48 protein-coding genes, 4 tRNA genes and 4 pseudogenes (1 of these 56 running past the window's edge) are annotated in these 57,671 nt (G+C 37.9%); 30 read left to right on the top strand and 26 right to left on the bottom strand.

Annotation, left to right across the window (positions count from 1 at the left end; translation table 11 throughout):
- The first annotated feature begins 54 nt into the window (after positions 1–54).
- Positions 55–1,080, top strand: a complete 1,026-nt coding sequence (locus MKL51_RS07085) for an IS30-like element ISAba125 family transposase (RefSeq protein ID WP_004994718.1) — start codon at positions 55–57, stop codon at positions 1,078–1,080.
- Positions 1,081–1,743 carry a hypothetical protein gene (locus MKL51_RS07090; RefSeq protein ID WP_270904281.1) on the top strand — a complete coding sequence of 221 codons (663 nt, stop codon included), beginning with the start codon at positions 1,081–1,083 and terminating at the stop codon, positions 1,741–1,743.
- 40 nt (positions 1,744–1,783) lie between these two features.
- Here MKL51_RS07090 and MKL51_RS07095 read toward each other — a convergent pair whose 3' ends face one another.
- From MKL51_RS07095 to MKL51_RS07105, 3 genes are all read right to left on the bottom strand, one after another.
- A complete protein-coding gene (locus MKL51_RS07095) occupies positions 1,784–2,221 on the bottom strand; it encodes a universal stress protein (protein WP_032042577.1) in 438 nt (145 codons plus the stop codon).
- A gap of 121 nt (positions 2,222–2,342) precedes the next feature.
- A complete protein-coding gene (locus tag MKL51_RS07100) occupies positions 2,343–2,975 on the bottom strand; it encodes a CatB-related O-acetyltransferase (RefSeq protein ID WP_017480486.1) in 633 nt (210 codons plus the stop codon).
- Between the two features lie 111 nt (positions 2,976–3,086).
- Positions 3,087–3,479 (bottom strand): RidA family protein, encoded by a 393-nt coding sequence (locus MKL51_RS07105; RefSeq protein ID WP_080973536.1) that lies wholly within the window; start codon positions 3,477–3,479, stop codon positions 3,087–3,089.
- Positions 3,480–3,618: 139 nt separating this feature from the next.
- Between MKL51_RS07105 and MKL51_RS07110 the strand changes: the two are divergent.
- Positions 3,619–4,219: pseudogene (locus tag MKL51_RS07110) on the top strand (TetR/AcrR family transcriptional regulator).
- Positions 4,220–4,287: 68 nt separating this feature from the next.
- On the opposite strand, the gene greA reads toward MKL51_RS07110, so the two are convergent.
- From greA to carA, 3 genes are all read right to left on the bottom strand, one after another.
- The gene (gene greA / locus MKL51_RS07115; RefSeq protein WP_002115570.1) at positions 4,288–4,764 is read right to left on the bottom strand and encodes a transcription elongation factor GreA; all 477 of its coding nucleotides are present in this window, start codon (positions 4,762–4,764) and stop codon (positions 4,288–4,290) included.
- Between the two features lie 88 nt (positions 4,765–4,852).
- Positions 4,853–8,083 (bottom strand): carbamoyl-phosphate synthase large subunit, encoded by a 3,231-nt coding sequence (carB, locus tag MKL51_RS07120; RefSeq protein WP_005067595.1) that lies wholly within the window; start codon positions 8,081–8,083, stop codon positions 4,853–4,855.
- Positions 8,084–8,097: 14 nt separating this feature from the next.
- The gene (gene carA, locus MKL51_RS07125) at positions 8,098–9,237 is read right to left on the bottom strand and encodes a glutamine-hydrolyzing carbamoyl-phosphate synthase small subunit (RefSeq protein ID WP_017480488.1); all 1,140 of its coding nucleotides are present in this window, start codon (positions 9,235–9,237) and stop codon (positions 8,098–8,100) included.
- 124 nt (positions 9,238–9,361) lie between these two features.
- On the opposite strand from carA, the gene MKL51_RS07130 reads away from it, so the two are divergent.
- Both MKL51_RS07130 and MKL51_RS07135 read left to right on the top strand, forming a co-directional pair.
- Positions 9,362–9,520, top strand: a complete 159-nt coding sequence (locus MKL51_RS07130; RefSeq protein WP_002115567.1) for a hypothetical protein — start codon at positions 9,362–9,364, stop codon at positions 9,518–9,520.
- 29 nt (positions 9,521–9,549) lie between these two features.
- Complete coding sequence (locus tag MKL51_RS07135; RefSeq protein ID WP_005072962.1) at positions 9,550–10,137, top strand: hypothetical protein; 588 nt, start codon at positions 9,550–9,552, stop codon at positions 10,135–10,137.
- Between the two features lie 60 nt (positions 10,138–10,197).
- Here MKL51_RS07135 and MKL51_RS07140 read toward each other — a convergent pair whose 3' ends face one another.
- Positions 10,198–10,734 carry a DOMON-like domain-containing protein gene (locus MKL51_RS07140; RefSeq protein ID WP_032007537.1) on the bottom strand — a complete coding sequence of 179 codons (537 nt, stop codon included), beginning with the start codon at positions 10,732–10,734 and terminating at the stop codon, positions 10,198–10,200.
- Between the two features lie 16 nt (positions 10,735–10,750).
- Positions 10,751–11,074, bottom strand: coding sequence for a ribosome assembly RNA-binding protein YhbY (yhbY, locus tag MKL51_RS07145; protein ID WP_002115576.1), 324 nt, complete (start codon positions 11,072–11,074; stop codon positions 10,751–10,753).
- Positions 11,075–11,273: 199 nt separating this feature from the next.
- Here yhbY and rlmE point away from each other — a divergent pair, with 199 nt between their 5' ends.
- From rlmE to MKL51_RS07165, 4 genes are all read left to right on the top strand, one after another.
- Entirely contained in the window at positions 11,274–11,924 is a 651-nt protein-coding gene (gene rlmE / locus MKL51_RS07150; protein WP_000235573.1) for a 23S rRNA (uridine(2552)-2'-O)-methyltransferase RlmE, read from the top strand.
- Positions 11,925–12,057: 133 nt separating this feature from the next.
- Complete coding sequence (gene ftsH / locus MKL51_RS07155; protein ID WP_270904282.1) at positions 12,058–13,953, top strand: ATP-dependent zinc metalloprotease FtsH; 1,896 nt, start codon at positions 12,058–12,060, stop codon at positions 13,951–13,953.
- Positions 13,954–14,089: 136 nt separating this feature from the next.
- Positions 14,090–14,941, top strand: coding sequence for a dihydropteroate synthase (gene folP, locus MKL51_RS07160; RefSeq protein ID WP_032007536.1), 852 nt, complete (start codon positions 14,090–14,092; stop codon positions 14,939–14,941).
- Between the two features lie 134 nt (positions 14,942–15,075).
- The gene (locus MKL51_RS07165) at positions 15,076–15,390 is read left to right on the top strand and encodes a DUF5713 family protein (protein ID WP_005067609.1); all 315 of its coding nucleotides are present in this window, start codon (positions 15,076–15,078) and stop codon (positions 15,388–15,390) included.
- On the opposite strand, the gene MKL51_RS07170 is transcribed toward MKL51_RS07165, so the two are convergent.
- Both MKL51_RS07170 and MKL51_RS07175 read right to left on the bottom strand, forming a co-directional pair.
- Positions 15,391–15,732: a hypothetical protein gene (locus tag MKL51_RS07170; protein ID WP_199962073.1), complete on the bottom strand. Its 342-nt coding sequence runs from the start codon at positions 15,730–15,732 to the stop codon at positions 15,391–15,393. It abuts the gene before it with no gap.
- A gap of 76 nt (positions 15,733–15,808) precedes the next feature.
- Positions 15,809–15,894, bottom strand: a tRNA-Leu gene (locus tag MKL51_RS07175).
- Between the two features lie 196 nt (positions 15,895–16,090).
- Between MKL51_RS07175 and MKL51_RS07180 the strand changes: the two genes are divergently transcribed.
- Positions 16,091–17,896: an alkaline phosphatase D family protein gene (locus MKL51_RS07180; RefSeq protein WP_032042574.1), complete on the top strand. Its 1,806-nt coding sequence runs from the start codon at positions 16,091–16,093 to the stop codon at positions 17,894–17,896.
- Between the two features lie 103 nt (positions 17,897–17,999).
- Here MKL51_RS07180 and MKL51_RS07185 read toward each other — a convergent pair.
- Positions 18,000–18,085, bottom strand: a tRNA-Leu gene (locus tag MKL51_RS07185).
- A gap of 11 nt (positions 18,086–18,096) precedes the next feature.
- Positions 18,097–18,170: transfer RNA gene (locus tag MKL51_RS07190), tRNA-Cys, on the bottom strand.
- Between the two features lie 152 nt (positions 18,171–18,322).
- Here MKL51_RS07190 and folD point away from each other — a divergent pair.
- Both folD and MKL51_RS07200 read left to right on the top strand, forming a co-directional pair.
- On the top strand, positions 18,323–19,171 hold the full coding sequence (folD, locus tag MKL51_RS07195) for a bifunctional methylenetetrahydrofolate dehydrogenase/methenyltetrahydrofolate cyclohydrolase FolD (RefSeq protein WP_002115552.1): 849 nt from the start codon (positions 18,323–18,325) through the stop codon (positions 19,169–19,171).
- Positions 19,172–19,427: 256 nt separating this feature from the next.
- On the top strand, positions 19,428–20,096 hold the full coding sequence (locus MKL51_RS07200) for a class I SAM-dependent methyltransferase (protein ID WP_017480493.1): 669 nt from the start codon (positions 19,428–19,430) through the stop codon (positions 20,094–20,096).
- A 23-nt stretch (positions 20,097–20,119) separates the two neighbouring features.
- On the opposite strand, the gene MKL51_RS07205 is transcribed toward MKL51_RS07200, so the two are convergent.
- Positions 20,120–20,542 carry a hypothetical protein gene (locus MKL51_RS07205; RefSeq protein WP_002115580.1) on the bottom strand — a complete coding sequence of 141 codons (423 nt, stop codon included), beginning with the start codon at positions 20,540–20,542 and terminating at the stop codon, positions 20,120–20,122.
- Between the two features lie 117 nt (positions 20,543–20,659).
- Entirely contained in the window at positions 20,660–21,991 is a 1,332-nt protein-coding gene (locus tag MKL51_RS07210) for an MFS transporter (protein ID WP_005803945.1), read from the bottom strand.
- A gap of 372 nt (positions 21,992–22,363) precedes the next feature.
- Between MKL51_RS07210 and glpK the strand changes: the two genes are divergently transcribed.
- Both glpK and glpD read left to right on the top strand, forming a co-directional pair.
- Complete coding sequence (gene glpK / locus MKL51_RS07215) at positions 22,364–23,872, top strand: glycerol kinase GlpK (RefSeq protein WP_032007022.1); 1,509 nt, start codon at positions 22,364–22,366, stop codon at positions 23,870–23,872.
- Between the two features lie 154 nt (positions 23,873–24,026).
- A complete protein-coding gene (glpD, locus tag MKL51_RS07220; protein WP_032007024.1) occupies positions 24,027–25,544 on the top strand; it encodes a glycerol-3-phosphate dehydrogenase in 1,518 nt (505 codons plus the stop codon).
- A 41-nt stretch (positions 25,545–25,585) separates the two neighbouring features.
- Here the strand turns inward: glpD and MKL51_RS07225 are convergent, their stop codons facing one another.
- Positions 25,586–27,418, bottom strand: a complete 1,833-nt coding sequence (locus tag MKL51_RS07225) for a phosphoenolpyruvate carboxykinase (GTP) (RefSeq protein ID WP_005067621.1) — start codon at positions 27,416–27,418, stop codon at positions 25,586–25,588.
- 391 nt (positions 27,419–27,809) lie between these two features.
- Between MKL51_RS07225 and MKL51_RS07230 the strand changes: the two genes are divergently transcribed.
- From MKL51_RS07230 to groL, 5 genes and pseudogenes are all read left to right on the top strand, one after another.
- Complete coding sequence (locus tag MKL51_RS07230; protein WP_032007026.1) at positions 27,810–28,748, top strand: diacylglycerol/lipid kinase family protein; 939 nt, start codon at positions 27,810–27,812, stop codon at positions 28,746–28,748.
- Complete coding sequence (locus tag MKL51_RS07235) at positions 28,729–29,487, top strand: metallophosphoesterase family protein (protein ID WP_017480496.1); 759 nt, start codon at positions 28,729–28,731, stop codon at positions 29,485–29,487. Before MKL51_RS07230 ends, MKL51_RS07235 begins: the two co-directional genes overlap by 20 nt.
- Before the next feature lie 303 nt (positions 29,488–29,790).
- Positions 29,791–34,044: pseudogene (locus MKL51_RS07240) on the top strand (Ig-like domain-containing protein); the annotation flags it as partial.
- Positions 34,045–34,311: 267 nt separating this feature from the next.
- Positions 34,312–34,602, top strand: a complete 291-nt coding sequence (locus MKL51_RS07245; protein WP_002120604.1) for a co-chaperone GroES — start codon at positions 34,312–34,314, stop codon at positions 34,600–34,602.
- A 58-nt stretch (positions 34,603–34,660) separates the two neighbouring features.
- Positions 34,661–36,295 (top strand): chaperonin GroEL, encoded by a 1,635-nt coding sequence (gene groL, locus MKL51_RS07250; protein WP_002120607.1) that lies wholly within the window; start codon positions 34,661–34,663, stop codon positions 36,293–36,295.
- 171 nt (positions 36,296–36,466) lie between these two features.
- Here the strand turns inward: groL and MKL51_RS07255 are convergent, their stop codons facing one another.
- Positions 36,467–36,841 (bottom strand): diacylglycerol kinase, encoded by a 375-nt coding sequence (locus MKL51_RS07255; RefSeq protein ID WP_002118962.1) that lies wholly within the window; start codon positions 36,839–36,841, stop codon positions 36,467–36,469.
- Positions 36,842–36,947: 106 nt separating this feature from the next.
- Here MKL51_RS07255 and MKL51_RS07260 point away from each other — a divergent pair, with 106 nt between their 5' ends.
- On the top strand, positions 36,948–37,910 hold the full coding sequence (locus tag MKL51_RS07260) for an MBL fold metallo-hydrolase (protein ID WP_032007028.1): 963 nt from the start codon (positions 36,948–36,950) through the stop codon (positions 37,908–37,910).
- Between the two features lie 45 nt (positions 37,911–37,955).
- Here the strand turns inward: MKL51_RS07260 and MKL51_RS07265 are convergent, their stop codons facing one another.
- Positions 37,956–39,098, bottom strand: coding sequence for a glycerophosphodiester phosphodiesterase (locus tag MKL51_RS07265; protein WP_032007029.1), 1,143 nt, complete (start codon positions 39,096–39,098; stop codon positions 37,956–37,958).
- A 263-nt stretch (positions 39,099–39,361) separates the two neighbouring features.
- Here MKL51_RS07265 and MKL51_RS07270 point away from each other — a divergent pair, with 263 nt between their 5' ends.
- A complete protein-coding gene (locus MKL51_RS07270; RefSeq protein ID WP_032007030.1) occupies positions 39,362–42,457 on the top strand; it encodes a multidrug efflux RND transporter permease subunit in 3,096 nt (1,031 codons plus the stop codon).
- Between the two features lie 73 nt (positions 42,458–42,530).
- Complete coding sequence (locus MKL51_RS07275; protein ID WP_032007032.1) at positions 42,531–43,106, top strand: DUF4112 domain-containing protein; 576 nt, start codon at positions 42,531–42,533, stop codon at positions 43,104–43,106.
- Positions 43,107–43,154: 48 nt separating this feature from the next.
- Here MKL51_RS07275 and htpX read toward each other — a convergent pair whose 3' ends face one another.
- The gene (gene htpX / locus MKL51_RS07280) at positions 43,155–44,060 is read right to left on the bottom strand and encodes a protease HtpX (protein ID WP_002118851.1); all 906 of its coding nucleotides are present in this window, start codon (positions 44,058–44,060) and stop codon (positions 43,155–43,157) included.
- Positions 44,061–44,503: 443 nt separating this feature from the next.
- Positions 44,504–45,179: pseudogene (locus MKL51_RS07285) on the bottom strand (lytic transglycosylase domain-containing protein); the annotation flags it as partial.
- A 504-nt stretch (positions 45,180–45,683) separates the two neighbouring features.
- On the opposite strand from MKL51_RS07285, the gene ttcA reads away from it, so the two are divergent.
- Positions 45,684–46,589 carry a tRNA 2-thiocytidine(32) synthetase TtcA gene (gene ttcA, locus MKL51_RS07290; protein WP_002118895.1) on the top strand — a complete coding sequence of 302 codons (906 nt, stop codon included), beginning with the start codon at positions 45,684–45,686 and terminating at the stop codon, positions 46,587–46,589.
- 204 nt (positions 46,590–46,793) lie between these two features.
- Positions 46,794–47,177 (top strand): SCP2 sterol-binding domain-containing protein, encoded by a 384-nt coding sequence (locus tag MKL51_RS07295; protein ID WP_002118641.1) that lies wholly within the window; start codon positions 46,794–46,796, stop codon positions 47,175–47,177.
- Between the two features lie 90 nt (positions 47,178–47,267).
- Here the strand turns inward: MKL51_RS07295 and MKL51_RS07300 are convergent, their stop codons facing one another.
- On the bottom strand, positions 47,268–48,380 hold the full coding sequence (locus MKL51_RS07300) for a transglycosylase SLT domain-containing protein (protein WP_032007035.1): 1,113 nt from the start codon (positions 48,378–48,380) through the stop codon (positions 47,268–47,270).
- Positions 48,381–48,752: 372 nt separating this feature from the next.
- On the opposite strand from MKL51_RS07300, the gene greB reads away from it, so the two are divergent.
- The 4 genes from greB to MKL51_RS07320 all read left to right on the top strand — a co-directional run bounded on the left by greB (position 48,753) and on the right by MKL51_RS07320 (position 51,706).
- A complete protein-coding gene (greB, locus tag MKL51_RS07305; protein WP_032007037.1) occupies positions 48,753–49,247 on the top strand; it encodes a transcription elongation factor GreB in 495 nt (164 codons plus the stop codon).
- 89 nt (positions 49,248–49,336) lie between these two features.
- A tRNA-Ser gene (locus MKL51_RS07310) sits at positions 49,337–49,426 on the top strand.
- A gap of 446 nt (positions 49,427–49,872) precedes the next feature.
- Positions 49,873–50,751 carry a MetQ/NlpA family ABC transporter substrate-binding protein gene (locus tag MKL51_RS07315; RefSeq protein ID WP_032007038.1) on the top strand — a complete coding sequence of 293 codons (879 nt, stop codon included), beginning with the start codon at positions 49,873–49,875 and terminating at the stop codon, positions 50,749–50,751.
- Positions 50,752–50,992: 241 nt separating this feature from the next.
- Positions 50,993–51,706, top strand: a complete 714-nt coding sequence (locus tag MKL51_RS07320; RefSeq protein ID WP_032007039.1) for a DUF4882 family protein — start codon at positions 50,993–50,995, stop codon at positions 51,704–51,706.
- A 158-nt stretch (positions 51,707–51,864) separates the two neighbouring features.
- Here the strand turns inward: MKL51_RS07320 and MKL51_RS20975 are convergent, their stop codons facing one another.
- From MKL51_RS20975 to MKL51_RS07335, 5 genes and pseudogenes are all read right to left on the bottom strand, one after another.
- Positions 51,865–52,167: a hypothetical protein gene (locus MKL51_RS20975; protein WP_032007040.1), complete on the bottom strand. Its 303-nt coding sequence runs from the start codon at positions 52,165–52,167 to the stop codon at positions 51,865–51,867.
- Positions 52,168–52,340: 173 nt separating this feature from the next.
- A pseudogene (locus MKL51_RS21035) lies at positions 52,341–52,733 on the bottom strand (DUF7878 domain-containing protein).
- Between the two features lie 45 nt (positions 52,734–52,778).
- On the bottom strand, positions 52,779–52,991 hold the full coding sequence (locus MKL51_RS07325; RefSeq protein WP_228131182.1) for a hypothetical protein: 213 nt from the start codon (positions 52,989–52,991) through the stop codon (positions 52,779–52,781).
- A gap of 142 nt (positions 52,992–53,133) precedes the next feature.
- Positions 53,134–53,715 carry a histidine phosphatase family protein gene (locus MKL51_RS07330; protein ID WP_032007041.1) on the bottom strand — a complete coding sequence of 194 codons (582 nt, stop codon included), beginning with the start codon at positions 53,713–53,715 and terminating at the stop codon, positions 53,134–53,136.
- Positions 53,716–53,721: 6 nt separating this feature from the next.
- A complete protein-coding gene (locus MKL51_RS07335; protein ID WP_032007042.1) occupies positions 53,722–54,543 on the bottom strand; it encodes an ROK family protein in 822 nt (273 codons plus the stop codon).
- 788 nt (positions 54,544–55,331) lie between these two features.
- Between MKL51_RS07335 and MKL51_RS07345 the strand changes: the two genes are divergently transcribed.
- Complete coding sequence (locus MKL51_RS07345; RefSeq protein ID WP_032041955.1) at positions 55,332–55,886, top strand: TetR/AcrR family transcriptional regulator; 555 nt, start codon at positions 55,332–55,334, stop codon at positions 55,884–55,886.
- 143 nt (positions 55,887–56,029) lie between these two features.
- Here MKL51_RS07345 and MKL51_RS07350 read toward each other — a convergent pair whose 3' ends face one another.
- Positions 56,030–56,647, bottom strand: a complete 618-nt coding sequence (locus MKL51_RS07350; RefSeq protein WP_032041956.1) for a TetR/AcrR family transcriptional regulator — start codon at positions 56,645–56,647, stop codon at positions 56,030–56,032.
- 77 nt (positions 56,648–56,724) lie between these two features.
- Between MKL51_RS07350 and adeD the strand changes: the two genes are divergently transcribed.
- Positions 56,725–57,671 carry the 5' portion of a multidrug efflux RND transporter periplasmic adaptor subunit AdeD gene (gene adeD, locus MKL51_RS07355; RefSeq protein ID WP_032041957.1) on the top strand. The gene runs 178 nt beyond the window's last position, so 947 of the gene's 1,125 nt are visible here — the first part of the coding sequence; it begins with the start codon at positions 56,725–56,727; the stop codon falls past the right edge of the window.

A 57,671-nucleotide genomic window follows, 5' to 3' on the forward strand; every position in this document is an offset into this window, starting at 1 on the left:
GGCAGAGTAAAACTTGAAGTGCGACATAAACCACCTAATTAATTTAAAGGGTTTATGGAGTATATAAAATTGTCATACCATCATCTTAACTTTGAAGATCGTACTGCATTAATGCTTGAGTCAAGAAAAGAAGGCTTTTCAGCCAGAAAATTTGCTGAACTCATTAAAAGACATCCTAGTACGATCTATCGTGAGCTTAAAAGAAATAGCATCAATGACGTTTATCAAGCTCGATATGCTTCTGATAACACCTTCGCTAGACGTAGACGTGGTCACAGAAAACTCAAAATCGATTCAATCCTCTGGAAATTTATTGTTGAAGCGATCCGTTGTTTATGGTCTCCTCAGCAAATAGCAAAGCGTTTAAAGACATTTCCTGATTTGGATCAAACAATGAATGTAAGCCATACAACGATTTATTCAACGATACGAGCATTACCCAAGGGTGAGTTGAAAAAAGACTTATTATCCTGTCTGCGTCATGAAAATAAAAAGCGAAAAGCTAACGGTGAACCTAAAAAAGATTCTATATTACAGGATATTAAAACTATTCATGAGCGCCCAGCCGAAGTTCAAGAAAGAAAAATACCGGGTCATTGGGAAGCTGATTTAATTAAAGGTAAAGACAATAAAAGTTCGATAGCAACACTTATTGAACGAAATACACGGCTCTGTATCTTGGCAACATTACCTGATGCAAAGGCAGAATCAGTGCGCAAGGCTTTAACTGAAGCTCTGAAATATTTACCTGCAGAACTGCGTAAAACGTTGACCTATGACCGTGGACGCGAGATGTCAGAACATAAAATACTCGAAGAAGATTTAGGCATAGATGTATATTTCTGTGACCCACATTCACCTTGGCAAAAAGGCACATGCGAAAATATGAATGGTTTAATTAGGCAATATTTACCTAAAGGGATTGATTTAAATCAGGCAGATCAGCATTATTTAAATCAAGTTGCCATGTCACTGAATACTCGTCCTAGAAAGGCGTTAGATTGGCTTACACCATTAGAGAAATTTGCTCAGCTTGTTGATTATCATATGGCTTTTGAAACTGTCGCACCTCATGTTTGAATTCGCCCTTTTATAAATATAAAGGCTTCTCAGCAAGACATAGATTTGATATGCAAGCAACTGAGACAGAAATGCAGTGGTGAAGCTATCCTGTGGAAGGGAAAAAATACGCAAGATTCGATTTATTACCTAATAGATGAAAGTCCACAAATTGTTCAGGTTAAGAAGCAAAATAATCAATATAAAGTAGTTGATCAATGGGACTTTAAAGATTATCAACATCATAATAAAGAGCCTCATAACGATGATTTGGGACCAGATGGATTACAAATCTTTCCAGCTTTATATCCCTTAAATAAAAATGAGTTTGCAATCGCAGTAGTTAATAGATGGTTTACGGGTTACTCAGGAGGAGGGCGTTTTGAAGAAAATGCTGACTTCATTAAGCTCAAACCTCATGGGGAGTATCAAGTTGCACTAAAAGATATTGCTTTTTCTTCACGAGAAATGATTCGAGCATGTTTTTCAGAACAAGATTATAAAAAATCGCCCCATTGTCATGATGAGGCATGGATGATACTAAACATTCAATTTAAAGATGTGGGACAACCATATTATTTATGGCAATTAAATTATAATAATTATTCTTGGGAAGCTTTCAAAAGTAAAAAAACAATAACGGTTGAGCAATCGCGTGAAGAGGTTATGCCTTTTAAGAAATAGAAGCCTATCTTGCTCACTTTAGCCAGACAGGCGTCTCACTTTAGCGAACAATTAACACAGGAATATGGCTTTCCCATAAAACTTTTTGTGCAACACTTCCCAACACGAGTTTTCGGACTCCCGTGCGGCCATGAGAACCCATGACAATCAGATCTGCATTTAAGTCTTGAGCAGCCTGAATGATTTCCTCATGTACAACAAAACCTTCTAGCAGTTTTGTTTCAACGGTAACGCCTTCATTGGCAAATTCTTGTTTTGCTTTTTCTAAAATGTCGAGCAAATAAGTTCTTGTACGTTCAATCAACTCATTAGTTTGGCCAGTTTTTACGTAGACATCAGCAATAAATGGGTCAAGTGCCATCACTTGTACAACTGTAATTTTACTATTTAACGCTTTTCCCAGCTTAATGGCCTCTTTCATGGCGACCATAGAAGTTTCAGAACCGTCAATTGGTACCAAAATATGTTGATATAACATGAGTATTTTCCTTATTGTAATGATGCTTATTTATTAATACTTTATACTTATTTTTTGACGATTTAAATTCAAGCACGTAATCATTTGTGATTTTATAACAACAAATTTTTTAGATAAATTTTTATAAATTGCGCAAATTTTTTATATGTGTAGATAAAGCATCAATATCGTCAGTTTGAAGATATTCACGTATTTTCAAAATTTGCTTCTCATCTAAATCATAAAGTTTTAAAGCAAGTAGTTTGTCGATTTGTTCTTGAGGAAAGCGATATTTAATAATTTTCGCAGGCACTCCACCTACAATTGCATAGGGAGGAACATCTTTAGTTACTACGGCTCCAGTGGCGACCACTGCGCCTTCACCGAGTTTGACACCTTGCATAATCATTGCACGGCTACCAATCCAGCAGCCATCAGAAATAACAGTATCACCCGCTGCCAAAAAACTACGAGTATCAAAAGGAAAAGTTGAAACCCAGTCTGGTCTGTGAAGTTGATTACCACCCATCATGATCACACACTCAGCGCCAAAACAAACAAAATTACCAATATAAATCTGATCAATTGGCTTGTCTGGAGTAGAGGGCTTGTCATGTAAATAACGCACTACACAACGCTCAAAGCCTTGATCCCAATACGCCGAATAGTAAGAATAATTTCCTTTAATATGGATATTTGGATTTCTCACAGTTTTGGAAATAAACTCAAATTCGCACCAATGACGAACAGGGGAGCCAATTAACTTTTCAGCCATAAGGGAAATATAAAAAAGAGAATACGCCATTATACCGAATTGCGATTCAAGCTGAACCCATAATCTCAGCCCAGCCAGTGAATCGAATGTTAAAGTAAGTGCTAATTTGAACTAATTATTATGAGGAATACGTGCAATAACTTTAATCTCAAAATCAAGGCCTGCTAACCAAGTTACGCCCACAGCGGTCCAATTAGGATAAGGCTTTTGTGTAAAGATCTGATTTTTAACTTTCATAATGCTTTCAAACTGCCGTTCTGGATCGGTATGAAAGGTGGTGACATCAATAATATCATCGAAAGTACAACCAGCTGCTTTCAGTGTCTCTGCTAAGTTCTTAAAAGCTTGGATCACCTGTTTTTCAAAATCAGGTACAGGTGAGCCATCTTCAAGGCTACCAACCTGTCCTGAAACAAAGAGTAAATCTTTCGATTGAATTGCGGCTGAATAACCATGCTGTTCATATAAGGCATGGCGGTCTTTAGGAAATATTGCAGTTCTCATCAGGTTTGTTCTCCTTCAGTATTTAAATACCAATCAGTAAATGTCGCTCAGGTTTCACATACGCTTCGTATGTAAACATAATTGACATACGAGGCGTATGTCAATTAAAATTTTTTGTGATGATTAGCTGGTGAAATACATGTCTGTTCGTGAACAAAAGATGGCGGAAACCCGCAAGAAACTGATTGAAGTAGCACGTCGTGCATTTGCTGAATATGGCTATACAGATACTTCAATGGATAAACTCACGGCAGAAGCAGGGTTGACCCGTGGGGCGCTGTACCATCATTTTGGTGACAAGCGTGGTTTATTTGCTGCAGTGGTCGATCAAATTGATTCACAGATGGCAGAATATGCCCAGCAGCATTTAGAGCAGCCTGGTGATCTTTGGGAAGGATTGCTACTTGAAGGGCAGACCTATATTCAAAATGCTTTAAATCCTGAGTTTCAGCGTATTGTGTTACGTGATGGACCTGCAGTGCTGGGCGATCCAGCGCATTGGCCAAGTCAAAATAGATGTCTGCAGTCTACCCGTGAGTGTGTTGAACAGCTATTGACAGCAGAACAAATTAAAATTGTAGACCCAGAAGCGGCAGCAGTGCTTTTAAATGGGGCTGCCATGAACGCTGCATTATGGGTGGCTTCTAGTGAATATCCTGAACAGGTACTTCCTGAAGCCTTAAATGCTTTTAAAATCTTTGCATCAGGCTTTTTAAAAAATGCATAGTGAACTTTTTTAATATTTGTCTGAAATATAAAAAACCCCTCAATTGAGGGGTTTTATAGTTTAAGTATATCTATTTATAAATTAAAGATATTCTACACTTACGATTTCATATTCCACTTCGCCTTGAGGAGTAACGATTTTTACTTCATCACCTTCACTCTTGCTCAAAAGGCCACGTGCGATTGGTGAGTTCACTGAGATTTTATTGATTTTAAAATCAGCTTCATCATCACCAACAATTTTATAAGTCTTGCGTTCTTCAGTATCAAGGTTTTCAATCGTTACCGTAACACCGAATACAACACGACCGTTTTGTTCTAAGTCCTTAACATCGATGACTTGTGAAGCACCCAATTTTCCTTCGATATCTTGGATGCGTCCTTCACAGAAACCTTGCTGTTCACGAGCAGCATGGTATTCTGCATTTTCTTTTAAGTCCCCATGTTCACGTGCTTCAGCAATTGCTTGAGTAATACGTGGACGTTCAACAGATTTCAGATGTTGTAATTCTTTCTCTAAGGCGATTTTACCTTCAGGGGTCATTGGATAACGTTGCATTTCGGTCCCTCTTAAGTTGAGAAAACACAGTTAAAAAAATGAAAAAATCCCGCCACCGATAAGGTGACGGGACTTATCGGTAAAAAAATTAACCTACAGTTAAATCTTGCAAGCGGTATACATCCATTGGCAATTTCACAGCAAAGGCTTGGCAAACAGCTTCTGCGCCATTGATGGTCGTTGTGTAATACACTTTGCCTTGTAGGGCAGCACGACGAATCATTGCAGAGTCATATTGAGCCTGTTTACCTTCAGTGGTATTGACAATAAGGTGTATTTCACCATTTTTCAAGCGGTCAACAATATGTGGACGACCTTCAGTAACTTTATTTACAGATTCGCATTCTAAACCTGCTTCTTTAAGCACTTGGTAAGTACCACCTGTTGCAACAAGCTTGAAGCCATATTCAACTAATTTCTTAGCGATATCAGCGATATATTTCTTGTCAGATTCACGTACTGATAAGAAAGCATGCTTTACTTCGCCTTCAGTTGGTAAACCAGGTAAGCGTTCATTTGAGCCTAAAACAGCTTTATAGAATGCTTCACCAAATGTTTTACCTACGCCCATCACTTCACCTGTAGATTTCATCTCAGGTCCAAGCATAGGGTCTACGCCTTGGAATTTAGCGAATGGGAAAACGGCTTCCTTCACAGCAAAGTGAGTTGGAATGATTTCTTTAGTAAATCCTTGAGACTCAAGAGATTGACCTGCCATACAGCGCGCAGCAACTTTCGCTAAAGAATCACCAATACACTTAGATACGAATGGAACTGTACGTGAAGCACGTGGGTTAACTTCTAGAACGTAAATATCGTCACCTTTTACAGCGAACTGAACGTTCATCAAGCCAACAACGCCAAGTTCTTTCGCCATCGCAATTGTTTGACGACGCATTTCATCCTGAATTTCTTTAGATAAAGAATAAGGAGGAATTGAACATGCAGAGTCACCTGAGTGAATACCCGCTTGTTCGATATGCTGCATGATGCCGCCGATCACAACGTCTTTACCGTCAGATACACAGTCAACATCAACTTCAGTTGCGTCATCTAGGAAACGGTCAAGAAGAACAGGGGCTTCATTAGATGCTTGAACTGCTTCACGAAGGTAACGTTTAAGTTCTTCTTCGTTATATACGATTTCCATTGCACGACCACCTAATACATAAGATGGGCGAACAACAAGCGGATAACCTACTTTTGCAGCTTCAGAAATACCTTCTTCAGCAGATTTTACAATGCTGTTGTTTGGTTGACGAAGCTGTAAACGTTGAATCATTTGTTGGAAACGTTCACGGTCTTCAGCACGGTCAATCGCATCTGGTGATGTACCGATAATTGGAGTGCCTGCTTCTTCTAAAGCACGTGCCAATTTAAGCGGAGTTTGACCGCCGTACTGTACGATTACGCCTTTAGGTTTCTCTGTACGTACGATTTCAAGTACATCTTCAAGTGTTACAGGTTCGAAGTATAGACGGTCAGATGTGTCATAGTCGGTAGAAACAGTTTCAGGGTTACAGTTCACCATGATTGTTTCGTAACCGTCTTCACGCATAGCTAATGCAGCGTGTACACAGCAGTAGTCAAATTCGATACCTTGACCAATACGGTTTGGACCACCACCAATGACCATGATCTTGTCACGGTTTGATGGATTTGCTTCACATTCTTCATCGTAAGTTGAATACATGTATGCAGTACCAGATTCAAACTCTGCTGCACATGTATCAACGCGTTTGTAAACTGGATAAACACCCAAGTTCCAACGTTGTTTACGGAATTGCTTTTGTGAAATGCCCATGAGGTGAGCAATACGAAGGTCAGATAAACCTTTACGCTTGAACGAACGGATGTTGTCAGCGTTTAAGTCACCAAAACCTAAAGTTTTCACTTGAGCTTCAGTTTTAACGATGTCTTGAATCTGAATAAGGAACCAGCGGTCAATCTTAGTCGCTTCAAAAACTTCATCTAAAGAGAAACCATGACGGAAAGCGTCCGCTACATACCAGATACGCTCAGGACCCGGAACTTTAAGTTCTTTTAGAATAATTTCTTTTGCATTTGTTGCACCAGCTTCGATTTTTTCATCAAAACCGCTTACACCAACTTCAAGACCACGTAATGCTTTTTGTACAGATTCTTGGAAGTTACGGCCAATTGCCATCACTTCACCAACAGATTTCATCTGAGTGGTAAGAACTGGTTCAGCTTGCGGGAATTTCTCGAAGTTAAAACGAGGAATCTTCGTTACAACATAGTCAATTGATGGTTCGAAGCTTGCAGGAGTCACGCCACCAGTGATGTCATTTTTCAATTCATCAAGGGTATAACCAACAGCAAGTTTTGCTGCGATTTTAGCAATCGGGAAACCTGTTGCTTTAGAAGCAAGTGCAGATGAACGAGATACACGAGGGTTCATCTCGATCACAACCATACGTCCGTCTTTCGGGTTAATACCGAACTGGACGTTAGAACCACCTGTTTCAACACCAATTTCACGAAGAACTGCAACTGAAGCATTACGCATCAATTGGTATTCTTTGTCAGTTAATGTTTGAGCTGGTGCTACAGTAATTGAGTCACCAGTGTGTACGCCCATTGGGTCGAAGTTTTCGATGGCACATACGATAATACAGTTGTCGTTTTTGTCACGAACAACTTCCATTTCGTATTCTTTCCAACCAATTAAAGATTCATCGATCAATAACTGGTGAGTAGGAGAGAGGTCAAAACCACGTTCACAAATCTCAAGGAATTCTTCACGGTTATATGCAATACCGCCACCCGAACCACCCATTGTGAATGATGGACGGATAATTACTGGGAAACCAAAGCGTGACTGGATTTCTAAAGCTTCTTCCATTGTTTCAGCAATGGCAGCTTTTGGACATTCCAAGCCAATTTTACGCATAGCGATATCGAAGAGTTTACGATCTTCGGCTTTCTCAATTGCGTCTTTAGTTGCACCAATTAATTCAACATTATATTTCTCAAGAACGCCGTGCTCATCAAGTGCAAGAGCACAGTTCAACGCAGTTTGGCCACCCATAGTTGGCAATACTGCATCTGGACGTTCTTTTTCAATAATCTGTGCAACTGTTTGCCAAGTAATTGGCTCAATATAAGTTGCATCAGCCATTGAAGGGTCTGTCATAATGGTTGCTGGGTTAGAGTTAACCAAAATAACACGGTAGCCTTCTTCACGAAGTGCTTTACACGCTTGAGCACCTGAGTAGTCAAACTCACATGCCTGACCAATCACAATCGGGCCAGCACCAATAATTAAGATGCTTTTAATATCCGTACGTTTAGGCATTATTCGCTCCTTAATTACTGTTTAGATGCTTCGATAAGTTCGATGAAATGATCGAACAATGGGGCACAATCATGTGGACCTGGGCTTGCTTCAGGGTGACCTTGGAAGCTGAAAGCTGGTTTGTCTGTACGGTGAATCCCTTGTAAGGTGCCATCGAACAATGATTTATGCGTTGCTTTTAAGTTAGCCGGTAAAGTTTCAGCATCTACAGCGAAACCATGGTTTTGTGAAGTAATCATCACTGTACCATCTTCAAGATTTTGTACAGGGTGGTTAGCACCGTGGTGACCATGATTCATTTTTACAGTTTTTGCACCAGAAGCGAGTGCCAAGATTTGGTGGCCTAAGCAAATACCAAATACAGGTAATGTTGTGGTTTCAACAATAGTTTTTACAGCTTCGATTGCATAATCACAAGCAGCTGGATCGCCAGGGCCATTTGAAAGGAATACGCCATCCGGATTAAGTGCCAATACTTTTTCAGCCGGAGTTTCTGCAGGTATAACGGTTAATTTGCAACCGCGGTCTGCAAGCATACGCAAGATGTTGGTTTTGACACCGTAATCGTATGCAACTACATGATATTTTAATTCAGGTTGAGAGAAGCCTTGGCCTAGAGTCCATGAACCTTCAGACCATTCAAAACCAGTTGGATCACAACATTCTTTTGCAAGGTCTAAACCGTTTAAGCCACCAAAAGCACGAGCTTTGGCAATTGCTTCTTCTTCAGTAATATTTTCGCCAGCAAGGATGCAACCATTTTGTGCACCTTTGTCACGCAAAATACGTGTTAATTTACGTGTATCAATATCCGCGATTGCAACAACATTGTGTTCTTGCAAATATTCACTCAAAGACTGCTCAGCACGGAAGTTACTGTGTAGTAGAGGAAGGTCACGAATAATTAAACCATTCGCCCATACTTTATGGATACGACCAGATTCAACGTCTTCTGCGTTGCAGCCAGTGTTTCCGATATGAGGGTAAGTTAATGTCACAATTTGTTGTGCATAACTTGGGTCAGTCAAAATTTCTTGATAGCCTGTCATGGCTGTGTTAAAAACGACTTCTCCAGTCGTACTTCCCGTTGCGCCGATTGACGTTCCTTTAAAGATCGTTCCATCTGCGAGGGCTAAAATGGCGGGGGTGCTCAAACCAAAGCTCCTGAATTTCGGCTGTAAAAAAGCGAGTAGACCCAAAAAAGATAGGCGATGTTGTGATAAAACATGCCCCTCCCTATCGGTCTGCTCGCTTGTAACTTAACAGCGCATTATACGCATGGAACCTCAAAAAGTCTATTTATTTTCTGCTAAAAAACATAATTCATTGCTTGATTTTTACAAAAAAATTATCCGCTCATCCGAATCAGTTACTTTTGATAAATTGTCTAACAATTTGCTGGCTGAATTTTTAGAACTGGATTTATTGTATTGCTAGTTAAAAAATAAACAATATGAGGAAATAGCATGAGTAATGATCAAGTTTCAAAAGATGTGAGCGAGAAAGCTCAAGCAGTAGTTGATTCGGTAAAAGCCGAGGTGAATGAAGTGAAAGAAACCGTAGCTGCTACTACAACTAAAGCGAAAAGAACAGTAACTGCTAAAACTGCGCAAGTAAAAGAAAGTGTTGCCGAGAAAACTGAGCAGATTAAAGAAGTTGCTACAGAAGCGAAAACTCAGGTGAAAGAAGCTATCACTGAAACTCAAGAGCAGGTCAAAGAAGTTTTAAGTGAAACTCAAGAAAAAATTGAAGCTGAAACTCATGAGTTAAACAAGAATATTCAAAATCAATTTGTTCAAATTAAACAAGATATTCTACAACGTCTTGATGTGATTAAAGCTCAGTTTAGCACTTCACAAGAAGGACTTTCTGAACTTAAAAATGCTTTGAAAGCAGAAATTAACGCGCTTATCGAAGATTTGACTAAAGTCAGTAAAGAATTAAAAGGTGATATTAGCCAGATTTCTTTGAAGCACAAAGATTCTTTAAGTGAAAGTATTAAGCGTACTAAAAATAATGCAGTTGAAGCCTGGAATAAAGCACGAGATAACTAACGATCTTAGCTTTTAGCCAGCTATAAAAAAGCGAGAATTAATTTCTCGCTTTTTTATTTTTTAAAACTGATGTAACCAGTCACGCTTATTATGGAAATCTGCACTTTTTCCACTATGCTGCATTGCATAGTACTGCATACCTTCTTGGGTTTTTAAAACTGCAGTTAAACCTAAATAAAGGTTTGACCATTTCAAGCGATGCTGTTGCATAAATTGCCCCAAATCAAGACTAACATTTAAGCCATAATGAGTACGTTTGAGATGGTTCAGTTCGATATCGTAAGCAGCAAGGGGAGGTATACTTTCTGGATAGCGATATTCTTCAAACTGATAAGACTGCCATGCTTGAGAAGGGGAAAGGTTAATTTCCCGATAATAATCTTCATCATGCACGCCAACAAAAATTTCGAAACAAGTTTCTTCCCACAAAAAATCCTGACGCGGATGAGCCGCGACTTCTTGGGGCCAGACAATGAGTTGATTTGGATCACGAATCCAAAAACCGACATTTAAGGTGTGCGGTCCTTGCTGTTCAATTGCGCCAACAACAGAAACAGCATGAAAACGATCAAAAGCTGAAAGTTCGTAACTTGCCATAGTTTGTCAAATCAAATTAGTTTGCTAAATGAGCGTGGCGAACAAGATTAGACAAATGCTGGTTTTGCTTAGCTGCTTTTTTGTAAAGTAAAACAATTTTACCAATCTTTTGCACAGCTTCTGCGCCAGTCGCTTCTACAATTGCATCAATCACAGCAGTACGTGCTTCACGGTCTTCACCAGCAACTTTAACTTTAATAAGTTCGTGGTCGTTTAAAGCACGAAGAGTTTCTTCGATAACAGCATCTGTTAAGCCTTGTCCACCAATCATGACAACCGGATTAAGCACATGACCAATTTGACGTAAACGTTTACGTTCATGGATAGATAAAGCGGCCATTAAAAATACCTGATTTTAAAAACGACTTAGTATAGCAAAAAACTTAAATTCAGATGTACGAAAAACTGTATAAATAATCGATCAACATTATTGGAAAAAAACTGTAAAACTTGGTGAGATTACGCTACATCCGTACTGTAATGAGAGTAATTTTCACGTACAATGAACGATCAGAAGTTTTTTTGATATTTAGTGAGTTATGGCAACACGCATTACAAACCAGAAATTGTCGAAAAGTAGTCGTGCGTGGATGAGGGAACATCTAGACGATCCTTTTGTAAAAAAAGCACAAAAGGAAGGGTATCGTGCGCGAGCAGCATATAAACTTCTTGAAATCCAGGAAAAATATAAGTTGATCAAGCCAGGCATGACGGTAGTCGATTTGGGTGCAGCTCCTGGTAGCTGGTCTCAAATTGCTGGAAAACTTGTGGGTAGCAAAGGTTTAGTGATTGCTTCCGATATTTTGCCCATGGATGCTTTGCCTGATGTCACTTTCTTACAAGGCGACTTTAGAGAAGAAGCTGTATTTGAAAAATTGTTAAATATTTTAAATGGGCGACAAGTAGACATTGTAATTTCTGATATGGCCCCCAATACATCAGGTAATAGGGCTGTTGATCAACCTAGACAGATTTACTTATGTGAACTGGCTTTAGATTTTGCTCAAAAGGTTCTTGGACCTAATGGACAGTTTGTGGTTAAAGTGTTCCAAGGCGCAGGATTCGATGAGTTTCGCAAACAAGTGGTTGATAGTTTTGATGTGTTAAAGACAGCAAAACCAGCAGCTTCTCGGGCGCGCTCTAAAGAAGTTTTTTTGGTTGGACAAGGGCGTAAGAAAGCATTGCAATAAAGTTTACTTGCCAAGCTCCTAAAAATTGTGCATTTTGTACTTTTAGGTTATCCGCAAGCAATACAGTTGCTGTTTTTATGACGATCAGCCAAGATTGGGCATGATCAAATTAGATCGATATGGGAATAAAGCTTTGAGCGATTACTTCAAGAATGCCGTATTGTGGCTAATAATACTTGGTGTTCTGATTTTAATTTTCAGTAATATCAGTGACCGCAATAAGCCTACTGCGATGAAATACTCAGATTTCGTTGCAGCGGTGAATGCTGGCCAAATTAAGCAAGTCACAATTGACGGTTTAAATATTAATGGTGAAAAAACTAACGGATCACAGTTTGAAACTGTTCGTCCGCAAGTTGAAGACACTGAGCTTATGCCGAGCTTAAATAAGCAAAATGTTGTTGTAGAGGGAACAGCTCCTCAACGTCAAGGCATTTTGATGCAACTTCTCATTGCTAGTTTCCCTGTACTGTTAATCATTCTGTTATTCATGTTCTTTATGCGTAACATGGGTGGTGGTGCAGGCGGAAAAAATGGACCGATGAGTTTTGGTAAGTCGAAAGCAAAAATGCTTTCTGAAGACCAAATCAAAGTTAATTTTTCTGACGTTGCCGGCTGTGATGAAGCAAAACAAGAAGTTGTTGAAATTGTAGATTTCTTAAAAGACCCTGCAAAATTCAAACGTTTGGGCGCTACCATTCCTCGTGGCGTACTTATGGTTGGTCCTCCGGGTACTGGTAAAACGTTATTAGCCAAAGCAATTGCTGGTGAAGCTAAAGTTCCTTTCTTCAGCATTTCAGGTTCTGACTTTGTCGAAATGTTCGTGGGTGTGGGTGCGTCCCGTGTCCGTGATATGTTTGAGCAAGCGAAGCGTCATGCGCCTTGTATTATCTTTATTGACGAGATTGATGCAGTAGGACGTCATCGTGGTTCAGGTACAGGTGGTGGTCATGATGAACGTGAACAAACCTTGAACCAAATGCTTGTAGAGATGGATGGTTTTGAAGGTAACGAAGGTGTAATCGTAATTGCTGCGACGAACCGTGTTGATGTCTTGGATAAAGCATTATTACGTCCAGGTCGTTTTGACCGTCAAGTAATGGTAGGTTTACCTGACATTCGTGGTCGTGAGCAGATTCTGAATGTACATTTGAAAAAATTACCTTCAGTTACGGGTGTGGATGTTAAAGTTCTATCTCGTGGTACTCCAGGTTTCTCTGGTGCACAGTTGGCAAACCTGGTTAACGAAGCTGCATTATTTGCTGCACGCCGTAATAAGAACACTGTTGACATGCATGACTTTGAAGATGCAAAAGACAAAATCTACATGGGACCAGAGCGTAAATCGATGGTTTTAAGTGAAGAAGAACGTCGTGCAACTGCTTATCATGAAGCGGGTCATGCGATTGTTGCCGAGATTTTACCGGGTACAGATCCTGTTCATAAAGTAACGATTATGCCGCGTGGTTGGGCTTTAGGTGTAACTTGGCAGTTACCTGAACAAGACCAAATTAGCCACTATAAAGACAAGATGCTAAACGAAATTGCAATTTTGTTTGGTGGTCGTATTGCTGAAGAAGTATTTATCCAACAGCAATCTACTGGTGCTTCAAATGACTTTGAGCGAGCTACTAAAATGGCACGTGCAATGGTTACGAAGTACGGTATGTCTGACAAAATGGGTGTAATGGTTTACGAAGATGAAAACCAAAATGGTTTCTTTGGTAATGTGGGAAGCCGTACGATTTCTGAAGCAACTCAACAGTTAGTTGATGAAGAAGTACGTCGTATTCTTGATGAGCAATATAAAGTTGCACGTAATATCTTAGAAGGTAATAAAGATATTGCACATGCGATGGTAAAAGCTTTGATGGAATGGGAAACTATTGATCGTGATCAAATCCGTGACATTATGGAAGGCCGTGAGCCACAACCGCCTAAAGTATATGTTGCTGAAAATCCAGTGGCTGCATTTGAACCACCAAAAGATGGTCCATCTACACCACCACCATTGCCAGCAATGAACTAATAATTAGTTAATTAAAAAAGCCACAGTCATGTGGCTTTTTTTATGGGCTTGAGTTTGTTAAAAGCTAAAAACAAATCAACACCATATATAGAGGATAATTGCTAAAATACAGCCTGATTTTAAACTGGAGCTTTTTATGCAACTAATGCCTTTGCCTCAACAGATTTTACAGTGTGGACAGCTTCAGTTAGATCTATCACAGCCTCACGTTATGGGCATATTAAATGTCACACCAGATTCTTTTAGTGATGGTGGAAAGCATAATCAAGTAGATCAAGCGATTGCTTATGCACTAGCCATGGTAGAGCAAGGTGCTACCATTATTGATATTGGTGGTGAGTCTACCCGTCCAGGAGCATCTGAAGTAAGCGTAGAAGAAGAAATACGAAGAGTTGTGCCCGTAGTTGAAGCTTTAGCTAAACATAATATTGTTCTATCAATTGATACAAGTCAGCCTGATGTTATTCGTGCAGCGAAAGAAGCAGGAGCACATATTTGGAATGATGTACGTGCGCTTACTCGTCCCAATGCTTTAAAAACGGCAGCAGATCTGGATATACCCGTAGTGATCATGCATATGCGTGGTGAGCCGACTACAATGAATCAGTTAGACCAATATACGGACGTAACCTTAGATGTTATAGCGGAACTCCAGCAGCGCGTGAATGAAGCTTTAAATGCGGGCGTGAAAAAACATAATATTATTATTGATCCTGGGTTTGGTTTTGCAAAAAATGCGCAGCAAAATTTAAGACTATTAAAAGAATTTTGGAAGCTTGGTGAAATGGGTTATCCGATTTTATCTGGCCTATCTCGTAAACGTTTTATTGGTGAAGCATTAAAGGGTGCAACTGCAGATCAGCGTGCGGTAGGAAGCGTTGCGGGGCATTTGCTTAGTATTCAGCAAGGAGCATGCATTGTTAGAGCGCATGATGTCAAAGCAATGACTGATGCAATTCTAGTTTGGAAGGCGATGATACAAGCCTAGCAAAGTAGGCTTTATAAAATCAGGTAGTAACTCATTAATTTAATGAGCTAGATGATTGAGTCAGGGAAAAATATCGTTATTCTTTTGAAAATATGTTATAAGCGGCAAGTTTTTGCTGTTGTGTAAACTTTTGTATGTTCGAAGACTTACTTCTCCCGATGTTTGATGATGAATATTATCCAGATATTTTGGTCGCTGAACTAAAGCAGCTCATTGAACAATTTGCTAAAAAAGTTCAGAAGCCTGCCTTAGCTGAGCAGGATATCTATCGATATGCTCATCAGACTGTGATTGAAATTAATGAAATGAAACCTCAGTTCGAAGATCTAGATTCTTCGTTAGATGATAGTGCTGCTGACTATATTGCTGAAGCAATGATGATGGTAGCACAGGAAGCTGGATATTTAGATCTAGAAATGGAAGAGCTGGTGATGAATCGAGAGTGGTGATTACTCTCGATTTTCAATATCTTCAAATACATCTAACAAGTGGCAAGATGCCTTTAAATGTATTTCGTCTATTTCTTTAACTTTTAAAACTAAAACACCATTCTCTTGATAATCTGCGTCCGCTAACAAACTGACCCAATAAGTTTCTCTTTTTTGTTCCAGCGTTTTAAATTTATCTATTATCTGTTCGGGTGCTTTAACTAAATAATCATCTTTGGTAATAGAGCAACGTGAAAAATACCAATTGTTGTCTTTGAAAGAAAGGGTACCAGAGAAAAGATCTGTGGCGTAAACCTTTGTTATAAAAAGGGTAGTGCAAACGAGTAATAATATTCTTATCATAAAATTCATTTTGATTAGGCATAAAAAAACCAGCATACGCTGGATTCTTTGTAGCACCAAATTCAATATTTGAAAATGGTGCCCGGGGCCGGACTCGAACCGGCACGCTTTGTGGGCGGGGGATTTTAAATCCCCTGTGTCTACCTATTTCACCACCCGGGCATGTGCGCAATAATAGAGGACAAGTGCGCGATTGGCAAGAGAAAATCAGAGAGTTTGCTTTATTTTCAATCAGTTCTTGTTGGTATTTATATAAATTGACCAATTTGTGTCATGATTTGTTCATTAAACTGAGATCAGTTGTTCATCTTATCTACCTAAATTTAAGACACTCATTGCTTAAAACTTAGGTAATTTTATGTCAGAGAAAATTTCACGCCGAGAATTAATTCAAAAGAGTCTGTTCGGTTTTGGGGCGCTATCTTTGCCTGTAGCTTTTACGGGGTGTAATGATGGTTCCGATGAGGAGGAGGGTTCAGAAACACAAGCAGATTTTTTACATGGAGTTGCGAGCGGCGACCCATTGCAAGATAAAGTAATTTTATGGACGCGTTTAACACCAGTAGACCTTAGTGCACCTCTTAAGGTGACTTGGGAAATTGCTACCGATGATCAGTTCAAGCAGAATTTAAAGACTGGTACGGTTCAAACGACTAAAACTGACGATTTTACCGTGAAGGTGGATGCAACAGGTCTACAAGCAGGTACGACTTATTATTATCGCTTTCGATTTGGTAGTAAAGTCTCGCCAATAGGGCAAACTAAAACTTTACCTGTAACTACTAATAAGGTTAGCTTTGCAGTATGTTCTTGTTCTAATTATCCTGCGGGTTATTTTTACGTTTATCGTGAAATGGCAAAACAGAACGTGGATGTAGTGATTCATTTGGGCGATTATATTTATGAATATGGGGCTGATGGCTATGCGACAGAAGATGCTGCAAAGCTGGGCCGTACTTTACCGTCCGATAATAATAAAGAAATTATTGAGTTAGATGGTTATCGCAAGCGTTATGCGCTGTATCGTCAAGATAAAGACTTACAGGCCGCTCATCAGCGTCATCCTTTTATTGTAATTTGGGATGACCATGAGTTAGCAAATGATACTTGGCGTGAAGGGGCTGAGAATCATACGGAAGAAACTCCAAAAGCAAAGAATGAAGGTAAGTTTTTAGAAAGAAAGCTAGCGGCTTTACAAGCTTATTTTGAATGGATGCCTATCCGTCCTATCGATGATCAGCATACTAAGATTTATCGCCGGTTTGATTTTGGGGGGCTTGTCAATTTAATGATGTTAGATACTCGCATTATTGCCCGTGATGAGCAGTTGGATTATGGCAAGTATATAACAGCAAATGGTTTGGATATTGCAAAATTCCAAGCAGATTTGACTAATCCAATGCGGACCTTAATGGGTGAAACTCAGCGTGAGTGGTTATTAGGTAGTAAAGAGAAAAATATAGTAGGTCTCTTACAAAGTTCAACTGCAACATGGAATGTTGTGGGACAGCAAGTCTTAATGAGTAAAATGTGGATTCCTGCTGAGTTGTTGGCATCGCTGGGGCAAATTACTTCAGGCGGAACATCGCCAGATACGTTAGCTAAAATGAATGCGCAAATTACAGAATTAGTCACATTAAAATTACGATTAGAGCAGGGTGATCCAACTTTAACTGTTCAAGAAAAAGCTCGAGTCACAACTTTAGTTCCATATAACCTTGATGCTTGGGATGGTTACTATGCTGAGCGAGAGTTCTTTTACACTAAATTGGCAGAGTTTAATAAGAAAATTATTGTTTTGGCAGGCGATACCCATAATGCGTGGACATCTTACTTATATAGCCAAAAGGGTGAATATGTCGGGGTTGAACTGGCGACAAGTTCGGTTTCTTCACCGGGTCTTGAAAAATATTTAAGTATTCCGCTAGCTCAGTTGCAGCAATTTGAATTTGCCTTTACGACGCTTATCGATGAATTGGCATATTGTAATTTAAATCAGCGGGGTTATTTGATGGTTACACTAGATGATAAGCAGGTGCTGTCGGATTGGATTTTTGTAGATTCAATTAAAAATGCAGAATATAAAGTAGATTCTAGTCGAGGTTATCAATTGGTGTTGGATGCGAATTTAACACCTGAAAAAGATAAGCAAAAAACTGCTTAAATATATGGGGCGAGAAAGGGATGCTAATAAGTATCCTTTTTTTAGACATAAAAAAACCAGCTTTCGCTGGATTCTTTATGACACCAATTTCTGTACTAGAAAATGGTGCCCGGGGCCGGACTCGAACCGGCACGCTTTGTGGGCGGGGGATTTTAAATCCCCTGTGTCTACCTATTTCACCACCCGGGCTTTACCAAATTTGGAGGCGGAGGTCGGAATCGAACCGGCGTCCACGGAGTTGCAGTCCGCTGCATGACCACTCTGCCACCCCGCCTACATTTGGTGATGCACATATTAGCAACCTTTACAAAAAAAACAATACTGTTTTGAGATAAGATGAACATAAAAGCAACATCTAGAATAAATTTGTCCAAATAATCATGTATTATTGGCACATTAAATTCATGTCTACCTTGGAGATGTGCTGTGGCATTGGTTTTAGACGGTCGCGCATTAGCAAAGCAAATTGAAGAAAATTTGTCAGTACGTGTTGAAGCTTTAAAAGCTAAAACAGGTCGTACCCCAATTTTGGCGACTATTTTAGTTGGGGATGATGGTGCATCTGCAACTTATGTACGCATGAAAGGAAATGCTTGCCGTCGAGTAGGCATGGACTCTTTAAAAATTGAATTGCCACAAGAAACGACAACAGAACAATTATTAGCTGAAATTGAAAAACTTAATGCTAACCCAGATGTACACGGCATTCTTTTACAACATCCAGTTCCAGAGCAAATTGATGAGCGTGCATGTTTCGATGCAATCTCATTAGCTAAAGATGTTGATGGTGTAACTTGTCTTGGTTTTGGCCGTATGGCTATGGGTGAAGCTGCATATGGTTCAGCGACTCCTGCAGGCATCATGACCATTTTAAAAGAAAACAATATCGAAATTGCTGGTAAACATGCGGTTGTAGTCGGTCGTTCAGCAATTTTAGGTAAACCAATGGCAATGATGCTTTTGCAAGCGAATGCAACAGTAACGATTTGCCATTCACGCACACAAAACTTACCTGAGCTTGTGAAACAAGCCGATATTATTGTCGGTGCAGTTGGTAAAGCTGAACTTATCCAAAAAGATTGGATTAAACAAGGTGCAGTGGTTGTAGATGCTGGTTTCCATCCTCGTGATGGCGGTGGTGTAGGTGATATTCAACTACAAGGTATTGAAGAAATTGCTTCTGCTTACACACCAGTACCGGGTGGTGTTGGTCCAATGACTATTACAACTTTGATTCGTCAAACTGTAGAAGCTGCTGAAAAAGCTTTAGGTTAATTTAATTAACGCTAGGCTGTTATTTGATACGCGTAACCGTCATCCGCAATTGTTTGAGGCAGAAATACGTTAAAAATTTAATGTTTCTGCGATGCTTTCGATTCTAGAGAGTATCTGCCGAGTTTTGCGGATGACAATGGTTTTGCCTACTTTTCCCGAAAGAAAAGTAGGTCCAACCGAAGGTTATTCTAAAAATTCAAATCATAATGGAATGACTCTGTTATGCTTGTTATAAAAATGAATTAAAAGAAATCTGATGAGCTGCACCTTTCAACTGTCTAAAGCCCCTGAACATTTACTTCAAGCCTTACATGAAGTTATTCCCAATTGTGAGTTGATGGTACAACAATTACCAGAAACGCCTATTTCTTTATGGTTGATTCCACCAGTTTTTCCAACTGATCGCTTAGATGATGAAGTTATTCGTCGTATTTGGAATGATACGCCGTATTGGATTTTCTGTTGGGCATCTGGTTTAGCAATGGCACAGTGGTTACTTGCAGAGCCGGACCATGTTAAAGATAAAGTTGTTTTGGATTTCGGGGCTGGTTCGGGTGTAGTTGCAATTGCTGCAAAAATGGCAGGAGCGAAACGAGTCATCTGCTGTGATATCGATCAAGTTAGTTTGAATGCTTGCCGTGAAAACGCTTTACTTAATAATGTTGAGCTAGAATATTTAGATGATTTATATAAGGCTGAGCAAGTTGATGTTTTATTGGCAGCTGATGTTTTATACGATCAATGTAACCGCTTTTTCTTAGATGAATTTTTAAAGTTTGCGCCAGAAGTCTGGGTGGCTGATAGCCGTGTTAAAAACTTTAGTCATCCCAAATATGAAAAAATTGAAGAAAGAAGTGCTTCTACATGGCCAGATCTAGATGAAGCTAAAGAGTTTAGAAATGTAAGTTTTTATAAGACGCTGTAAAAGAACAGCGTCTTTTTTTTATTTTATGAACAAGTATAACGAACAACTTTTAGTGTGCTTGGACGTGCTTCAAGCGCTTGGCGAGTCGCATAGTCTTCACCATTATTTAAGCTAGGTGTATTTGATAAGCCAAAAGAAGCACGAGTTTCGCCGAGTTGAATTCCATAATGCTCATCTTTCGCTGGATTAGGAATTTCATTGATACTCAAAATTGATAATTTATAAACTTTCTGAGCACCTAGCACATTCTGACAAGCGCGTTGTAATTTACGTTCATCGAGTTGCTGGTTATTACGACCCGCTAAAGTGTAAGCTAAAGTCGCCGAAGTTTTTGTTTGGTTTTCAATCTGGTATCCAGTTGAACCATTATATTGTCGAGGGGTAGTCTGACAAGCAGTTAAAACAAACATACTACTTAATGCCAAGCATAAAATACTTCTATTCATCAGTATCGTCCTTATTTTCTTATAGCTAGTATCTCATAAAATACAAAGGTTGTTGGGGCTTAATCTCATGATTTGAGCTAACATCGGCGAACGATATTAGCCCTTATTAGTAAAGTATTAATGTTCTTTGATTTTTGAATGATGCTTGGTATCTTTCATAAAAATATAAATAATGAGAGAAATGAAGATCATGATACTTACATAAATAAAGTACCAAGATTCATGCCCAGCTTCTTTAAAACTTAAAGCAAAGAACTCTGCTGTTCCGCCAAATAACGTATTGGCAATCGCGTAAGGTAATGCAACTCCTAAAGCGCGAATGTGTGCAGGGAAGAGCTCAGCTTTAACTACGGCATTAATTGAAGTGTAACCAGTCACCATTACGAGACCCCCAAAACATAACCAGAAAGCTGTCCAGTAGTTATGTGTATTTGCGAGTGCATCGAATAGAACGTATGTGAATAAAACACCTGTTATTCCGAAGAAAATCATAAGGGGTTTTCGACCAATGCGATCCGATAAAGCACCCGCTACAGGCTGTAGACACATAAAAATAAATAGCGCTAAAGTTGTAATTTGAGTGGCTTCAGGTTTGGTGAATCCAGATGTGTTGACCAAATATTTTTGCAGATAAGTCGTGTAAGTATAAAAAGCTAAAGTCCCGCCAGCGGTTAAAAACAATACTGTGAACGCTTCTTTCGGATAATGTTTAAATAAAGCAAACATGCCTGATTTTGGTTGGTCTGTTTCTGCCTGAGCATTTTTAAAAGATTGAGTTTCTAATAGGCCACGTCGAATGCGGAAAACTACAATCGCGAGTAAAGCACCTATAAAGAATGGGATACGCCATCCCCAATCATGTAGTTGTTCTTCAGTTAATACCATTTGTAATATTAATAGAACACATAGGGCTGTGAGCTGACCAGCAATCAATGTTACATATTGGAAGCTAGAGAAAAAACCACGTCGATTTCTTTCAGCCATTTCACTTAAATAGGTAGCACTAGCACCATATTCACCGCCTACACTTAAGCCTTGAATTAAACGGGCGACAACTAAAAGAAGAGGGGCAAATACACCAATACTTTCATAACTTGGCGTCACGGCAATAAGCAGCGAACCTATACACATTAAAGTGACTGAAAGCGTAAGACCCGCCTTGCGTCCTTTACGGTCGGAATAGATTCCCATAATCCATGCACCGATCGGGCGCATTAAAAAGCCTACAGCAAAAATTGCGGCCGCTTGAAGGAGTTGAGCCGTCTGGCTACCTTTTGGAAAAAAAGCATGAGCAAAATAGAGCGTGAATGCTGCATATACATACCAGTCGTACCATTCGACAAGGTTACCGGCAGAACCGCCCAAAATTGATTTTAGACGAGTTTTTGTATCTAAATTAGAATGTGGAGTTGTTGCGGTAGAAGGTTGATCAACCATGAGTCGCTCCATGTTTCGCTTGGGTTGAATGCTAAAAGAGAGAAGATTTATTCCGTTTTTACATATTTTCTAGAGGAGTATTTCACTTTATTTTTTTTATGTCTGTAAAACAATGTTTATTATTTAAGCAAAGGAATAAGTTGAATATTTATGTGATTTCAAATTAGCCGATCAGCTCACGTTTATAATATTGTTGGGATCTTTGGCATATTATTTTTTCCAAGTAGTAAAAATTGATAAAGAATGAGTAGAGTTTGGGCGAAGAAAACCTATACCCCTTAAAAATAATGATATATTCCAAAGAAAATTTTAAGTAAATATAGTTAGGCATGATGTCTTGGCATTGTGGACTAGATGTGTGTGAATAATGAAAGGGACATTCAGATGTCAAATTGCCCGAAAAAATATATTGTTGCTTTTGATCAGGGAACAACAAGCTCAAGAGCAATTGTTTTAGACCATGATGCTAACGTTGTAAGTATTGCTCAAAAAGAATTTACTCAGATTTATCCTCAGCCTGGCTGGGTTGAGCATGACCCTATGGAAATTTGGGCTACGCAAAGTGCTGTTTGGGTAGAAGCATTAGCTCAAGCAGGCATTAAGAGTGAACAAGTTGCAGCAATTGGGATTACCAATCAGCGGGAAACCACAGTTGTTTGGGATAAAAAAACGGGCAAGCCGATTTACAATGCGATTGTTTGGCAAAGTCGACAAACGACTGAGATATGCAATCAACTACATAAAGCAGGATTGCAAGAATACATAAGTAAAACAACGGGTTTGGTGATTGATCCGTATTTTTCGGCCACAAAAATTAAATGGATATTAGACCATGTTGAAGGAAGTCGTGAACGTGCTGAGCGAGGTGAATTATTGTTCGGTACGGTGGACACTTGGTTAATCTGGAAACTAACCAATGGCGCAGTCCATGTCACTGATTTTACCAATGCTTCGCGAACCATGCTTTTTGATATTGAAAAGCTTGAATGGGATGAAAAACTTTTACAAGCTTTAGATATTCCTCGAGCAATGTTACCCGAAGTGCGTAGCTCATCTGAGGTTTATGGATATACACATACCATTAGTGGGCAAGAAGTTGGTATCCCCATCGCAGGAATCGCAGGTGATCAACAAGCCGCACTGTTTGGTCAAATGTGTGTTGAATCTGGTCAGGCAAAAAATACCTATGGCACAGGCTGTTTTCTATTAATGAACACAGGTAAGAAGATTGTACGTTCAGAACATGGATTACTAACTACTATTGCATGTGGTGCGAGTGGTGAGGTGAACTATGCCTTAGAGGGTGCCGTGTTCAATGGTGGTTCTTGCGTTCAGTGGTTACGCGATGAATTAAAGGTCATTAAGAATGCTAAAGACTCTGAGCTTTATGCAACACGTGTGAAAGACAGTAACGGTGTATATGTTGTACCTGCTTTTACAGGGTTGGGCGCACCGTATTGGGATCCAACTGCGCGAGGAGCAATTTTTGGTCTCACACGTGGAGCCAGTATTGAACATATTATTCGTGCAACTTTAGAGTCTATTGCTTTTCAAACCCGAGATGTTTTGGATGCAATGCAGCAAGATGCAGAAGAAAAGCTCCGTACACTCCGTGTTGATGGGGGAGTGACGGAAAATAATTTCTTGATGCAATTTCAAGCCGATATTTTAGCGACACCAGTAGAACGTCCAATAATGAAAGAAACCACAGCTTTGGGGGCAGCTTTTCTTGCTGGACTGGCGACGGGTTTCTGGCAAGATCTACATGAGTTAAGAAATAAATCCGCCATAGAAAAGGTATTTGAGCCAAAAATGTCTTCTGAACAATCAGAAATTATTTATAAAGGTTGGCTCAAGGCAGTTAAGCGTAGTCAAAGTTGGGCTGAGGATTAATTCGTTCTTTAACTGGTTGAATTCGATAGTAGGATGATCAATTAAGGGTTAAATACTTGGTTATTTAAAATTGATTATTCTACTTTTTTGATTGTTGTTTCTTCCATTTGATGTTTTAATTTTTATAAGATCAACAATAAAAAGAAAATGAGAAATGAAAATACACCCTAATGATTATTTAAAAATATATGACATTGCCGTGATCGGTGGCGGTATTAATGGTGTTGGTATTGCTAATGATGCTGCAGGCCGTGGACTATCGGTATTTTTATGTGAAAAAGATGATTTAGCTAGTCACACCTCATCTGCTAGCAGTAAATTAATTCATGGTGGTCTACGCTATTTAGAGCATAAAGAATTTAGATTGGTTAGAGAAGCCTTAGCAGAGCGTGAAGTGTTGTTGGCTAAAGCTCCACATATTATTAAACCCATGCGCTTTATTATGCCTCATCGACCACATTTACGCCCTGCATGGTTAATTCGGGCGGGCTTGTTTTTTTATGATCATTTGGGAAAACGAGAAAAACTATTAGGATCAAATCTTATTTACTTCAAAGAAGATAGTCCTTTAAAACCAGCTATCACACGTGGCTTTGAATATTCTGACTGTACTGTAGATGATGCACGTCTTGTAGTGTTAAATGCATTACAGGCCAAAGAGAAAGGTGCCAAAGTCGTAACACGTACGCGTTGTATTAAAGCTTATAGGGAACAAGAGCTGTGGCATCTGGAGTTACAAAGCGGAGCAGAGTTTTATCAGGTACGTGCAAGAGCTTTGGTGAATGCAGCTGGTCCTTGGGTTGAAGAAATTATTAGAGAAAACCTAAATTTAGAATCGCCTTATCAAATCCGATTGATCCAAGGAAGTCATATTGTTGTGCCAAAATTATATGACTGCCATAAAGCCTTCATTATGCAAAACGAAGATCGACGCATCGTGTTTGCAATTCCATATTTAGAAAAATATACACTGATTGGTACGACAGATCAGGAATATATAGGTGATCCACAAAAGGTAGAGATCACAGAGGTAGAAATTGATTACCTCTTAACAGTGACCAATTCACATTTTAAAAAGCAGTTAACTCGAGCTGATATTGTAAGCCAGTACTCGGGTGTACGTGCTTTATGTGATGATGAATCTGATAATCCTTCAGCAATTACACGTGACTATACCTTGGCATTACAGGCTGAACATAAAAAAGCACCTTTGTTATCTGTGTTTGGTGGCAAGATCACAACTTATCGGAAACTGGCAGAGGCTGCTTTAGAAGATCTATCCCCGTTTTTTAGTAATATGGCAGAGGAGTGGACTGCAGATGAGCCATTACCTGGCGCTGAAAACTGGACAACACTAGATGATTTAACGCATCAGATTTATTCACGTGTAAGTGGAGTGTCTGAATCACTTGCTAACCGTTGGGCGCATGCATATGGCACAAGAGTCTGGAATATACTCAGAGAGAAAAATGCAATAGAGCAATTAGGCCAGAATTTTGGACATGATTTATTTGAATGCGAAGTCAAATATTTATGTGAATATGAATGGGCAACTACTGCTGAGGATATATTGTGGCGTAGAACAAAACTAGGTCTGGCATTTGATGAAAAACAAGTAAAAATATTAGAAGCTTATTTATCTGAGCGTCGACAAAAAGATGATGCCGCATAATAAAAAAGGTCGCATATAGCGACCTTTTTTATATATAGCAATTAGAAGCCAGTTTTTACAGCTTCAAGTAAAGCTGCTTGACGTTCTTTTAATGCTTTCGGTAAGCGATCACCGAGTTTATTAAATAAATCAGTGTGGCTTTCAATTTCAGTAATCCACTGATCTTTATCTTGAGCTGTGATTAGGTCAAATTCTTCTTTAGAGAATTCAGTACCTTCCCAGTTCAAGTCGTCATATGTTGGAACAAGACCAATTGGTGTTTCAACAGCGTTTGCACGACCTTCACAACGATCAATGATCCACTCAAGAACACGCATGTTTTGACCGAAACCAGGCCATACGAAGTTGCCTTCAGCATCACGACGGAACCAGTTTACATTGAAGATTTTTGGTAATTTATTACCAGCTGCTTCAGCTTTTGTGCTTACTTGTTGACCAAGGCTTAACCAGTGATCAAAGTAGTCAGCCATGTTATAGCCAGCAAATGGAAGCATCGCGAATGGGTCACGACGAACGATACCTTGTTGACCAACAGCAGCAGCAGTAGTTTCAGAACCCATAGTTGCCGCTTTATATACACCGTCAACCCAATCGAAAGCTTCAGAAACTAAAGGAACTGTATCTGCGCGGCGACCGCCGAAAATAAATGCAGAAATTGGAACGCCTGCTGGATTTTCCCAGTCAGCATCGATAGAAGGGCATTGACCAGCTGCAACAGTGAAGCGAGCATTTGGATGCGCTGCTTTTTCACCATTTACGTGAGGCTGACCTTTCCAGTTAGTTAAGTTTGTTGGAACTTCTTTAGAAAGACCTTCCCACCATACTTGACCATCTTCAGTTACCGCTACGTTTGTATAGATAACATCTTTATGAAGAGTTGCCATACAGTTCGGGTTAGTCTTGGTGTTTGTACCAGGAGCTACACCGAAGAAACCAGCTTCAGGGTTAATCGCATATAAACGACCATCTTCACCTGGTTTGATCCAAGCAATATCGTCACCTACAGTTTCGATTTTCCAACCTTCATAACCTGCTGGTGGAATTAACATTGCAAAGTTTGTTTTACCACATGCAGACGGGAATGCTGCAGCGATGTAGTGTTTTTCACCTTGAGGGTTAGTTACACCAAGAATAAGCATGTGTTCAGCTAACCAACCTTGTTCGCGTCCCATGACAGAAGCGATACGAAGAGCTAAACATTTTTTGCCAAGTAATGCGTTACCGCCGTAACCAGAACCGAAAGACCAGATTTCACGAGTTTCTGGGTAATGAACGATATATTTTTCAGGGTTACATGGCCAAGCAACGTCTTTTTGGCCTTCAGCAAGTGGAGCACCTACTGTATGTACACAAGGAACAAACTCGCCGTCTGTACCTAATACGTCATAAACTGCTTTACCCATACGTGCCATTTTACGCATGCTAACAGCAACGTAAGGAGAGTCAGTTAACTCAATACCGATATGAGCAATATGGCTACCTAAAGGACCCATTGAGAAAGGAACAACGTACATGGTACGGCCTTCCATTGAGCCTTCAAATAAACCATTTAATTTTTCACGCATAACAGCTGGGTTTTCCCAGTTGTTTGTCGCACCAGCATCTTCTTTATTTTGAGAGCAGATGTAAGTACGGTCTTCAACACGTGCAACGTCAGATGGGTCAGAATTTGCAAGATAAGAACCAGGATGTTTTTCTTGGTTTAATTTCTGCATGGTGCCGTTAGCGATCATCAAGTCGATTAGACGTTGATACTCTTCTTCGCTTCCGTCACACCATTCGATTTTTGCTGGTTTGGTTAAGTTTGCAATTTCTTCAACCCATGCGATAAGCTTAGGATGACGAACGAATTCTGGTGCGTTCACTGTGGTCATGGTGAGGCCTATTCAAAATATGTACAACGTACAAGTCATTCATTGAGAGGTACAATGAAAGATCAAATAAAAAAGTGGCTGTATTAAAGCACAAAATCATAAAAAAAATAAGACTAAAGACTAAGAAATAGATATTTTACTTTTTTATATTTTTCTTATTTAAATCATTAACTTGTAGTTTTTTACAATATCTTATTCTCAATATTTTTATGTTGTATGTATGTTATTTATATTATTTATTTCCTTAAAAATCAATATCTTGATTCTTATTTTTTTCTTGAGAATTATTATTGATTAAACAAATGATCTTCATTCAAAATTTACATAAAGAGACTTTTATTAGGTGTTTTTATATACAATATTCAGGATGAATCCCTCTAAGATAATAAAAATGCGGACTTTAAAACCTCTCTCTATCATTTATAACCAAAAGTCGGGTTTTCATGCGTCAAAACATGAAGATATGTATGAACAGTTAATGACCGTGTTCACCGAATTTGGTTTTGAAATACAAGTTTTTGAATTAGCGGAAGATGTTTCTTTTGATGATTTGATGATTCAAGTAATTCATCGGCATAGCCAAAATGCAAACTTAGGTGTTGTTGTTGCAGCGGGTGGGGATGGAACATTAAATGCGGTAGCATCAAAACTTAGACATACTCATATCCCTATGGGAATTTTACCTTTGGGAACTTTTAATTATGTCGCTAAAGTTTTAGATATTCCCTTAGATTTGTTAGAAGCTGCTGAAGTCATCGCTAGAGGTACACCACGCTCTGTACATATTGCGACAATTAATGACCATGTTTATTTAAATAATGCGAGTCTAGGACTTTATCCATTATTTATAAAGAAACGTGAGCTTTATAATAAATATTTAGGACGCTTACCTTTACATGCCTATACCTCAGCTCTGGATGTTTTATTAAGAGAAAATAAATCCATGAAACTTTCCGTCACAGTTGATGGGAAGAAATATCCAGTCAAAACCCCTCTAATTTTCTTTGGTAATAACCAGTTGCAGTTGTGTGATATGAAATTAAGAATTGCCGAATGTGCAGCACAAGGTCGGGTCGCTGGAGTGGTCATTACGAAAAGTGATAGGCTTAGTTTATTAAACATGTTGTGGCAGTGGATTCAAGGCAAAGTAGAAGAGACCCAAGATGTTTATAGTTTTTGTGCAGATCATGTGGTGGTAGATTGTGCAAAAAGATCAAAACTTACAGTAGCTTTAGATGGTGAAATATTAGAGATGAAAGCACCTTTAAATTTCTCTGTAGAAAAGAATGCTTTAAATATTATGGTGCCAAATGTTGTTACACCTATCTGATCTGCATTTTGGAACAGAAGTTGAGGCATGTTTAGATGCAATCCGACTTTTTTGCACTCAACATAAACCTGAAGTCATTGTGGTGAGTGGTGATATTACTCAACGTGCCCGATATCAACAGTTTTATAAATGCCGTCAGTTTTTAGATAGCCTTAATATTCCTTATCTTGTTGTGCCTGGTAATCACGATATTCCGTTGTACCATATCTGGAACCGTTTTTTCTCACCATTTACTCGCTACCAATATTTTTTTGGCCAGCTTGAACCAACTATAGAAACTGAACATTTTTATATTGTTGGGGTGAATAGTATTCGCCGTCGTTATCATACTCGTGGACATATTTCGATTGAGCAAATTCAAACTACATATGAGCGATTACAGCAAGCGCCAGCGGATAAAATCAAATTAGTTGTTTTCCATCAACCTTTTTATACTCCACCTGATGATGAGCATGGTATTAAAGATTGTCCTGTATTAGGAAAAATGGCACTCGAAAAATGGAGTACAACGGGACTATTTGGAATGTTACACGGGCATTTACATAAAACTGCTGTATATGATTTAACGCAAATTTATCAATTAAAGATAGATCATCCTATTTATGATATTCATGCAGGAACAGCAACTTCTAGCCGTTTGCATTATCATGTTCCAAATAGTTTTAATGTCATTTCAAATGAAGGAAAAATTAATCATTATTGGTTTAATTATGATTTAAAGATTTTTCAATTAATTTAATTTATAAAAATTCTATAAGACATTTAACTTAAGAGTAGATTGATAAAATTTTATCCATTACAATGCCTAAGCTTTAAATTCTATATATGGGGAATAGGAAAACATTCTAAATGTTTTATCATTTTAAAAATAATATTAATGGATACATAAAAAATTTTTAACTATATAAAAAGCCGCGATTTAAAGTAGCTACAATAAGGGTTTAGGGTTTTATGATAGTTAATAATATTTGATTAAATGAGTATCTATTTATCTTAATATTTTAGAATAACTTAATAATATTTAAAATTTCATGGTGGAAAAATGGTACAAGTATCATTAATGGCAAATAATGCTTCAAAAAATAATACAGTTGATATTAATGTAGGCCAGACAAAAAATATTGTAGTAAATCCTAAAGAAGTCGCAAAAATCGATATAAATCCAGAAAAAATTTCTTCAATAACAAGAGAAGGAAACAGTGCAATTGTTCATCTAAAAGATGGAACTGAAATTGTTTTAGAAAACTATTTTATTAGTGAAAACCCGCAAATTCTTTTAAATGAAGGGCAGAGTTATTGGGCTGCTAATCTGGGAGAAGATGCTAGCGGACAGACCACTGTTAATTATTTAGAATTAAAAGATACGCCAAAGCTTATTGATAGTCCATCTTCTGTACCCCTCTGGTCGTGGGTAGTCAGCGCTTTAGCAGGAGCCGGAACAATTGCTTTATTGTCTCGGAACGATTCTAAAGATACGACGCCTCCTGAGCCAGGTACTTTGAATCTCAAAAATCTTTTGGATTCAGGGGCTTCTACAATCGACCAGATCACTCAAGATAAAAACTTCACTTTAAAGATTGAGGGACAGGAAAGTGGCAGCCGAGTAACATATTTGGTCTCTACCGATGAAGGAAAAACTTGGCAAGAGACAACGGTCGCTCAAAAAGATTTAACCGATGGTGTTTATCTCTACAAAGCTGTAGTAACGGACCGAGCGGGAAATACATCGGAAACTGCTATACAAAAAGTCGTTGTAGATACTACCGCACCACAAGTAGGTGAACTGACTTTATCTGATTTAAGTGATACAGGTGTTTCGGCAACTGATCAAATTACACAAGATAAAACTTTTAATTTAAAGATTAGTGGACAAGAAGTGAATAGCCAAATCACTTACTGGATATCGAAAGATGAAGGAAAGACATGGCAGGAAACGACAGTAAATCAAAAAGATTTGGCTGATGGTATTTATCAATTTAAAGCTGTAGTAACCGACGTTGCAGGCAACATATCTGAAACCAGTGTGCAAAAAGTCGTTGTGGATACAACAGCGCCGCAAGCAGGTGAACTGACTTTAGCTGCTTTGACTGATACGGGCATTTCAGCAACTGATCAAATTACGCAAGATAAAGCTTTTGATTTAAAGATTAGCGGACAAGAAGTAAATAGCCAAATTACTTACTGGATATCGAAAGATGATGGAAAGAGTTGGCAGGAAACAACAGTAGCTCAAAAAGATTTGGTCGATGGTGTTTATCAATATAAAGCTGTAGTAACCGACGTTGCAGGCAATACATCAGAAACCGCTATACAAAAAGTTGTTGTCGATACAACAGCACCACAAGTAGGTGAACTGACTTTATCTGATTTAAGTGATACAGGTGTTTCGGCAACTGATCAAATTACACAAGATAAAACTTTTGATTTAAAGATTAGTGGACAAGAAGTCAATAGCCAAATCACTTACTGGATATCAAAAGATGAAGGAAAGACATGGCAGGAAACGACAGTAAATCAAAAAGATTTGGCTGATGGTGTTTACCAATATAAAGCTATAGTTACAGATATTGCAGGTAATACATCAGAAACCGCTATACAAAAAGTCGTTGTAGATACTACCGCACCACAAGCAGGTGAACTAACTTTATCTGATTTGAGTGATACAGGTGTTTCAGCAACCGATCAAATTACGCAAGATAATAATTTTACTTTGAAGCTAGCTCAACCGATTGTAATTGGAGAACAAGCTGCTTTATTAGATCACTATGAAGTCTCTACCGATGAAGGAAAAACTTGGCAGGAGACAACAGCTGATCAAAAAAATTTAGCTGATGGAAGTTACCTCTATAAAGCTATAGTGACAGATCTTGCAGGCAACACATCAGAAACTGGTGTGGAAAAATTAATTATAGATAATTCTTTAAATATTGAATCAACTACAGTAACTGTAAAGCCGATTACTGAAGACAATACAATAAGCCTAGTTGAAAAAGATCAAGTTATTTCTATAAGACTGGAAGTAGATAATCTACCAACAGATTTAAATAGCTCACTGACATCAGTAAATACGACTTTAAACGATGTTGTTTATAACTTTCATTTTGATGAAGTTACCCAAGAGTGGGTTACTGAAATTCCAGCAGAGTTTTTGTGGTCAGAAGAATCGCAAACCAATATATCAATTGATATTAGTCTTACTGATCAAGCTGGCAATACAGCCATTATTAAACAGACCCAAAATTATAATGTAGATCATACTCCGAATTCGCCAACTCTAGATTCACTAACTTTCAATAATATAGATGGAGCTATCATTTCAGGTAGTGCATATAAAGGAAGTAAAGTTGATATATATAATAAAAATGGTGACTGGCTTGCAACTACAATAGCTAATGAGGAGGGTAAATTTACTTTACAAGACCTTTCTATTAGTACTAATCAAGAAATTTATGCGGTCGCTACTTATAATGGATACAGCAGTGAAAATTCGTCAATTGGCCTAGTAACTGAAGTTCCTGCTATTAGTATTACAAGAATTAGTCCAGAAGGTGTGATCACTGGTTATGCGACTGAAGGTAGTCATTTTATTGTAAAAGATCAGAATGGAAATATTCTGCAAGAGTTTAACTCCATTGCATTTGAGGGTTCAGGTATTACGCCTTTTAGTGTAATGGCATTAGGTGAAGTCAGACCATTTACTTTGTCTCTCGACCAACCTTTGGAGGAAGGCACTCAAATTATTATTTCTACAGATAAAGATAATATTTCAGGCCATCCACAATATATTACCGCAGACTATACTTCTGCAGTATTTTTAGAAACTCCACAGTTTGATATCAGTGGTGAAACTTTATCAGTACATGTTAATGAGCCGAACAGCTTTATTCGTGCATTTTCTGGAGAGGGTAATTTAATTGCTACAGGTTTTACCGATGAACAAGGCTTTGCAAGTTTACAAGTGTTCCAATTTTTAAAAGAAGGCGAATCGGTTACCGTACAAGTAGTAGATAAAAATCAAAATACGAGTGAAACTCTAATTGAAGTTCCAAACTTTGCTTATATTCCACATGTTGAACGTATTACACAAGAAGGCTTAATTTCGGGGTTTGCTGAAGATAATAGTACAGTAATCGTGTGTGATGCTGACGGTAATGAATTAGGAAAGGTTACATTAGGTGATGACAATAGTTGGAATGAATTTAGTCATTTTAGCTTGAGTGTAAACCGTCCTTTAATTGATGGAGAGCAAATTTCCGTTCAAATTATTGATAATAAAGGGTTGATGAGTCCTGAGCAGAATATCATTGTAGATCTGACTCCTCCACCTGTCCCAACAGATTTAAATTTCAATGATGCTGGCGATTTAGTTTATGGTCATGCAGAACCTTTCTCTGAAATTTTAGTTAAAGATGGGCAAGGAAACATTCTTAATAAATGGTTCTGGAATAACTGGACCGATGAGAGTGGAAGTTTCTCGATAGAACTAGGTGTATTTTTAACTAATGCTGAGACGGTTTATGTCACGGCTACCGATGTAAATGGAAATGTAAGTTTAGCAGCTCAGATACAGGCGCCTAATTATGCTTTTGCCCCCCATGTAGATAGCTTTACTTCGGACGGAGTGATAAGTGGGCAAGCTGAAAATAATAGTACTCTCATTGTTAAAGATGCCAAAGGTGAAATCGTAGCCGAAATTAAAGTCGGTGAAGATAACGGTTGGAATGGATCAAGTTATTTTAAACTCCAGCTTGACCGCTCTCTTGTTGATGGTGAGCAGTTTTTCTTATCAATTAAGGATGCTCGTGGGCAAGTAAGCACCGATACTGTAATTACCGCTGATACGTTAGCTCCTACACCAGCCAGCAATTTAGTTTTCTCAGAAGATGGTTCATATCTTACAGGCGTAGCAGAGCTGAATACTACGATTCAGGTTTTTGATCATAATGGTCAGCTCGTGAATATATGGGATAACACCATAAACTCGGATGGTACATTTACTATTTTCTTAGGTAGCAATAATTTACATGGGGAGGCATTCACGGTCACCGTTAAAGACCAAGCTGGAAATGTGAGTGAAGCTGTTTCAATAAATGCTCCACTTGATGATATTGCACCGGATCCAATTAAAAATATTTTACTTGATGCAAACGGTCAAAACTTTACAGCACAAGCAGAAGCAAATAGTCAGATTGAAGTTTTTGATTCATTAGGTAATCAGACGGGTTGGGGCTCTACAATGTTTAGTAGTGTTTCATTGATAACTTTAAATCAGGTAAATACAACATTAGATGAATTGTTAAATAACCAGCAACTCTTTGTTTAACATTAATATTTATCTTTATAAAAGAGGCTATGAAAATAGCCTCTTTTATTTTGTGCTTTAAATTTAATAAAAACTCTTCACAACTTGTTAAAAAATGACCAAAAAAGATAAGTTTTTTTTCATTTTCCCCTTGAAGCCTTTTTTTTCATCCCCACAAAAGTGACATCTAAATATTTTGTTATTGCTCTGGATTAAAGCAATAACGATTAATCAAAAAGACTTAGTCTGATGGAGTTAATTATGAGCAACATTCGTCCATTACATGATCGCGTTGTAATTCGTCGCGTAGAAGAAGAAACCAAAACTGCTGGTGGTATTTTACTTCCAGGTTCTGCTGCTGAAAAACCATCTCAAGGTGAAGTAATTGCAGTAGGTAATGGTCAAATCACTGAGAATGGCGTACGTGCTTTGGATGTTAAAGTTGGTGACAAAGTATTGTTTGGTACTTATGCAGGTACAACAGTGAAAGTAAGTGGTGAAGAACTCTTAATCATGAAAGAGTCAGACATTTTAGCTGTGTTGGAAGGCTAATCAATCCATAACTCAATTCATTATCAGATTCAGTATTTAAAAAGATTCGGAGTTTAATATGTCAGCTAAAGACGTAAAATTTGGTGATTCAGCTCGTTCAAAAATGATTGCAGGCGTAAACGTACTTGCAGATGCGGTTAAAGTGACTTTAGGCCCTAAAGGTCGTAACGTAGTAATTGACCGTTCTTTCGGTGCTCCGCACATCACTAAAGACGGTGTAACTGTTGCTAAAGAAATTTCATTAAAAGACAAGTTTGAAAACATGGGTGCTCAACTTGTTCGTGAAGTTTCTAGCAAAACTAACGACATCGCTGGTGACGGTACGACAACTGCAACTGTACTTGCTCAAGCAATTTTAAATGAAGGGATTAAATCTGTAACTGCAGGTATGAACCCAATGGATTTAAAACGTGGTATCGATATCGCAGTAAAAACTGTAGTTGAAAATATCCGTTCAAATGCAAAACCAGCTGACGATTTCAAAGCGATCGAGCAAGTAGGTTCTATCTCTGCTAACTCTGATACTACTGTTGGTAAACTTATCGCTCAAGCGATGGAAAAAGTAGGTAAAGAAGGCGTAATTACTGTAGAAGAGGGTTCTGGCTTCGAAGACGCGTTAGACGTTGTAGAAGGTATGCAGTTTGACCGTGGTTATATCTCTCCATACTTTGCAAACAAACAAGATACTTTAACTGCTGAACTTGAAAATCCGTTCATTCTTCTTGTTGACAAGAAAATCAGCAACATCCGTGAATTGATTTCTGTTTTAGAAGCGGTTGCAAAAACTGGTAAACCACTTCTTATCATCGCTGAAGATGTTGAAGGTGAAGCGCTTGCTACACTTGTAGTAAACAACATGCGCGGTATTATCAAAGTATGTGCTGTTAAAGCTCCTGGTTTCGGTGACCGTCGTAAAGCAATGCTTCAAGACATCGCAATCTTGACTGGTGCAACTGTTATTTCTGAAGAAGTTGGTATGTCTTTAGAGCAAGCAACTCTTCAAGATTTAGGTACTGCGCACAAGATCACTGTGTCTAAAGAAAACACTGTTATTGTTGATGGTGCTGGTGATGCTGCTGGTATTGCTGAGCGTGTTCAACAAATCCGTGCTCAAATTGAAGAATCTACTTCAGAATATGACCGTGAAAAATTACAAGAACGCGTTGCTAAATTAGCAGGCGGTGTTGCTGTAATTAAAATCGGTGCAGCGACTGAAGTTGAAATGAAAGAGAAGAAAGACCGTGTAGATGACGCGCTTCATGCAACTCGTGCAGCAGTTGAAGAAGGTGTTGTTGCTGGTGGTGGTGTTGCTCTAGTACGTGCGGTTAATGCATTAGATGGCTTAAAAGGCGCTAATGAAGATCAAACAGCAGGTATTAACATTTTACGCCGTGCGATCGAAGCTCCACTTCGTCAAATCGTTGCAAACGCTGGTGATGAGCCATCTGTAGTGATCAATGCTGTTAAAGGTGGTGAAGGTAACTTTGGTTACAACGCTGCAACTGGTGAATATGGCGATATGTTAGAAATGGGTATCCTTGACCCAGCTAAAGTAACTCGCTCTGCACTTGAGCATGCAGCTTCTGTTGCTGGCTTAATGTTAACTACAGAATGTATGATTACTGACATTCCTGAAGATAAACCAGCTGTTCCAGATATGGGCGGTATGGGTGGTATGGGCGGAATGATGTAATAACGCATCAACGCTTTAACCAAAAAATCCCTGCTTATGCAGGGATTTTTTATTTTTCACGTAATTTTAAGAAATAATTAAGTTCCATTATTTATATTAAAAACAGGAACAGCAGCTAGAAGTTCCTCTTTTGTTACAACCATGCTTATTTACTTGTAGGCATGGTTTTTTTTAGCCTAATAAAATAATTAACCAGGTAATAGCAATGATAGAGAGTGCAACAAATTGGGCAGCACTTCCCATATCTTTTGCATTTTTAGAAAGCTGATGTTTTTCAAGAGAGACTCGGTCAACCACAGCCTCAATAGCAGAGTTGAATAGCTCAACGATCATTGCAAAAAGACATACAATAATCAGTAATACATGTTCACTACGGCTCACATCAAGAAAAAAACTAACCGGAATCAAAATAATATTAATCAAAACAATTTGGCGAAAAGCTGCCTCATTTTTATAAGCTGCTTTAAATCCTGAAATAGAGTAGCCCGTTGCATTTAATATGCGCTTAAGACCGCTTTTACCCTTATAGGGAGAATAGCTATTCATATACTTATATTTCTGACACTTTTCATGCATTATATAATTTGGGTCTTAAAAAATTATTAAATCTTTTTTAAAGATTTCGACTTTATAACTCAATAGAGAAGAAAAGATGAAAAAATTATGTGTAGCGTTGGGCCTTGCAATTGGAAGCATCCATGCAAGTTATGCTGAGCCAACAGCAACCCCGCAAGTACCAGGATATTATCACCATCAATTTGGAAACTACCGCGTAACTTCTTTGCTTGATGGTACGATTTATTTAAATCCTGATTTATTCAAAAACTTAAATCAGGCTCAGAAAACTAAAATCTTAACGAAATATGCTGCTGTTAATGAGAAAGGGATTCAAACCTCGGTAAATGCATTTTTAGTTGATGATGGAAAAAGCTTAACGCTTGTAGACAGTGGTGCAGCAAGTTGTTTTGGCCCGCAACTTGGCTCGATTGCAAAAAATATTGAATTGGCTGGTTATAAGCTTGCTGATGTAAAAACTGTTTTACTTACTCATCTACACCCAGACCATGTATGCGGTATTGCTCAAAATGGAAAAGCCGTATTTCCAAATGCAACTGTATATGCACATGAGCATGAAGCTGATTACTGGTTAAATCCAGCTTCTGAAAAAACAGTGCCAGCAGACAAAAAAGAAAATTATTTGGGTACTGTTAAAAACGTAAAAACTGCTCTTGCTCCATACCAAGCAAAAAAAGCATTCAAGACATTTAAAGATGGCGACGTCATTCAAGGTTTTGAGGTAATCGATACTCGTGGTCATACACCAGGTCATCATAGCTTCCGCTTAAAAAGTAATGATCAGCAAATCATTTTTGTTGGAGACATTGTCCACTCACATTCATTGCAATTTGATGCTCCAAAAACTGGGGTAGATTTTGATGTGAATTCTGAGCAGGCAATTAATACCCGTCTCAAAATGTTTGCAGAAATTTCAAATAAGCAACAATGGGTTGCCGCACCACATTTACCATTCCCGGGCATTGGTCATGTTTATAAAGTAAATGCCGAGCAATATCAGTGGATCCCGCTCTATTTTGATAATGTTGTAGAGAAATAAAAAAACAGGGCATTTATTGCCCTGTTTTTTTATTAAAAACTTTATTTATTTTGCGGTTTTTTCATAATTAATAACGGCTTCACGGCCAAGTGCCGGGTCATCTGTAAAGACTCCATCAACTCCAGCTTTAAAATAGGCTTCAAACTCTTTTAAAGCACCAGATGGACAGCGCTCCGCTGGTTTATCTTGACTACATTTTAAAGGTGTTGGTAAATAATTATTTTCTGGGCGGAAAGTATAAGGATGTACTTTTAAGCCAGCTTTATGCGCATCAGAAATAAACGAAGTCGTTTGAACTGAGCCATCGTCATTAAAGTTCAGAATATAGCCTTTACTTGGTCCTACACCGTTTGCATATTTAGCTACGTCTTTTAAGCCTTCTGCTGTGGCTAAATCAGCATAAGTTTTAGTTTCACCAGATTCAACGAAGTCGGCTGGTTGCGAAGTTTTAGCGTCATATAATTGAATAATTTGTGCATGTTTAATCGTTTTATGAAGGCCGAGCTGATCTTTTAAATATTTTAGATTACTCACTTCAAAAGACTGTAAATAGACAGGTGCAATCTCACGTGTATATTTATACTTGGCTAAGGTTTTAAGAAGGGTATCTTCCATTGCCAGTTTCTGGTTTTTAAAGTAGGTCGGATGTTTGGTTTCAATATATAACCCAATAATTTTTCCTGTTTTTTTATAATTTGCTTCAGCCAGCTCAATCACTTGTTCTAGCGTCGGGACAGGGTAAAGATCGTTATAGGCTGTGTTTGCTGGGCGGAACTCTGGAATACGTTCACGTGCTTTAAGCTGCTGTAATTCACTTAAAGTGAAGTCTTCTGTAAACCAGCCAGTTAAGTCTTTACCATCAATATTTTTTGTTGTTTTACGATCTGCAAACTGGCTTAAAGTGCTTACATTGGTTGTTCCACCAATCTCATTTTCATGGCGAGTAACCAATACGCCATCTTTTGTAGAAACTAGATCAGGTTCAATGAAATCTGCACCATCATCAATCGCTTTCTGATATGAAGCTAATGTATGTTCTGGACGTAAAGCGCTTGCGCCACGGTGTCCTACTACTAAAATTTTAGGAAGTTGATATTCTGGTGTGGTTGGTGAGTTTTCAGTTTTATCATCGTCATTACATCCAGCCAAGCTAATTAAACTTAAGCATAAAAGTGCTTTTTTAAACATAATTCTACTCATATTGTTTTAGTCGAAACGCAATTAGTCTGATGCTTGAAATTGACGTGATCATGAAGAATTCATGAATTTTCAGTGACACTTGTTAAAACCTTGTTTATGGGTTTGTAGGAAATGCGAGTTCTTGCTTTGTTTTTGTTCTAATTGCATTTATTGTGTTAATTCTACTTGTCTTTTTTATATTGCTCGTCGATGATCAAGAGGGCAAATTTGGTATTGCCATCTGTTAATTGACGACCTAATTCTGAGCAGCCATGCTATCTAAATTTTTTATTCAGCGTCCCATTTTTGCCAGTGTACTAGCAATTATTGTTATGGCATTTGGTATTTTCTCGGTGCTGAATTTACCCGTAGAGCGCTATCCTGATATTGCCCCTCCTAAAATTACAGTATCGGCAAGTTATAGTGGTGCGGATGCGCAAACGGTTGAGCAAAGTGTTACTCAGATTTTAGAACAACAAATACAAGGTATTGATAATTTACTTTATTTTAGCTCTACCAGTGATTCATCAGGACGTAGCCGAATTACCATTAGTTTTGATAATGGCACAAATCCAGATACAGCACAGGTCCAAGTACAAAATAGTATTAGTGGCGTCATAAGACGTTTACCCGATGAAGTACAACGCCAAGGGGTGACTGTGAGCAAGTCACTTGGCGATACTTTTATGGTGGTAGGCTTATATGACTCAACTGGTAAATCGGGCAATATTGAGCTATCGGACTATTTAACGACACATGTGGTAGATGACCTGAACCGTATTGAAGGGGTGGGTGAGTCTGATGTTTTTGGTTCGCAATATGCAATGCGAATTTGGCTAAATCCAGAGAAATTAAAACAATATAATTTAATGCCAAGTGATGTTGCGAATGCAATCACTGCTCAAAATACACAAGTTGCCGCAGGTGCAATCGGTGATTTACCTGTCATTGATGGACAATATTTAAATACTAAAGTCACCGCAGGATCTCGACTAAAAACAGTCGAAGATTTTAAAAATATTGTAGTGAAAGCAAATCAAACAGCGAGCTATGTCTACTTAAAAGATATTGCTAGAGTCGAGTTGGGTGCAGAAAATTATCAGTCTTTTAACACTATTAATGGCTATCCGGCCGCTGGTTTAGGCATTTCACTATCTTCTGGTGCAAACGCGATTCAGACCTCAAAACTCATCCATCAAACTCTAGATCAGCTTACAACCAAGCTACCTGCTGGCTATAAAATTGTTTATCCACGAGATAATACGCCGTTTGTCCAAGAGTCTATTAAGGAAGTTGTAAAGACGCTTATTGAAGCCATTATTTTAGTTATTTTGGTGATGTTCCTGTTCTTGCAAAGCTGGCGCGCTACACTCATTCCAAGTATTACCGTTCCTGTGGTTATTTTGGGAACTTTTGCTGTTTTATATGTGCTCGGTTTTAGTATTAACACCTTGACGCTGTTTGCATTGGTGCTCGCCATTGGTTTGCTAGTAGATGATGCGATTGTGGTGGTTGAGAATGTTGAACGGCTCATGCATGAACAGCATTTAACGCCGAAAGAAGCAGCCATTGAGTCGATGGGAGAAATTAGTGGTGCCTTAGTCGGAATTACATTGGTTTTAACTGCTGTTTTTATTCCAATGTCGTTTTTAGGTGGCTCAATTGGCGTGATTTACCGTCAGTTTTCTATTACTTTAGTTGCCGCTATGGCGTTATCACTCGTCGTGGCATTAGTGTTAACACCTGCTTTATGTGCCTTAATTTTAAAGCCTAATCCAGAGCCTATGCGCTGGGCAGTTTGGTTTAACAAAAAAATTGATCAACTCAAAAATCAATATATCAAGATTGTCCAGACAACCATTCGGTATAGTAAATCGGTTATCGTGATTTTTGTGGCTTTGATTGCTGTTTTTGCATTGTTCTATAGCGGTTTAAAAAGTGGATTTATTCCTAAAGAAGATCAAGGCATTTTAAGTGTTCAAATTAAACTTGTTGATAGTGCGCCAATCTCGCAAAGTCAGAAAATTGGAGAACAAGTCCGCCAATATTTCTTAACTCAAGAAGATATGAATGTGGATCTGGTTTTAATCCGCTATGGCCGAAATTATTCTGGTACAGGGCAGAACTTGGCGCAAGGATTTATTGCCTTAAAACCTTGGGATGTACGTACAGGTAAGGAAAATTCGGCTGACGCTATACAAAAGCGTGCAATGAAATATTTTAGTCAGTTCAATAATGCACAAATTAATGTGACATTACCTGCTTCAGTCAATGGTTTGGGCCAAACTGATGGGTTGGATTTATGGATTCAGGATTTAAATGGCCAAGGGCAAGATTTTCTGGATAATACCTTCCGCCAGTTGCAAACGCAGAGTAAAAGCTATTCAAGTTTTGAGAACTTTGATAAGCAATCTACTAACAGTAAAGCAAACCTCAATATCAAAATTGACCAGAAACAAGCATTAGCAAATGGATTAGAGCTCCCCGCGATTAACAATACCTTGTCGAGTGCATGGGGTGGAACGTATGTGAATGACTTTATTGACCGTGGTCGTATCAAACGCGTTATGATCCAAGGTGATGCCGAGTTCAGATCGAAACCGGAAGATTTATATAATTGGTCTGTACGTAATAATCAAAATGAGATGGTGCCTTTTAGCTCATTTGCTAACTTCAGTTGGGGTGGTGCTCCTGAAATTGTAAAACGCTATATGGGTTATAGTGCATTACAACTTCAAGCTGATGTTGCGAGTGGTAGCAGTTCGGGTCAGGCAATGAAAGATGTTGAACAACTTGTAAATCAGCAAAAGGATGTTGGCTTGGCGTGGACAGGTTTATCTTTTGAAGAGCAGAAGTCGACAAATCAGGCTGTCTGGTTATATTTAATCTCGGCAGGCTTTATCTTCTTATGTTTAGCTGCACTCTATGAAAGTCTAAGCATTCCCGCTGCGGTAATGACCTCTATTCCGCTTGGGGTGGGAGGAAGTGTCATATTCTCTTATCTTTTTGGTCTACCAAATGATGTGTATTTCCAGATTGCACTGTTAACCACAATTGGATTGTCTTGTAAAAATGCAATTTTAATTGTTGAGTTTGCTGCCTTGGCGCAAGAAAAAGGGAAGAGTGCAATTGAAGCAGCTTTAGAAGGCGCAAGCTTACGTTTAAGACCGATTTTAATGACTTCTTTAGCTTTTGGTGCAGGAGTGATTCCTTTGGTCTTTGCACAAGGGGCAGGGGCTGTAAGCCGTCAAGAAATCGGTATTAGTATTTTAGGTGGCGTTATGTTTGGTACAGTACTGGTTCTTTTCTTTATTCCAGTTATGTACGTATTACTGCGTTCGCTGTTTAGATCGAAAACTACTAGTTAAAAGTAAACAATTTAAAAAGAGGTATTAAATCAAGTATATTAAGATTAACTTTCTCTTTATATATTTGATTTAGATGCCTCAAGAAAAAAAATTAACAGAGCAACAGGTTATCGCACTAGAACGAGATCTGGCTAAGTTTGCAACCATGATGGATAGTGCGGTTCGCATTCCTTTTACAAAGCAAGGTATTGGTGCCGATGCTGCGCTCAGTACGATTCCAATTGCAGGTGATGTCGCTGGTTTCGCATTGACGTGTTATGCGATTTATAAAGCCAAACAAATTGGTGTGCCTCAGCATAAATTGACTCCAGTCATCAAACTTGCCTTTGTAGATGCTGTAGTCGGATTTGTTCCTGTGGCTGGGACTATTTTTGATATTTTTATAAGACCAAGTCGAAAAGCACTAGATGTAGTTCATACGCATATACGCGAAGAATATAAGATCCAAAGTGATATTCATGTCGTTCATCCCTACTTACATGAAAAGCTCGAAAAGAAGCAGCAGAACTCAGCTTTCTGGAGAAATCCTGTTGTCAGTTGGTTATGGTTGCATATTCCCGATTTAGTAGGTGCGCTTGTACTGCTTTTAATTGGATTAGCTGTTTGGTGGGGCGCAAGCTATCTTTGGAGTCTCTATCAAACCATGTAATAAAAAATAAAGCCTCCATTTGGAGGCTTTATTTTTACATTAAACGTTTTATGGGCAATCTAATTGATGTAAAGCTGCCACACGTTGTTCAATTGTTGGGTGGGTTTGGAACAAAGCAGCTAAGCTGAAACCTTGTTCTTTACCTTCCGCAATTGCGAAGGCTTTCATTTCTTTTGGCATTTGATCTGGCATTTCTGTCTCAGCTTGGAGACGTAATAATGCAGAAATCATTGCTTGTTTACCTGCTAAACGTGCACCTGCTTCATCAGCACGGTATTCACGATAACGAGAGAACCACATCACAATGGCAGAAGCGAGAATACCAAAGACGATATCCAATACCATGGTAATAATGAAGTAACCCATACCAGGGGCTTCATCGTCTTGACGACCAAATACGTTACGGTCGATAAAGTCACCAACGACACGCGCAAAGAACATAACAAAGGCGTTCACAACACCTTGGATGAGCGCTAGGGTAACCATGTCACCATTCGCAACGTGACCAATCTCGTGCGCAAGCACTGCACGTAGTTCATCTTTGTTCATACGTTCAAGTAGACCAGATGAAACGGCAACTAAAGCATCATTTTTGTTCCAGCCTGTTGCAAAGGCATTGGATTGATATGATGGAAAAATACCAACCTCTGGCATGTTGATACCAGCACGTTGAGAAAGTTCAGCGACTGTTTGCAATAACCAGCTTTCAGCTTGGTTACGAGGAGCATTCGGGTCGATCAGTTCTGTACCGGTCGTTTTCTTAGCCATCCATTTTGACATGAATAACGAGATTAAAGATCCCACCATACCAAACACAAAACAGATCACTAAAAGGTTGCCTAGATTCAAGCCACCCGCGCCATGGTAACTACCGACACCGAAGAGTGACAAAATAATGCCAGCTACAACCAGTACCGCGAGGTTGGTAAGCAAAAACAAACCAATCCGCATCATTGAGAAAATCCTCTTATAAATAAAATGTTATCTGATTTACAAATTCGAAATCATGAAGCTAATATGCGGGGCTTGGGGGAAAAATTCAAGAAAAAAATAAGGAATTGATACATTCTTTCATGTAGCAGAATGTACCTAAATTTAAAGAATAATTGGCTAAATTCGTCAAAATGGTAAAGATCGGGTAATAGATCATTACAATTTAAAACATCTAAACTAACCTAAATAGAACTGCGAGCCGCCGTTCTTCTTTACTGTTTATTCAATTCTTATATGGGCAATTGCGGTGGCATTATTGGTGACATAAGTGCCCGTTGGCGCATCGGTATAGGTACCGTCAGATAAAGTCACGATTTGACGAGAAGATGAATATTTAGGTGATTGAGTCGTGATTTGAGCTGTTGTGTTTTCTGCCAAATTAGAAGGATGTGAAACGGTTTGTACTGAAGCATTCGTAAAAGATGAAAAACCTGAACCCGATGCATATAGGTTTTGGTATCGACTTGTTACACGGCGCACATAATCTTGTGTTTCACGGAAAGGGGGAATACCGCCATATTTGTCGACATTACCTTCCCCGGCATTGTAAGCCGCAAGCGCCATTTGCGTGTTTCCATTAAAACGCTTGAGTAACCAGCTTAAATATTTAGCGCCTGCAAAAATATTTTGTTGCGGGTCATAGGCGTTAGAGACATTAAAACGACGGGCAGTCGCAGGCATGAGCTGCATTAAGCCTTGAGCACCTACTGGCGAACGAGCTCTTACGTTAAATCCTGACTCGGTGTGCATAACGGCTTTAATTAGACCTTCTGAAACACCATGTTGTTGTGCAGCTTGTCTAATAATATGGTCGAAAGCATTTTTATTCTTATTGTAGCTTGGCAGAACAGAAGCTTCTGATGCTCCCCAGTTTGTATAACTGTGAATATTACTATCAGGGTAATAGGTCACTTTTACTTTTTTAAGAGAGTGGTCATAGCTTTTTCGGTTGGTGAGCAATGTACTACCGTTTTTATCTTGGTAAATATACATTTGACCCGCTGAACTCGAGGTTGTGCCGACCGTAAAAGTGGTCATCCCCAGCAAACAAGAAACAAGAAATTGAACCGAATTTTTCATTTTATGTTATTCACAATTTTTAGGTACTCAAAACTTGCAAAAGAGTTTATCAAAAAATATTACTTAAAGAAGATTTGTGTAATTTTTTTTATTTCGACTCTTTCAAAAAATCAAGCTGATTTGTTCGAATGCTCATCAAAAAAAATTAAAAAATTTTTTTAAAATGATTCTATTGACATGGTTAACTTGTTGATTGTTAATAACAAAAAACATTGGTTAAAAAATGATCAATTTAAAGAAAACCCTTAACAGAAGGCCAAAACAGTTTGTCAAGTACGAAGAAATCCACAATTTTATCCACAGGTTTTGTGGAAAACTGTGGAAAAGTCCAAAAAGTAAGCATTTTGCACAAATTTTGAACGCTTTAGTCAAAATAGAGCATGTGTTTTGCATCATGCACGAGCAATGTGACGACTTCAAGAATTGAAACTATTCTTTTGATGCGATTCTCTTCTGAATCATATAAAATTGCGCGGTATTTTTATTTATGGGTATATCTCGTCTATGTACGCGCCAGTTGAGTCCAATCAGGGATTTAATTTTAAGCCTGAACTTCCAACAAGCTCGGCCTATTACCGTTTGCTCAAGAAGCTTCGCCGTCAAGTTGGGCATGCTATTCGTGACTTCAATATGATTGAAGATGGCGATAAGGTCATGGTGTGTGTCTCTGGTGGTAAAGACAGTTATACCTTGCTCGATATTTTGTTGCAGTTTAAGCGTATCGCACCGATTAATTTTGAGGTGGTTGCGGTTAACCTCGACCAAAAACAACCAGGCTTTCCTGAAGATGTTTTGCCTCGTTATATGGAAGAGAACAACATTCCATATTACATTTTAGAAAAAGACACCTATACCATTACTAAACGCTTAACGCCGGAAGGTAAAACCTACTGTGCAGTATGTTCACGTTTACGCCGTGGTTCTTTATATGGCTTTGCACAAGAGATTGGTGCCACTAAAGTTGCTTTAGGTCATCACCGTGATGACATCATTGCAACGTTCTTCTTGAATTTGTTCCATGGCGGTAGCTTAAAGGCGATGCCTCCAAAGCTTTTATCGTCAGATAAAAAGAACATTTTGATTCGTCCTTTGGCATATGTTGAAGAAAAAGACATTATTAAATATGCCGAGATTCGTCAGTTCCCAATCATTCCATGTAACCTTTGTGGTTCGCAGGAAAACCTACAGCGTGCCATGCTTAACGAAATGCTACGTGAATGGGATAAACAATATCCAAAACGCTTACACAGCATTTTCGGGGCGTTACAAAATGTATCTCCGTCTCAGTTAGCGGACCGTGAATTGTTTGATTTTGAAGCTCTAGATTCTCAGCGTGAGCTAGATATTAAAGATCCGGAAGAGCTGAAGAACCGTTTAGATGTCGTGAACTTAAGCTTTGCTGCTGAATAAAAGCTAGTGTAGACAATGTTAAAGGCACTTTATAAACAAGTGCCTTTAATGTATCAAAATACTAAAAAATGAATGTTCCGTACAAAAAGTCATAGCCCAAAATTTAAATTACATGCTATAACAACGCACAAGCAGAATTGCTTCACATGATGTTGTCTGGATAGACAACCAGAGAAATTGAACAAATAAATTTGAGGAAGAATCATGCCTGCATTTTTAACTGAAGATTGGTTTGCGACTGTCGAAAAATTAACTGCTGAAGCAGGTGATCTTAATTTGCCACCCGCTCTTGCGAATTTGGCAATTAATTTAGTAGTTACAGATGCTTCTGGAAATACCGAATTAGCGTTAGATGGGGGTAAAATCCAAAAAGGTTTGTCTTCAAATGCCAAAACAACTTTAAATATGGATGCTGAAACTTTACGTAAAGTATTCTTAGAGTTTGATATGGCTGCTGCTATGCAGGCATTCATGACTGGTAAAATTAAAGTTCAGGGCGATATGTCTCAATTAATGGCTTTACAAACAGCTAAGCCAAGCCAAGAACAAAAAGATTTGTTTAAGAAAGTATTAGAGCATACTGCTTAATCCTAAAAGAATTCATATAAAAAGCTTACCCGAAGAGGTAAGCTTTTTATTGATACAAACCATGAATTTATCAACTTTTGAAAATAAAAATTAGATATTGATTCGTGTTTGCGCCGTTTTGATATGTTCAAGATAAGCACGGATACGAGTGACATATTGAACTGCTTGCTTATATCGACCATTTCGCGCTTTATTGCTTTGCAAATAGTCATAGAGATTAACCCATTTGTTCGGATCTTTCCCTTGAGATTGCAAGCGCTTCTGAATCTGACTTACCGCACCCGGTCCCATGTTATAGGCCACAAGCGCATACCAGTTCCGATCAGGGAACGGAATATTATCAAATTCAGTTAGCATCAAATCGTAATACTTCGCGCCGCCCTGAATACTCTGAGCAGGATCGCTACGATTGCTTACACCCATTGCTCGAGCAGTGCTATTGGTTAACATCATTAAGCCGCGAACACCTGTGGGAGAAACAGATTCTGGCTTTAAATATGACTCTTGATAACCAATTGCGGCAAGTAAATGCCAATCTAGATCATACTTCGCGGCACTTTGTTTAAAGCTTGCTTTGTAGATCGGTAAACGTGTACTTAAGTCACGTTGAATGGTTGACCATGCTTCTGGTTTCACCACATTGCGGTTATAAAAAGAGGCAAGCTGTTGTGTCACACCATTTTGCTTACTTTGGCATACAAAGCCACTGGCGGTCTGAGTGAGTGGGTCATCAGCCTGTTTAAATACCCAACTTAACTCAGGATTTAAGCCATTTTTTTGCAAATTCGCTGTGTCACCACAAGTTGCAGAAAAAGACATCAAACCTTTGTTTTCGATTGTGCTTAAACCAGCTGTAGTCATCGCAAAGTTTGCTTTACCTTGCTGAACCCATCTAAGTGCAGTGGCATTGTCTGCCACGATTTTAAAGTCCAGCTTTACATTTAGATTCTGTGCATAGTTACGTGCTAAGTCGTAACCAAAACCGTGTAAAAACTGATCTTCTTTGAAAACGGTTGTTGGGCTTTCTACCGCAACAACAGTTAAAGTGTTTGTGTTAACTACAGTATTGTACTGTAGGGTTTTTCCTGCATTAAGACTATGAAATGGGAGAAATATAGTACTAAGTGCAAGAGCTTTTAACGGGAGAGAAGAAAATAAAGAGTTAAGGCAAAGCCTCGACCCAGAACTTGAATTACTGTGCATGTTGTCTCCGCTACAGATAATTTATGCCCTAAAAGTCAGACAAAAAGCTGCCATAACTTCTAAAAGTTGATAAATTCAATAAGGGGTGGGCAGTCATGACGTCATTCAAAATGACATGAAATGAAAAAAACAAACTGTGTAGAAAATCTACATAGTTTTCGAGTGGGTTAAAAAATGCTCAACATTTAAACTGCGCGCATCATAATATTGAAAAAAAGTAATGTCAAATTTTGTACAATTAAAACTTCGATATATCATCATAAACACATGAATTTCTTAAGGAAGAAAATTTATACACTTCTGATGTGAGAAAATAGGGTATAAAATGCTACATCTTGTAAGCGATATGTTGTTGAACAGTGGTTTTTTATCATGAAATCTAACTTAATCACTCGGTCAGGGCATGACAAATTAGTTGCTGAATTAAAACAACTTTGGCATGAAGAACGACCGGAAATCACTAAAAAAGTAAATTGGGCTGCAAGCTTAGGTGACCGCAGTGAAAACGCGGATTATCAATATAATAAGCAGCTCCTTAGAAAAATTGATCGACGTGTACGTTATTTAGGAAAACGCTTAGAAGAATTAAAAATTGTTGATTACTCTCCTGAGCAAGACGGCAAAGTTTACTTTGGCGCTTGGGTTGAGATTGAAAACGAAGAAGGTGAGCAAAAAACTTTACGTATTGTAGGAATTGATGAAATTTATGATCATCACCCTCAACATATCTCGATTGAGTCGCCTATGGCTCGCGCATTGCTCGGCAAAGAAGTTGATGATGAGGTTGAAGTACACACGCCATCTGGAAAAAAGCTGTGGTATATCAATACAATTCGCTATGAAAAGACGGAAAACTCAGAAATTTAAATAGATTTGTGTTTATTTTGAGCGGTTGAATTAAAAATTAAATAAAAGATTTGCCAACTTCAATTTTTATTTATATTATAGCGCTCGTTGGAAGCGTGGCAGAGCGGTTTAATGCACCGGTCTTGAAAACCGACGAGGGTGTGAGTCCTCCGTGAGTTCGAATCTCACCGCTTCCGCCAGATTCTTAAAAGCCCTTGTTAATGACAAGGGCTTTTTTTTTATACCTAGTGTCTACATTACAGTAAGATTTAGCTTAAATACTGCTAATAAATCCTGAAAATTTCATATAAATCAAATAAGTATATATTTTAATCAAAATTACTATATTTATATAATATATTTTTTATTTTCAATATCTTATCAATTAAGCTTCTATATAACAGAATCGAACAAGTTATTTGTAGAATATTCATTTATTGATATATGATGAGCCAATATTTAGAAACTGTTTCAAAACATAATTCTATTGTTCAGCGAGCAAGTTCAAGGAAGGAATGATGCTGAATTCAGTTTTCTAAACCCGATACCTGGAAATTATTTCCGCCCCAAAATTGTATTTTGACCCATTGGTTGGCAATGCCTGACTCTTTTGTAAGATAGGCGTTTCCTATTTTAGGATGTATCTATGAAAAAATTATTTAGTGTTTTGTTCAGCGCATCTGTTCTAACACTGACTGCATGTAATAAAGAACCTGCAAAAACTGAAAATACAGCATCAGCTAAAGACAAAACTGAATCAGTTCGAACTATTAAACTGGTATCAACAGGTTCAGACACTGACGTATGGAAATATGTTGCAACGCTTCCTGAAACTGCTCAAGCGGGCATTAAACTCGAAGTGACTAACCTGACAGACTATGTTGTATTGAATACATCTGTAGCAAGTGGCGAACAAGATGTAAATGCGTTCCAGTCATTTAACTATTTGGCAGCTTATAACTCTTCAAATACAGCTAAAGTTGCTGCTGTTGCGACAACTTACCTAGAGCCAATGGGTATTTATGCAAATAAAGTTAAATCTGTTGAAGAGTTCCCACAAGGCGCGACCATCGCGATTCCAAACGATACTGCCAATGAAGCGCGTGCTTTAACATTATTACAGTCTGCTAAACTGATTAAACTTAAACCAGACTTTGACCCTGTAAAAGGGACGACCAATGACATCGTTGAAAACCCTAAAAACTTGAAGTTAAAACCAATTCAAATGACCACAGCAGTTCGTGTTAAGAATGATGTAGATGCGATTGTGTTGGGTAATACATTAGCACTTGAGGGTGGCCTCAATGTAATGAAAGATTCTATCTTCCGTGAGCCTATTGACCAGTCTACAAAGCTTTATGTGAATTTGTTGGGTGTTGCTGAAGCGAACAAAAACGACCCGATCTATACAAAACTGGGTGAACTTTATCACTTACCTAAAGTTCAAAAGTTTGTAAGCGAAAAATTCGGTGGCACAAAAGTTGAAGTGAACAAACCTGTTTCTGAATTTGCAGACATCAAATAAGTAATTTTTTAATTTAAAATTATTTTTAAAAGCTAAGTCTCGGTAATCGGGGCTTAGCTTTTGGATTATTTATTTTTAAAGGAAACCCAAAGTTATCGGAACAAGATTTATATTAATTTTAGAAGACTAGCTATCAAATAATTCTTAGCATACTTGACCTATTATCTCTTTATCTGAAAAATTTCTAAACCTTAAACTTTTACCATACAATCAAAAATCACAATAAAATTAAGGTGAAATAATGAGAAAAAATATATTGATTCTTAGCCTATTAATTGTCAGTGCACAGAGCTGGGCTGAATGTAAAATTGGTGATTTAGAGATTGATCCAAGCGCTTCACAAACACCAGAAGGGACACCAAATCCAAGCAACTATATAACAATAACTGGTCAGAAAGTGTTAACTAAGGCTTTGGCTAATATAAACATAGGAACACTTATAAAAACTAAAACTGATACCAATATTGCTCAGTCTAATGTGATTGCTTTTGAATATATTTTCAAGAAACCAATAAATCTAAACTCAAATGAACTAGCTTCAGGATTTATCACAGGAACAAGTAATTATGACGGTATTGTTTTTGCCGCACCAAGTTTTGGAAGTGCGTATGGTTCACAGCAAAATTTGTTCATGAGTTCTATTTCTGGAAACATAACCCCAAATCAGACACAAAAAGAAGTTTTAGCAAATGAAACTGTTAGAGTGGGAATTTATTACAATCAAATCAGCAAGAAAATTGGTTATATTGTAAATGGAGTAGATAGGGGATACACATGGAGTTATACAAATCCATTAAGCAAAATGAAATTTGGTATTGCCATTGAAGAAGGGTTTTATACTTCCAACTCTAGTTCACTTGGAAAAGAAATATCATATGAAATAGTATCTGATCATTCAAAACTACAATTTACTTATCCAACAGGTACCACAGATATTTGTGGAACACCTCTTTAAAATAGACCCTATATCCAAATGCTGCCTCCCTATCTAATGAGGCAGTATTTATTAGTCTATTGAGTATCTATTTTTAAATCTGGAATCAAATAAAATAATTTATACATTATTATTTGCTGCTAATTTGGTTTTTACTAAAAAATGTGTGTCAGAAAATATTAAGTATTCTTTTGGAAAACAAAAATGATAAAAATTATAAAATAGGTCGAGAAGTATCCTTTTATAAAAACATGTCTTAAGCTTTCTTCAAAATAAATAGGGTAACCTTTTCCTATGAGGATAGAGAAAAATATTGAAAAAATCATAAACAAAAAAGTATAGAAGACTTTTGAAAACATTATATAATTTTCAGAAAATTCTTTTTTATTAAAAAATACATTTGTTATTTTTTCTGTAAGAAAAATTGAGACTATGGAAGTGAATACTCCCAATGTAATACTAAATAAAATTGTATTTAACATTTAAGAATCCCAATTTTAAAGAATAATCTGATTTTATCACTTTCTAAAAAAACATGAAGTATGGAAACTTTATTTAATTTTTTAGAGTACCTTTAATTCTGTCAGTATAAATATTAATCTTTTTTGTGTAAAGTAGTCTGCAATAGCTTGTCTCTCCTAATTTTATATTTTTTCTAATATTGAAAAGTTATATCTTTAAAATCATTTTTTAATTTGTTTATAAAATTAATACAAGCATTTATTATCTCTGGATACATTACATAAATATTATTTTTATCTTTATTAAACCAAACTGAGTTGATTCTCCATAAATTATCTTTTTCTTTTGCAAAAGTGAGAATATTTTTTTCCTCAAACTCCATAGAGGAATAAGAAAAATTTTGCTTCTCATCTCTATCAAGTCATTGTTTTAAGTAAATGGCAAATTCTAATAATAGTAGATCTTCTTCCTTGAAGATAATTTTATTTTTAACTTTAATTATCAAAGTACCTTCAATTTCTGATGAAACAATAGGATCTATGATAGAGCTTTGTGGACCATGCGTGATTACGTAGGAAATTTCCATATTGCCTTTCTTTAATTTTATATAGTAGATATCTTAATAAATACTTTATTCTAAAGTTATTTTGTTTAATTCAGTTTTGAGCCAATTAAAAAAATTAATAAAATCTGTTTTAGATTGAAAGTAAATATTTGCTTCATCTGTAAAGATCTTCCAATCTAATAAATCATCATTTATTAGCTTTGAAATTTCATCAATGCATATAGGAATTTCATCAGGATTTTTTTGAAAATAATTTAAAAATATCTTGGTTGCTTTCAAAAATATCTAAATATCCCAGAAAAAATCCTATTAAATATGTATATCTATCAAAATATGAAGACATATATTTCCTTTTTATTAGACTTAGAAAAAATGAAAATTTCCTAAAATACACAATACACCTTATACGAAATTTATCAGTTCAATAAGTAAAAATCTGAGTGTTCCCAATAGGCTGATTTATCAAGTTGAATCTAAATTGCCGCATCAACTCTTTGGATAACGGCTGAGGCTGCTGTATTTGCATCATCAAAAGTTGTAAAAACTGTCCGTGGCTAAACACAGCCAAATTCTTTTGGTCATAATTTTCAGTTAATGCCTTTAGCTTTTCATGAAAAGCTTGAACCCGAACATATAGATCTTCAAAAGACTCTGCATCATCGGCATCTCTATGCTGATAATCCATTTTCTCCCAGTATGCAGTTACCCAAGCTTTACGGTCATCCATATTTGTATTGGCACACTTACGCTCAGACAAATAGCTAAACTCATGCACATGTTCATCTATTTCATAAGTGAAATTATATTTTTCCAAAAGTGGGGCAGCTGTTTGATGTGTACGCAAATATCGAGACACAATTACATGATCAATTTTAGGTAGTTGTGAACAGAGTGCTTGAGCTTGTTTATACCCATGTTCACTTAAAGTAATCAAAGCATGCGAAAGGGTTTTTCCATTAATATTGGCTTCACTCTCAGCATGTCGGATCAGAAAAATACTCATATTATTTTATTGTTCAATTGCACGTATAGCACCTAAAGCAGCTACTTTTCTTCCCGCTTTTACTTTTGATATGTCGCAATCTTGCCAAAGCTCAGGAAGGCAGTTTTCTTTAGCAGACTTTAAAGCCGTGTCTAAATAACCGGGTAATTCTATTGTTCCTCCTCCTATTACTAATTGCGATGGATTTAAAAGATTAATAACAGTTGCTATTCCAAGACCTAAAGCTGTGCCTGCCTCTTTTATAACAGTTAAAGTTGCTTGATCTCCATTGTTAGCCATTAATGCTAGATTAGATGGGCTGAGTGCACATTGCTTGGCAATTGCTGAGCCACTTGCAACTTCATCTAAACGCTTAATTCCTTCATTACTTTTTATTGGTAAGTAACCTAGCTCACCAGCCCAACCACTAGCTCCTAGTAGGGGTTTTCCATTTATTATGAATGCAGCCCCAATACCTGTCCCAATCATAATAATGCCGCTTGCAGCATGAGACGAGGAATCATTTAGTTCCGCATGCATGGCAGCTTTTACATCATTTAAGATAATTGTTTTACTACATAATAATTTTAATGCTTCATTTCCTTGCCAACCTATAAATGCAGGGAGGACATCACAATTAACAATGTGCCCATATTCGTTAACTAGACCCGGCACTGCTAGGCTTATGCTTTCGGGCTTAATTCCATGTTTTAAAATAAAAGATTGTAGGTGTGATATTAATTCTTCTGGGGTGAATGAAATTCCTGTACTAAATATCTCCTCAATTTCATCACATAATATTAATAATTTAGTACCTCCAAGGTCTACACCAATTTTCTGTCTGTTCATCCGATGCCTTATGTAAAAATCATTTTTTAAAATTCTAGCGCGTCTAGAGGATTGTGTTTTTATAATTATCAGTGTTTGTGTAATAACTTTTAAATTTAATTCAAATGAAGATCTATCATTTTCCTTATACTGAATATTGGCGTAAATATAACAAATAGTTGTTTACTAATTTTTCTGTTTTTATGCCTTTATAAACCCCTCATTAACAATAACCCACGCATTATTTATCCTTACTTTTTAATGATCTAAATTAAAACAAATGTCATTTTGTGTGCTTGACTGTAAAAGAACAGGGCACTATTCTTTGCCTGCTGGCCTACATTGCCAGTCGGTCGTCGCAGACCGAATATTATCTCCCGCATCAGAGTCATTCCTTCTGAGGAATAGTCTTGTGTGGTAGCTACTCGTCCCTTTCCCGTAGCGGTAGGACGGGAGAGGGACACCTACGGGTGTGCTAGTTTGAGATAATACTAGTCTGCGAACCCTTTCTCGTTCTGCCACCATAAATCTATAAATGTCTGGCAGAACTCCCAATAAAAAGGAGTTGGCTTTGCACATTCTTAATCTCTTGGCAGCCTTTGCCAAAGTCTATATCGACACGACTTAAATTTATAAGCAGCTTGATAGCGATTAGCGCTTTCAGGTTTTAATTCGTCGCGACCAAAAAACTTAATCAACAATAAAACTTGAGATGTGCAAAACACAGTCTTAACGGCTTTGCTATGCCTTTTTTTCTCCCAAAAAAGCATCTCGCTTATCTACAACAATAATTTTATAACGGTAAAACTATGCCAAATTTAGTGATCTCCCCACGTGCCATACAAGTCGTAAATAAATCAATTGATCTGTTTCACCATCGCGGATTTCATACGGTTGGAGTCGACAGAATTGTGAAAGAGTCTCAAATTCCCAAAGCGACTTTTTATCATTACTTTCACTCTAAAGAACGGTTCATTGAAATCTGCATGATCGTGCAAAAAGAACGTTTAAAAGAAAAAGTAGTTTCAATGGTTGAGTACACCAGTCAAACAAGTGTGGTGGATAAACTTAAGAAACTTTATGTCTTACACACCGATTTGGAGGGACTTTACTATCTATTATTTAAAGCAATTTTTGAAATCAAACTGACCTATCCAAAAGCCTATATCACCGCAATGAGATATAGAACATGGTTGCTTAATGAAATCTATAGTCAGTTAATAAAACTAAAAAAAGATGCTTCTTTTCAGGACGCCAAATTATTTTTATATATGATTGAGGGGACTATTATTCAGCTTTTAAGCTCGGGTCAAGTAGGGGATAGAGAGATGATATTAGACTGTTTTTTGAAGCAGTTTAAATAGGATGAATGAAGCATGAAAATATCCATGCTAAATCTGCTTAAATAAGTTTGCTGGATGTTTCTTCAAGCCATTAATAATTGATACGACGTTTAAATGTCTAATTTAAAAAAGCCCTTTTTGTCTTAAGGGCTTTTGTTGTGGGGCTATTCTTTATATTGCCATGCTTTTAAAAAGGTACGACACACTTCTTCATTTAACTGTTTTAGTTCTTCTGGAGTCGGAATGTTTCCACTAATCAACGTAGCGGGATAGGTATAGCCCATTACCGCACCGAGGAAAGCCTTTGTTGCTTCCTCTGGCTGATCAATTTTAACAATACCAGCATTGTGTGCAGTTACAAGAATATCGGTTAAAGATCTTTTAATATTCCCTTGAGTACGTTGCTGAATTTTAGGAAGAATTTCTTTCATTTCAACTAAGGCAATAATCAGCAATCTTTGCAGGCGAATGACGTCAATATGATAAAAATGATTTTGTACAGACTGTCCAATTTCTAACAATAATTGATCTAGACGCTTATTTTTCAATTCATGCTGCTCAATGAAAGGTGCTTCCATTTCTGCTTTTAAATGATCAAAGACTTCAATAAGTAACGCTGTCTTGGTCGGGAAGTGGTTATATAAAGTTTGTCGATTTGTACCGGCTTTCGTGGCAACAGCCTCTAAACGGACTTCTAATCCATGCTCTAGAAATAGTTCGCGTGCTGCAGCAATGATAGTAGGGCGAATTCGAGAGGGACGACCTGGAGATTTTTTTAACATATCGACTTTCTTGCACATCTTATTTATTTACTTTACAGTAAAGTAAATAAATTGTCTATAAGTCTGGGGTCCCAGATATGCTTGATCTAAGTTTTAATTACCGTAAGTTTATATATTTATTGCCTTTATTTGTTTTTTTAAATGGATGTGATTCTGATCAGCCTGCCCCTAAAAATATTCAGCAGGTGGGTACGATCACTATAAAACCAGAGACGATTGAATCTACCTATCAATTGGCTGGAAGAACGGTGGCCTCTGAAATTTCTCAGGTCCGTCCACAAGTCAATGGAGTAGTAATAGAGCAATTATTTAAAGAAGGCACGCAAGTAAGCAAAGGGCAGCCACTTTATAAAATTGATTCATCACTCTATCGGGATGGCGTGGATGAAGCCGCTGGTAATCTTGCATTAGCAAAAGCCACTGTAAATTCGACTCGCCTTCAAGCCGAGCGTTATAAAGAACTAATTAAAGTAAATGGGGTGAGTCAACAGGAGCTTGATAATGCTCAAAGTGCATATGAGCAAGCGAAAGCGACTGTTGCCGTAAATGAAGCTGTACTGAAAACAGCACGAACCAATTTACGTTACACACAAGTTAGTGCGCCAATTTCAGGACGAATAGGGCGTTCATCTATTACACGTGGGGCTTTAGTCACCTCTGCTCAAACAGATCCTTTAGCAACGATTCAAAAACTGGACCCCATGTATGTCGATTTGACTCAGTCGAGTGATGAATACATGGCACTGCGTAAACAGCTTACTGAAAATGGAATAAAACCGACTGAACTTTCAGTACGTTTGAAGCTTGAGAATGGCACTGCCTATGCAGAACAGGGGACTTTTAAGTTTAGTGATGTTGCTGTAGATGAGGCGACAGGAAGTGTCACCTTACGTGCAGCATTTCCCAATCCCAATAATGCGTTATTGCCCGGCCTGTATGTGCGGGCAGAACTCGGAACGGGAACACGTCCTAACAGCGTCTTAATTCCTCAAGGTGCGCTGTTCCGAGACGCAGAAGGAAATCC

This window comes from Acinetobacter sp. AOR18_HL, from assembly GCF_027855145.1.
Classification (GTDB): domain Bacteria; phylum Pseudomonadota; class Gammaproteobacteria; order Pseudomonadales; family Moraxellaceae; genus Acinetobacter; species Acinetobacter pittii.

Excerpts from the sequence above, each read along its gene's own strand:
- MKL51_RS07135 (WP_005072962.1), top strand. The coding sequence starts at position 9,550 with ATGAGTAATGATCAAGTTTCAAAAGATGTGAGCGAGAAAGCTCAAGCA.
- ttcA (WP_002118895.1), top strand. The coding sequence starts at position 45,684 with ATGTACGCGCCAGTTGAGTCCAATCAGGGATTTAATTTTAAGCCTGAA.
- MKL51_RS07335 (WP_032007042.1), bottom strand. The coding sequence starts at position 54,543 with ATGAACAGACAGAAAATTGGTGTAGACCTTGGAGGTACTAAATTATTA.
- MKL51_RS07170 (WP_199962073.1), bottom strand. The coding sequence starts at position 15,732 with ATGATAAGAATATTATTACTCGTTTGCACTACCCTTTTTATAACAAAG.
- MKL51_RS20975 (WP_032007040.1), bottom strand. The coding sequence starts at position 52,167 with ATGTTAAATACAATTTTATTTAGTATTACATTGGGAGTATTCACTTCC.
- glpD (WP_032007024.1), top strand. The coding sequence starts at position 24,027 with ATGAAAATACACCCTAATGATTATTTAAAAATATATGACATTGCCGTG.
- MKL51_RS07235 (WP_017480496.1), top strand. The coding sequence starts at position 28,729 with ATGTTGTTACACCTATCTGATCTGCATTTTGGAACAGAAGTTGAGGCA.
- carB (WP_005067595.1), bottom strand. The coding sequence starts at position 8,083 with ATGCCTAAACGTACGGATATTAAAAGCATCTTAATTATTGGTGCTGGC.
- MKL51_RS07200 (WP_017480493.1), top strand. The coding sequence starts at position 19,428 with ATGAGCTGCACCTTTCAACTGTCTAAAGCCCCTGAACATTTACTTCAA.
- MKL51_RS07165 (WP_005067609.1), top strand. The coding sequence starts at position 15,076 with ATGTTCGAAGACTTACTTCTCCCGATGTTTGATGATGAATATTATCCA.
- MKL51_RS07320 (WP_032007039.1), top strand. The coding sequence starts at position 50,993 with ATGAGAAAAAATATATTGATTCTTAGCCTATTAATTGTCAGTGCACAG.
- MKL51_RS07180 (WP_032042574.1), top strand. The coding sequence starts at position 16,091 with ATGTCAGAGAAAATTTCACGCCGAGAATTAATTCAAAAGAGTCTGTTC.
- MKL51_RS07085 (WP_004994718.1), top strand. The coding sequence starts at position 55 with ATGGAGTATATAAAATTGTCATACCATCATCTTAACTTTGAAGATCGT.
- MKL51_RS07345 (WP_032041955.1), top strand. The coding sequence starts at position 55,332 with ATGCCAAATTTAGTGATCTCCCCACGTGCCATACAAGTCGTAAATAAA.
- greB (WP_032007037.1), top strand. The coding sequence starts at position 48,753 with ATGAAATCTAACTTAATCACTCGGTCAGGGCATGACAAATTAGTTGCT.
- MKL51_RS07330 (WP_032007041.1), bottom strand. The coding sequence starts at position 53,715 with ATGAGTATTTTTCTGATCCGACATGCTGAGAGTGAAGCCAATATTAAT.
- MKL51_RS07270 (WP_032007030.1), top strand. The coding sequence starts at position 39,362 with ATGCTATCTAAATTTTTTATTCAGCGTCCCATTTTTGCCAGTGTACTA.
- MKL51_RS07265 (WP_032007029.1), bottom strand. The coding sequence starts at position 39,098 with ATGTTTAAAAAAGCACTTTTATGCTTAAGTTTAATTAGCTTGGCTGGA.
- MKL51_RS07315 (WP_032007038.1), top strand. The coding sequence starts at position 49,873 with ATGAAAAAATTATTTAGTGTTTTGTTCAGCGCATCTGTTCTAACACTG.
- groL (WP_002120607.1), top strand. The coding sequence starts at position 34,661 with ATGTCAGCTAAAGACGTAAAATTTGGTGATTCAGCTCGTTCAAAAATG.
- MKL51_RS07210 (WP_005803945.1), bottom strand. The coding sequence starts at position 21,991 with ATGGAGCGACTCATGGTTGATCAACCTTCTACCGCAACAACTCCACAT.
- MKL51_RS07100 (WP_017480486.1), bottom strand. The coding sequence starts at position 2,975 with ATGGCTGAAAAGTTAATTGGCTCCCCTGTTCGTCATTGGTGCGAATTT.
- MKL51_RS07350 (WP_032041956.1), bottom strand. The coding sequence starts at position 56,647 with ATGTTAAAAAAATCTCCAGGTCGTCCCTCTCGAATTCGCCCTACTATC.
- MKL51_RS07130 (WP_002115567.1), top strand. The coding sequence starts at position 9,362 with ATGGAACCTCAAAAAGTCTATTTATTTTCTGCTAAAAAACATAATTCA.
- MKL51_RS07260 (WP_032007028.1), top strand. The coding sequence starts at position 36,948 with ATGAAAAAATTATGTGTAGCGTTGGGCCTTGCAATTGGAAGCATCCAT.
- MKL51_RS07275 (WP_032007032.1), top strand. The coding sequence starts at position 42,531 with ATGCCTCAAGAAAAAAAATTAACAGAGCAACAGGTTATCGCACTAGAA.
- rlmE (WP_000235573.1), top strand. The coding sequence starts at position 11,274 with ATGGCAACACGCATTACAAACCAGAAATTGTCGAAAAGTAGTCGTGCG.
- MKL51_RS07295 (WP_002118641.1), top strand. The coding sequence starts at position 46,794 with ATGCCTGCATTTTTAACTGAAGATTGGTTTGCGACTGTCGAAAAATTA.
- greA (WP_002115570.1), bottom strand. The coding sequence starts at position 4,764 with ATGCAACGTTATCCAATGACCCCTGAAGGTAAAATCGCCTTAGAGAAA.
- htpX (WP_002118851.1), bottom strand. The coding sequence starts at position 44,060 with ATGATGCGGATTGGTTTGTTTTTGCTTACCAACCTCGCGGTACTGGTT.
- MKL51_RS07225 (WP_005067621.1), bottom strand. The coding sequence starts at position 27,418 with ATGACCACAGTGAACGCACCAGAATTCGTTCGTCATCCTAAGCTTATC.
- MKL51_RS07140 (WP_032007537.1), bottom strand. The coding sequence starts at position 10,734 with ATGGCAAGTTACGAACTTTCAGCTTTTGATCGTTTTCATGCTGTTTCT.
- folP (WP_032007536.1), top strand. The coding sequence starts at position 14,090 with ATGCAACTAATGCCTTTGCCTCAACAGATTTTACAGTGTGGACAGCTT.
- MKL51_RS07205 (WP_002115580.1), bottom strand. The coding sequence starts at position 20,542 with ATGAATAGAAGTATTTTATGCTTGGCATTAAGTAGTATGTTTGTTTTA.
- MKL51_RS07245 (WP_002120604.1), top strand. The coding sequence starts at position 34,312 with ATGAGCAACATTCGTCCATTACATGATCGCGTTGTAATTCGTCGCGTA.
- MKL51_RS07230 (WP_032007026.1), top strand. The coding sequence starts at position 27,810 with ATGCGGACTTTAAAACCTCTCTCTATCATTTATAACCAAAAGTCGGGT.
- MKL51_RS07255 (WP_002118962.1), bottom strand. The coding sequence starts at position 36,841 with ATGAATAGCTATTCTCCCTATAAGGGTAAAAGCGGTCTTAAGCGCATA.
- yhbY (WP_002115576.1), bottom strand. The coding sequence starts at position 11,074 with ATGGCCGCTTTATCTATCCATGAACGTAAACGTTTACGTCAAATTGGT.
- glpK (WP_032007022.1), top strand. The coding sequence starts at position 22,364 with ATGTCAAATTGCCCGAAAAAATATATTGTTGCTTTTGATCAGGGAACA.
- MKL51_RS07095 (WP_032042577.1), bottom strand. The coding sequence starts at position 2,221 with ATGTTATATCAACATATTTTGGTACCAATTGACGGTTCTGAAACTTCT.
- MKL51_RS07105 (WP_080973536.1), bottom strand. The coding sequence starts at position 3,479 with ATGAGAACTGCAATATTTCCTAAAGACCGCCATGCCTTATATGAACAG.
- MKL51_RS07300 (WP_032007035.1), bottom strand. The coding sequence starts at position 48,380 with ATGCACAGTAATTCAAGTTCTGGGTCGAGGCTTTGCCTTAACTCTTTA.